This window comes from Butyrivibrio sp. M55, assembly GCF_900116865.1.
Classification (GTDB): domain Bacteria; phylum Bacillota; class Clostridia; order Lachnospirales; family Lachnospiraceae; genus Butyrivibrio.
The window spans coordinates 57,672-115,342 of sequence record NZ_FPCD01000007.1; the positions used below are offsets into that span (position 1 = coordinate 57,672).

Consider the following 57,671-nt stretch of genomic DNA (forward strand, 5'->3'; position numbering starts at 1 on the left):
TAAATACGATGATCATCCATGACTCAGACAAAATGGGACTTTCCCAGCTCTATCAGCTCAGGGGAAGAGTGGGACGATCGAATCGCACGGCTTACGCTTTCCTCATGTACAAGAGAGATAAGGTGTTGAAAGAGGTTGCGGAAAAGAGACTTTCTGCGATCAGAGAATTTACCGACCTCGGAAGCGGCTTTAAGATTGCCATGCGTGATCTTGAGATAAGAGGTGCGGGAAGCCTTTTGGGTAAAAAACAAAGCGGCCACATGCAGTCTGTCGGCTACGACCTTTACTGCAAGATGCTTGAAGAAGCTGTTCGCCACAAGAAGAATCCGGGCGAAAAAGATACAAGGGAAGACATTAACACTGTTATTGACCTTGATGTCAGCGCATATATTCCCGACAGCTATATCCTTAACGAAGAGCAGAAGCTTGAGATATATAAGAGAATTGCGAGCATAGAAACTCAGACAGAGAGCGATGATATGAAAGATGAGCTTGTCGACAGATTTGGAGAAGTTCCAAAGACAGCGCTGAACCTTCTTAGAATTTCGCTTATACGTACCGCTGCTCACAAGCTCTTTGTACCGGAAATAAAGGGCGGTGACGGCAAAATAGAGATTAAGGTTACTCCAAATGCCAAGATAAAAGGTGATAAGATTCCTGAGCTTCTTGCAAGATACGAGGGCAAGATGAGTTTTCATGCTGCCGGAAACCCGGTGTTTATCTACAAGTACAAGAAGGATAAGAACAGCGAGAAGGCAGAGGATATGCTGCTGAAGGATACGGAAGATATATTGGCGGCGATGGAAGAACTACTATAAAGCAGAACCGGGTGTTTGACTAATGAAGAATACAGACTTGATAGCAAAGATCAATAAGATAAGTATTCCACTGATGTTCACTTCTGTTACGAGTTTAGTGATGGGAATGATCGATCAAATATTTGTAGGACATATCTCCATAGAGAGTTTTGCTGGAGTTGGATTGGTTGTTTCGGTGCTTAATTGTATAGTTGGTGTACTTGGCGTTCTGTCTGTTGGACTGGTAATACAATTTTTTGATTCTAACGAATCGGAACGCGACGAATTAATTGCCAATTATTATGTGATCAGTTTAATGATCGGATTCCTTTTTATGCTGATAATAGGAGCGTTCTCTAATCCGATTTTGAAAATTGGTTTTGGTCTGAGAGATAAAACTCTTTATGAAGGTGCCGGGTATCTTAAAATATATAGCGTCAGTTTTTTGCTGAACATGCAGATATTCGTATGCAATACGGTATTTAAAATTCAAAAGACGACAAGTTACATATTTTTTGCATCGCTTGCAGGCAACGTGGTTAATATCATATTGGATTATCTTCTGATATTTGGAAAACAAGGCTTCCCTAAACTTGGCACAACCGGTGCGGCGATAAGTACAGTGATTGCGCTTATGGTGACACTGTTATTTGAAATGACAGTTATATTAAAAAGACGATACATCTGCAAAATGAATTGTGTCAGTCCGGAAAAGATGCGAGATATTATCAAATATAATATTCCGTTGATTGCTCAGGAACTCTTGGAAGGCGTTGTGCTCGTATTTTTGACAAATATGATCGTGGGACGCATGGGGGCGGTTACGCTAGCTATTTTCAATATTTCTCAGCAACTGATCAATATTGTTTTAATGCCTGCCTACGGGTATTCATCGGCTATCAATGTTCTTATCAATGATGATGAATATACTAGAAAAGATGTTGCGAAAACAGTGATCGAAGTAGGAACATTCGCGTATTTTTTATTGGCATTAATTGTTTACGTCAACAGATATTCGATTTTAGGCTTTTTCGGAGAAGATTACAGGGGAATAGACAGTGCCTCGACAATCATTTTGGTTTCAATAATTATTCAGGGAATAAATTATATTTTTGTGCTTTTTAGAGCGATGCTTCAAAGTATGGGAGAAGCAGAATGGATACTGAAAATAACGTGCCTGATTAATATTATTGTCTCATTATGTATGATCTTTTTTGCCAAAAATCTTATTTCCCTGTATGTACTGTTGGGAATGAATTATTTTGCTATAAGTGTGTCATCGGCAAGACGGATTAAAAGAAGTCTTCATAATGAAATATAGCATGGTATTTTATTATGAAAAAACGATATCCACGATGCTGTATGATATAATTGAAACGGTGACAATGTATTTATAAACGATAATCGGATTGAGAGGAGACTATTGACATGCTTCCTTCTTTTTTACATTTAACAGATCGTGTTTTTATAGCGGAGATAGTGATTATCTTTAGCGCATTATATTTGGAGAGAAATATTTGTACAAAAGTAGGGGGTGACGGAATTAGCGTTCCTTCGGGAAGAAAGAATATGGTCAAGTGGATGTATGCACAGGCAATCGGACCTAAAATTATGATAAAAACCGGAATAAGTGTGATTATTCTTACGGTTTTATTTGATGTTTGCGCGTTACATTTCAAGGCTCTTCAGAATATAGTTTCGTTTATGCCTTGGATAGTTTTGTTATATATTTTGGGAAGCTTATTTGTCATAGATAATAAAGTAGCCGCTTTTTCACCTGAATGGCTTTCAAAAGATAAAGAGAAAGAAAAAAATTGGGTAGATACAGCTGCTGAATTTGCAAGGAAAAGGCAGTATAAGGAGCTGTATGAATTTGCGACGTCAACAAAATGAATAATCTAGATTTTGCAAGATTTTAGATGCTAATATTAAGAGGAGTTTCAAATGATGAAGCTCCTTTTTTGTGGTATACTGAGATACAAAGTTTTTACTTAATGTTTAAGGAGACAAAAGTTATGATTAACGAGACATATAAATCAATGCTTGGCGCAAAGTCAGTAATTAGAGAACTTTCGGAGTACGCTACTGCGAGGGGAAAAGAAATCGGATACGAGAATGTTTTTGATTTCAGCCTTGGTAACCCTTCGGTTGCGGTTCCTCAGGAATTTACAGACGAGATGATAAGACTTCTTCAGACGGAAGATACCATGACACTTCACGGATATACTCCAAGTCTCGGTAATCCTTTGTATAAAGAAAAGATTGCGCAGTCTTTGAATAAAAGATTTGGAATGAACTACGGGCCTGAGCACATCTTCCCTACAACAGGGGCAGCAGGTGCAATCTCACATGCGATCAGAGCAATCACAAAGCCCGGGGACAAGGCACTTGCATTTGCACCTTATTTCCCTGAGTACAATCCATACATAACAGGTGCGGGAGTTGAACTTGAAGTTGTTCCCGCAGACACTGAGACTTTCCAGATCAACTTTGATAAATTTGAAGAGATGTTTACAGCTGATGTTGCGGCTGTACTTGTAAACACACCTAATAACCCTTCGGGTGTTGCATATTCAACAGAGACACTTACAAGACTTGCTGAGATTCTTACAGCTAAGTCAAAAGAGTTCGGACATACGGTATATCTTTTGTCCGACGAACCATACAGAGAGATCGTATTCAAAGGCGCTGACGCTCCTTATGTTTCTAAATTCTACGATCACACTTTGAGCTGCTACTCATTCTCAAAATCTCTTTCTCTTCCGGGAGAAAGAATCGGATACGTTGCGGTTAATCCTAAGTGCGACGGCGCAGAATTTATCGTTCCCATGTGCGGACAGATCTCAAGAGGCACAGGACACAACTGTCCTCCTTCAATCATCCAGCAGGCTGTTGCAAAGGTGTGCGACATGACTGCAGATCTTTCCGTTTATGAGACAAACATGAATATCATCTATGATACATTGGTTGAACTTGGATTTACGGTTGTAAAACCCGGCGGAACTTTCTATATAATGCCTAAGGCACTTGAAGAAGACTCTGTTGAATTCTGTAAAAAAGCTAAAGAGTACGATCTTATCTTCGTACCTACAGACGGTTTTGGGGCACCGGGCTTTTTCAGAATGGCTTATTGCATAGAGACAGAAAAAGTTGAGAGAGCAATGGAGAGACTTCGTAAGTTCGTAAACGAAGTGTATAAGAAATAAGTTTTGACTATATGGAGGAGGTGCCATGAAAAAAAGAGGCTACGGGAAGACAATATTATTGTTTATTATTTCGATTATATATACGGTGCTTGTGACTTTTGTTGACAAGCAGGCTATTGGTCCGGAGGGCACCAGTGTTGGCTTTTCCGCGATCAACAAGGTGGTTCTCGACCTTATCTCTTACAATCCCATGTGGGATAAGATAACCGACCTGATGCTGATGATCGCTATTCTTACAGCGGTATATTTTGCGGCAACGGGGTTCCTTCAGCTTGTAAAAGAAAAAAGAACTCTTGCCGAGATTGATAAAGATATCCTGATCATGGGATTTTTGTATGTGATACTTGTTATCATGTATGTACTTTTTGATAAAGTTCCTTTCAATTACAGACCGGTTCTTTTACCTGACGAAGTTGAACTTGAGGCGTCTTTCCCGTCAACACATGTGCTTATGATCTGCACAATCATGGGAACAGCTATCGCTGCATGGAGAGAAAGATTTTATGATGACGAAAATCTTGTGACAGTTCTTAAAGTCTTCGCCTGTGCGGTAATGTTCATAGGTGTTGTCGGAAGAGTGTTGGCAGGTGTGCATTGGTTCAGTGACATATGCGCGGGATTGCTTTTTTCAGCCACTTTGATATCGGCATATGAAGCTACACTAGATAAATTGGGATGATATAAAGGGTAATTATCTGTCGATGCTTTGACAATGCAGTTTATTGGTGGTAAACTTTATTTCGTAATCACTTTATTGTTTTAACGAGTTCCATAAATCATTTGCGATTTTGAGGAGGATAACGAAAAATGGCAGAGATTAAGAAGGCGGAAGCAGTTGTAAAACCTGTTGCAACTATCAAGAACCCTACTTTTATTACAGAAGTTAAAACACCGGAAGTAAAGACTACAACTGCCGAGACAAAGAAAGCACCGGCAAAGAAGGCTACTGCTAAGAAGACTACAACCAAGAAAGCAACAGCCAAGAAGACAACTACCAAGAAAGCTACTAGTACAGCTAAGAAGGCAACAGCTACAAAGACTGCTGCAAAGAAAACTACTACAAAGAAGGCTACTGCTAAGAAAACAACTGCAAAGAAGACTACAACAAGAAAAGCAGCTACAAAGCCTAATGTAATGATCGAGATTCAGTATTCATACAAGCACATCTCGAACGAAGAGCTTGTTCAGAAATCTTTGGATAACTATCAGTACGACCTTAAGGGTGATCCTTCAAAGGTTAAGAAACTCAGCATCTACGTTAAGCCCCAGGAAGATAAGGCTTACTATGTAGTTGATGACAAGATTTCAGGTGACATCGATATCTGATGAGAAGTGTAGATAGTTTATAGGAAAAAGATTGAGAGGCAATGATCGGAAAAATCCGGTTGTTGCTTCTTTTTTGATGCTGATCGTAAATTGTAAATCGAAATGCGACCATTTCGATTACTGTACCTTTCATTGTAATTGATAATGCATATATGGGGAGAGGTTGCGTCTCCCATTACAGGAACCTGATTAGTAACTGATTGGGTTCTTTTTATGTTATCCTTTATTTCTGTGTTGGCGGGTAGAAATGGAGGATAAGTATGTCTAACTTTTTTACTTATGCAGAACGTATCTCTCTCCGGAAGTTCCTAGGAGAAGGTCTCACCTTTAAAGAAATAGCCAAAACCTTAGGTAAGGATCCATCAACTATATCAAGAGAAGTCCGTAAACATATGTCTGAGGTAGCAACAGGAAGACCAGGATATCCGTATAATTCTTGCAAGCATCGTAAGAATTGTAGGGTGAAAAACTTGTGCCCTAGCAATGAGTGTACGCACAGATCAGTTAATCGCTGTAGGCTTTGCGCGAGTTGCAGCAGTCACTGTTCTGAATTTCTCGAGGAAATTTGTACCAGCAGGTTGAAGGCTCCATATGTGTGTAATGGTTGTGGACAGATCAGCAAATGTACGCTTTTAAAGAACATTTACGATGCCGAGCATGCCCAATACAAAGCTCATGATGTGATCACTCAAGCTCGCTCCGGTCTATGTACATCAGAAGATGAAATAGCCCATTTGAATGCCATTGTGAGCCCTCTTGTTAAACATGGTCAAGCACTTCATCAGATTTATATTTCCCATCAGGATGAGATCATGTGTAGCGAAAAAACACTGTACAACTATCTTGAAGCAAACACTTCTCAGTCAGTCATTGATGTCTTCGATGATCTCCAGGATAAACTTGGAATTGAAATTTTCCAACGCATATTTCCTGTAATTCTTACTGATAACGGCAGCGAATTTTCAAATCCTGTAGCCATTGAGTGTGATAGGGAAACAGGCGAAATACGCACACAAGTCTTTTACTGTGATGCCGGAAAGCCTTGCCAGAAAGGTGCTATAGAAGTCAATCATGAGCTGATTCGTAGAGTACTCACTGATATAGAAGGTCATAATCGCAGCTTTAACAATCTTACGCAGGATGATGTGACGCTTATGATGAATCACATCAATTCGTATAAAAGAAAAAAGCTGAACGATCGTAGCCCATACGAGACATTCAGCTTTTATCACGGTGAAGAAGTTCTGAAAAAATTAGGATGTTCAAAGGTTGCCGCCGACGACATCCTGCTCAAACCAGAGCTTCTCGGAATCTAAAACAAACAAGACCGCCAACACAATGCCTATATAAAGCATCTAGCCAGGGGTGGATTCTCCGATTACAAGTAAAATCGAGAGGGAGTCGACCTCTGATAGTCATGTTTATTTTTCCATCATATCCCAAAATCAGTAAATGTCAACGTTGCAGTTCGTTTACAAAACTTGCATTTCAATTACAAAAGCTGACTTTACGTGACAAAAGTTGCATCTCGCTTACAAATATTTAGTTTTCAAATTACAAAGTAGCATTTCGAACTACAAAATTGCACCTCGAGTTGCAATTCAGCGTTGCTTCTTTTTTTGCTGCTCTTTTCGATAAAAAATAAAACAAATAAGATAAATATTTAATGTTTATCATTAAAAAGTTATTGACAGGTATAAAACGTGGTGCTATATTATACTCATGAACAGGAAATAACCGGACGCGGTGATGGAAAGTTCATAAATTCTCGAGAAAATGTGATCAAGAAATATCAAGTTAGTTACAAAACAGAAGTACATAAGATTTATAAAAAGAACTACAGAAGAATGCACGACGGCGATGAGCCGGAATATAACAATAAATAATGGGTGAACGCGAACAGTGAGATTCGCAGATGGGAGAATAAAAATGAGAGAGTATGAAATTAAGCTTGCCAATGTAAAGAAGAGTTGCAATACAGTAAGAAAAGTTGCAAAAGTGCTGAGTATATTTTTCGCGGTAATTTCGGTGGTTATGCTTGTTGGTGGTATATTTATGTTTGCTTTTAGGAGCGACATTAATAAGTACGCATCTATTGAAGAAGTTGACGGAAAAATGGTTGCTCATATATGTGATAAAGACGGTACTGAATATACGACTTTATATAATTTGTTTATAAAGAGTTCGTTAGGTGCTATAGATTTTACGGGAGCATTTGTTAATAAGGGAATGGCTGCGGAAGGAATGGGTGTAGGATTCTTTATACTGGCGGCTTTTACGGGCATTCTCTTCGGAATTTTCGTCATAATAATGAATGTGTTCAAGGTGATTGGAAACAGTGATTCACCTTTCAATGAAACAGTTATGAAGAAACTTAAGACAGCATTTATCGTAATTATCGTATATACATTCTTTTCAGTAGGATTAAGTGCCTCAGTTATTGCCGGAGTGATGTTCTGGAGCATATATTGCATCCTTGATTACGGCTATGTTCTTCAGAAAGAAGCAGATGAAACTTTATAATTACGGAAACACGAGGTGATCGATATGGGCAAGATTATACTTAGATTAGACCGTGTCATGGCTGACAGAAAAATGTCTTTGAATGAACTGTCAGCTCAAGTCGGAGTATCAAATGTAAATCTTTCAAAAATAAAAACAGGAAAAATCAGCGCTATCAGGTTTTCAACACTGGAAGCTATATGTGAAACTCTAAACTGCCAGCCGGGAGACATACTTGAGTATGATCCCGACGCGGCATCAGATGACAGTGAATAAAAAGGAAAAATATGGAAATCACTATAGAGAACTTGACTAAAAGATTTGGAGATCAAATTGCGGTAAATAATTTGTCTCTTAAGATTCCGGCAGGTAAGATATATGGTTTCATAGGTGCGAACGGTGCCGGTAAGACAACGACCATGAAGATGATGGTTGGACTTTTAAAGCCTGATGTAGGCATCGTCAGATACAACGGAAAAGAAATGAAACATCTGGATAGCAGTATAATGCAGGATGTAGGCGTGTTTATCAGTAAGCCCAATTACTATCCCAATCTGACGGCAAGAGAGAATCTTGCATATCTTCAGCGAATACTTGGGAAACCTGTTGAAGAGGCGGACAGAGTTCTTAAGCTTGTCGGACTTGAGGGTGTGGGCGATAAAAAGGTCTCTAAGTTTTCTTTTGGAATGAAGCAAAGACTTGGGCTTGCCATTTCCTTTCTAAATAATCCCAAGGTACTTATTCTTGATGAGCCGACTAACGGGCTCGATCCCAAAGGAATGTTTGAAATAAGAGAGATGCTGGGAGAGTTGGCTCATCAAAGCGGATGTACGGTTTTTATTTCCAGTCATAATATTGCAGAGATTGAGAAGCTTTCAGACAGAATATGTATTATCGACAGAGGGAAAAAGATATTTGAAGGAAGCGTTGATGAACTCTATGAAGCTGAAGGACTCGAATATTGCATAAGGACAAATGATTCTGAAAAAGCAGCGAAGCTTTTTGGCAAGATTGGGCTTACATATGCAAGAAAAAATGATGCTTTCTTTATGGAAATGGCAAAAGAAAAAATACCTGCACTGTTAAAACTTCTTATTGACGCAAATGTTGAAGTATATGAAGTGTCACCAAACAACAGCCTTGAAAGTATATATCTGACACTTACCGGAAAAGGAAGAGGTGGCGTATGCGGTGTCTGATAAGAGAAGAATTAAAAAAGCTACAGGCTGATAGATATGTATCCTATGCGATAATCGGGTTCGCATTGTTATGTGACTTGATAGTGGGTGCGTTATGGAAGCTTGATGTAACTAATGAGGATGTATTTGCATTATATGGAAAAAACGGACTGAATCTATATTTTTTTATCGGTATAAATGCCCTTGTCGGACTTCTTTGCGCGATGTTTGTCGGATACATGATTTTGACAAAAGAATATATCAATGATACCTGGGATTTATTGATGACAAAACTGTTTGACGGGGAGAAACTTGTTGCCGCTAAATTCATTGTATTTATGCTGTATCAGGGTGCTTATATGCTTTTTTCCACAGCATTATACATTCCGATTGCAAAGCTCTTAATTCAAGAAGACATAGACTTCAGGATGTTTGGAAGTGTTCTGATTATAGTTTTTTTTATAAATGCATTTTGTTATATACTTCAATACTGTATTCAACTATATGTCAAAAATTTCTCCATAGCCGTTGTGACCGGCCTTCTGTTCATCTACATCCTCGGAGCGGTCAGAGAAATCATTCATATTGTAAATTATATTGGGCCGGTTGCCGGAACATACGCATTTGAATCAGGAAACGTGTACAATATAAAGTTCCTCGCTACAGCCGCATTATTAAATGTTGTGATGGGTACTGTGCTTGTATATATAAGCGGAAAAAAGTTCTACTCATAGGAGGGAACATGGATTACTTAAGATTTGAACTAAGAAAAATAAAAGGTTCCGGGACACTCGTAATCGGAGCAGCTCTGACGATTCTGTCTGTTTTATTCCAAGGATATTTGGGACTTCTGGCAAAAGAAATTACAAGTGATATTATTCATGTCACGGCAATGGACCTTTTTTCAACCCTTCTTTTTCCTATAATTATATCTGTTATTGTTTCGGGAAGTTTCTCAATAGAAGAGACTAATTGCGGAATTATCAATTTATATCTGAGCGACATTTCAATAAATAAAACGTACCGGGCAAAACTTCTGACGGTACGCATATTGAGTGTTTTCTATTTTGTTTTGGCAGTTACAACAACTATGATATTTGTTGTTTTAAAAGGTGGCAATCCTTTGGAAATACTGGCGAACGAATGGAAGTGGATTGCTCTCTCTGTTCTAAATATCTTTACTTTGATAAATATTGTTGCCATTCTTATCGTGTGTTTCAAAAGCAGACTTTTGGCAATGATGATATCTGTTGTTGCAACAGTATTTGCAAGCCTTCTTAACCCACTTGGCATTTCCTGGCTCAACCCCTGGTATGGTTTTGAACATGCCCTTTTTTACAGAGGACTTAGTCCTATTGCCATAACCTACCTGATAACTCTTTTTGTAATAAGCAAATTACTTATAAAAATGAAAATTAAGGAAATTCCCATTCTTCTCGAAACCATGGTCTGATCCTGATTATCAAAAAAGAATTCCTGTTAGAAACACCAGGCTAAGTCCAACTTCATAATAATCCACAGAAATCCGAATTTATTCTAAATATAGTGGCATGAGAATCACTTAGTGTAGTGCCGGCTTTTCATAACCAGCCGGGGGTAGAGGTATATATGTGGAAATGTGCAGTTCTCGGACGAGGATGATGATTTTCGGAATGAAATAAGAGGGAGATGCCGATTGCTTTGAGCAACGTCGAAATGAGGCATCTCCCTCTTATTTTATTTTTAGAAAATCACACCGCAGCCGAACACAAGCATTTCCACATATATACCCCTTCCCTCGGCGTCATGAAAGCCATCACTTTATATACTTTTTAGAAAAGGATTGTTGACATTAATGGCCCAGAGTGATAATTTATGATACAGAAGATGTTAGCACTCAAGTCAAGTGAGTGCTAACACATAAGAAAACAGTTACCGTCCAATGAATTTAACCGGTGAATACATAGGAAGGTGGACACTTTGGAATTAGACGAAAGAAAAAGAAAAATACTTCATGCGATAGTCAGAAATTACCTTGAGACGGGCGAACCTGTAGGAAGCCGTACAATTTCCAAGTATACGGATCTTAATCTTAGCTCCGCTACTATAAGAAATGAGATGGCAGACCTCGAAGAGATGGGGCTCATTATTCAGCCGCATACATCGGCGGGACGTATTCCTTCAGATCAGGGTTACCGTGTCTATGTAGACGAGATGCTTCGTGACAAAGAGCAGGAAGTAGAGAATATGAAGGAGATGCTTCTTGATAAGGAAGAGAAGCTTGAGACACTCCTTAAGAAGGTTGCTAAGACACTTGCCGTTGATACCAACTACGCAACGATGATCTCGGCACCACAGATCAGAAAGAACAAACTTAAATTCATACAGATATCAAAGGTCGATGAGGAACACCTTCTTGCGACCATAGTTATAGAAGGTAATGTCATCAAGAACAAGATTATAAATGTAGAGGAAATGCTTGATGACGCCACGATGCTTAAGCTCAACATCTTGTTGAACACAAGACTGGACGGCCTTGCGGTTGAGGACATCAACCTCGGACTTATAGCAGCTGTCAAGCAGGAAGCAGGCATACACAGCGAGATTATAGGAAATGTCATTGATGCTGCGGCAGAGTCGATCACGGCTGATGATGACCTTCAGATATATACAAGCGGAACGATGAACATCTTCAAGTATCCGGAGCTTACGGACAGTGCCAAAGCGAGTGAGCTGATAAGTACGTTTGAGGATGCCAAAGATCTTAACAGTATCGTTGAGAACACGCTCTCTGCTGATGAAGAAGAGACAGGCATTCAGGTATATATCGGAAATGAAACTCCGGTTCAGGCGATGAAGGATTGCAGCGTTGTTACCGCAACATACGAACTTGGTGACGGAATGAAAGGTACCGTCGGAATAATCGGTCCCAAGCGAATGGACTACGACAAAGTTATTTCGACACTTAAGAATATGAGATACGCTCTTGACGAACTTTATAGGAAAAAGAGCTAGATGAGGAGGCAAATTTAAATTGAGCAGTACAGATAAGAAAAAAGTTCACGATAAACCTACAAAGGAAGTGAACGAGCAGGAGAAGGAAGTTCTCGAAGAAATCATTGAAGAGCTTGAAGAGGAAGCTAAAGAGAAGAAGGAAGAAGCTGCCAAAGAGGAAGCCGAGGCCGAGGATAAAGAAGCTTCCGAAGAGAATAACGAAGAGACTTCCGAAGAAGAGACTGACGATAAGAAAAAAGGTCTTTTCAACAAAAAAGAGAAAAAGGATCCTCTTAAGGAAAAGATAGATGAACTCAATGACAGACTTATCAGACAGGTCGCAGAGTTTGATAACTTCAGAAAGAGAACCGACAAAGAGAAAGCTCAGATGTTTGAGCAGGGTCAGGGAAGTATCTTAGAGAAACTTCTTCCTGTAATAGATAATTTTGAGCGAGGACTTCAGGCGGTTCCCGAAGATGAGAAAGACGGAGCCTTTGCAGACGGTATGAACAAGATCTACAAACAGCTTATGAAACAGATGGAAGATCTTGGAGTAACCCCGATTGAAGCTGTGGGAAAAGAATTCGATCCCAACTTCCACAACGCGGTTATGCAGGTGGAAAGTGAGGAATATGAATCCGGAATTGTTGCACAGGAACTTCAAAAGGGATATATGTTCCACGACACCGTGCTCAGACACAGCATGGTTGGTGTTACCCAGTGAGTGGTATAGAGAATAAGAATATCGACATCACTGAAATTAAGACGAGAATAATTCAATTTTTATAACGGAGGAAAAGTAGAAATGAGTAAAATTATCGGTATCGACTTAGGTACAACAAATAGCTGCGTAGCAGTTATGGAAGGCGGAAAGCCTACTGTTATCGCTAATGCAGAGGGAGCCAGAACAACACCTTCAATCGTTGCTTTCACAAAGAACGGCGAGAGAATAGTTGGTGAGCCCGCTAAGCGTCAGGCAGTTACAAATGCAGACAATACAATCTCTTCAATCAAGAGAGACATGGGTACAGACAACGGTCGTACCATTGATGGAAAAAAGTACTCTCCTCAGCAGATTTCAGCTATGATCCTTCAGAAGCTCAAAGCTGATGCAGAGCAGTACCTCGGCGAAAAAGTTTCAGAAGCTGTAATCACAGTTCCCGCATATTTCAATGACGCACAGCGTCAGGCTACAAAGGACGCAGGTAAGATCGCAGGTCTTGAGGTTAAGAGAATCATCAACGAGCCTACAGCAGCTGCACTTGCATACGGACTTGATAACGAGAAAGAGCAGAAGATCATGGTTTATGACCTTGGTGGTGGTACATTCGACGTATCAATCATCGAGATCGGTGACGGTGTCATCGAAGTTCTTTCTACTAACGGTGATACACACCTTGGTGGTGATGACTTCGACCAGGCTATCATCAACTGGATGGTTCAGGACTTCAAGAGCAAAGAGGGTGTTGACCTTTCAGGCGATAAGATGGCTATGCAGAGACTTAAAGAAGCTGCAGAGAAAGCTAAGAAAGAGCTTTCTTCATCAACAACAACAAATATCAACCTTCCTTTCATTTCAGCAGGAGCTGATGGCCCTAAGCACTTCGATGTAGATCTTACAAGAGCTAAATTTGAAGAGCTTATCCATGACCTTGTTGAGAGAACAGCAATCCCTGTTCAGAATGCTATGAAAGATGCAGGTCTTACAAATTCAGATATCGGAAAAGTTCTCCTTGTAGGTGGATCAACTCGTGTTCCTTGCGTAGTTGAGAAGGTTAAGCAACTTACAGGCCAGGAGCCTTCAAAGAACCTTAACCCTGATGAGTGCGTAGCTATCGGTGCTTCTATCCAGGGTGGTAAGCTCGCAGGAGATGCAGGCGCAGGCGATATCCTTCTTCTTGACGTAACACCTCTTTCACTTTCAATCGAGACAATGGGTGGTGTTGCTACAAGACTTATCGAGCGTAACACAACCATTCCTACAAAGAAGAGCCAGGTATTCTCAACAGCAGCTGATAACCAGACAGCCGTTGACATCAACGTTCTTCAGGGTGAGAGACAGTTCGCTAAGGACAATAAGTCACTCGGACAGTTCAGACTTGACGGAATCCCTCCGGCAATGAGAGGAGTTCCTCAGATTGAGGTAACATTCGATATCGATGCAAACGGTATCGTTAACGTATCCGCTAAGGATCTTGGAACAGGAAAAGAGCAGCATATCACAATTACAGCAGGATCAAACATGTCTGATGAGGACATCGATAAGGCTGTTAAGGAGGCTCAGGAATATGAAGCACAGGATAAGAAGCGTAAAGAAGGAATTGATGCGCGTAACGATGCTGATTCATTTGTATTCCAGACTGAGAAAGCTCTTCAGGAAGTTGGCGACAAGATAGATGCATCTCAGAAGCAGGTAGTTGAGGATGATATCAAAGCTCTTAAAGAGACTCTTGAGAGCACAAAGGATAAAGAGCTTTCAGACAGCGAGATCGATTCACTTAAGAGCCAGAAAGAGAAGCTTATGACAGATGCACAGGCACTCTTTGCTAAGATGTACGAAGGTGCTCAGGCAGCAGGTGCAGGCCCTGATATGGGTGCAGCAGGCGCAGGTCCTGACATGAGCGGAGCTTCAAATGCAGCTGATAACAACGACAACGTTGTTGATGGCGACTACAGAGAAGTATAATAAGTTTTACGATAAAGTTTCTGATAGCCAGACGAATACTCGCCTGGCTATTCGGAGCATTTCGAAACAGAGAGAAAATTTGATGATATTTGAGGAGTGTTATGGCAGAGCAAAAGCGTGACTACTATGAGGTTCTCGGAGTAAGCAAGAGTGCCTCGGATGATGAGATTAAAAAAGCATATCGTGTACTTGCTAAAAAATATCATCCTGATATGAATCCCGGAGATTCAGCTGCGGCAGAGAAGTTCAAAGAAGCTTCGGAAGCGTATGCTGTACTTAGCGATCCTGAGAAAAAGAGACAGTACGATCAGTTCGGTCATGCTGCATTCGAAGGCGGTTCAGGCGGATTCGGAGGATTTGACTTTAACGGTGCTGACTTCGGAGATATTTTCGGAGATATATTCGGCGATTTCTTCGGAGGCGGAAGGTCACGTGGTGGCGCAAGAAGCGGCCCTTCCAAGGGTGCCAATCTGCGTGCCAGCGTAAGGATTACTTTCCTTGAGGCTGTATTTGGCTGTGAGAAAGAGCTTGAACTTACAATAAAAGATCCCTGCCCGACATGTCACGGAACCGGAGCTAAGCCCGGAACAACAGCACAGACATGTTCAAAATGCGGTGGAAAAGGACAGATCGTATACACACAGCAGTCTTTCTTTGGCACTGTAAGAAATGTTCAGACATGTCCTGAGTGCGGCGGAACAGGTAAGGTTATCAAGGATAAGTGTACCGATTGCCACGGAACGGGATATATCGCAAGCAGAAAGAAGATTCAGGTTACAATTCCTGCAGGTATAGATAACGGACAGAGCGTAAGAATCCGTGATAAGGGTGAGCCCGGAGTAAACGGCGGACCGAGAGGAGACCTTCTTGTTGAGGTAATCATCTCAGATCATCCTATATTCCAGAGAGAGGGATACGACATCTACTCTATGGTTCCCGTATCATTCGCGGTTGCAACTCTCGGAGGAACGGTTCTTATCGATACCGTTGATGGCAAGGTTGCTTATGACGTTAAGGCAGGAACTCAGACAGATACAAGAGTCAGACTTCGCGGAAAGGGAGTTCCTTCACTCAGAGATAAGACAATTCGCGGTGATCACTATGTAACACTTGTTGTTCAGGTTCCCGAGAAAATCTCGAAAGAAGCGAAAGACATTCTTAAGAAATTTGATGAGCTCACAGGTGATTCTCTTACAGCGGCCGAGCGCATGATGGATTCCAAGGACAAAGATCCCGGAAATGACGGTCCCGGTGGTAAGAAAAAGAAATCATTCTGGAAATAAATTTTCCTTATGTTTTAAAGTATGGTATACTTCCGTAGTTAGAAATAACTACGGAAGTTTTTTGTGATATAGGAGTCATAAGTCGGAAATGCGTGCATGCTTGCATGAGTAGCATTTCGACTTTATGACCCGAACAGAAATGAGGAAATAGCAATTTACGAAGTAAATTAGCGTTTTCCGAATTTCTGTAGAATTGCGAGAATGGCGTATGCCATGAAGCAATTCGTATATCACAAAATATTTACAATTATATAGGTGAAAAATATGAAATGGATGCGTTTTAGAGTTCGTACAAACGAAGAGGCAGAAGATATCATAATCAGTTACCTTGAAGACATTGGTCTTGAAGGCGCGCAGATAGAGGATAACGCACCTTTGACTGCATCTGATAAAGAGCAGATGTTTATTGATGCGCCGGAACTTGAGCCTGATGAAAAAGAAACAGGTATAGAAGATGGAATCGCTTATCTCAATTTCTTTTTGGAAATCGATGATAATGACATGCTTACGGTTGAGTATTCCGATGATAACGGCGAGTATGTAAAGGCTAAGAAAACTCCCGATGAGATGCTTGAAAAGATAAAGGAAAAGCTTGCTGAACTCAGAACTTTTACAGATATCGGTGACGGAACAATATCGGTTGATGTTACGGAAGACATTGACTGGATCAACAATTGGAAACAGTACTTTCATAAGTTTTATATAGACGATGTTCTCATTATTCCTTCATGGGAGAAAGAAACGGATGAGGACAAAGAGAAGGCAGAGATGGTTCTTCATATCGATCCCGGAACAGCTTTCGGAACAGGAATGCACGAGACGACCCAGCTTTGTATCAGAATGTTGAGGAAATACGTAACTCCCGAGACCGAACTTCTCGATGTCGGAACGGGAAGCGGAGTGCTTTCAATTCTTTCTCTTATGTTCGGTGCCAGGCATGCTGTCGGAACAGATCTTGATAAATGCGCAGTTCCCGCGGTAAAAGAGAATATGGAGAATAACAACATCAGCCCCGATAAGTTCGAGATGATGATTGGAAATATCATAGATGATAAAGAGATACAGGATAAAGTCGGCTATGATAAGTATGACATCGTTGTTGCGAATATACTGGCAAATGTACTTGTTCCTCTGACTCCCGTTATATTGAATCAGCTTAAGAGCGGCGGAATATATATTACATCGGGAATCATCAATACCAAAGAGGAAGAAGTTAAAAAAGCACATCTTGATGCGGGTCTTGAGATGCTTGAGATCCATCATCAGGGAGACTGGGTTTCTATCACATCGAGGAAAAACTGATGTATCATTTTTTTGTTGAAAGCGCGCAGGTGAGCCCCGATCTTAAACGCGTGGATATAGTCGGATCCGATTACAATCACATCGCCAATGTCCTTAGGATGAAAGTGGGTGAGCAGTTTTCCGTAAGTATCAAAGAGGAAAACGACGGCCGCGAGCTCTTTTACGAGATTGAAGAAATAAATAAGACAAGCGTTGTCGGAAAGCTTTGCTTTGTTGAGGAAGTGGGAAATGAACTTCCGTCAAAGATCTATCTTTTTCAAGGGCTTCCGAAGGTCGATAAAATGGAGCTCATCATTCAGAAGGCTGTTGAACTCGGAGCTTTTGAGATTATACCTATGTCTACAAAAAGATGTATAGTAAAGCTTGATGCAAAAAAAGCTGAGTCGAAAGTTAAGAGATGGCAGGCAATCGCGGAAGCTGCAGCCAAGCAGAGTAAGAGAGCGGTTATTCCCGCAGTAAAAGAACCGATGACAATGAAGCAGGCAATAGAGTATGCAAAAGAACTCGATGTAAAGCTCATACCCTATGAACTTGCAGAACATATAGATGAAACAAAGAAGATAATAGAGGGTATAAAACCCGGCGAGGACATTGCTGTATTTATCGGACCTGAGGGCGGATTTTCTGAAGAGGAAGTGGCGCTTGCAAAAGAAAACGGCGTTCTTCCGATAACTTTGGGAAAAAGAATTCTTAGGACAGAGACAGCAGGTTTTACGATTATTTCATGGCTTATGTATCATTTAGAAGGATGAGAAATGGAAGCATATTTGGATAACTCGGCTACAACAAGGGCGTTTGATGAAGTTGCGGATCTTGTAGCCAAGGTAATGAAAGAAGAATACGGAAATCCCTCAAGTGTCCATCACATGGGACTTGTTTCGGGAGAGAGACTTGCTCAGGCGAGGGAAACTATTGCGGCAACGCTTAAAGTTGACAGCAATGAGATAGTTTTTACATCAGGCGGAACAGAGTCTGATAACTTTGCGATAATAGGAGCTGCGAGAGCCAACAAATGGCGCGGAAAGCACATCATCACAACATCAATCGAGCATCCTGCGGTACTTGTAACAATGGAGTACCTTCAGAAAGAGGGATTTGAGATAACTTATCTTCCTGTAGATCACGAAGGAAAGGTAAGTCTTGATGATCTTAAGGCTGCAATAAGGGAAGACACAATTCTTGTGTCTATGATGTTTGTAAATAATGAGATCGGAACGATTGAACCTGTTGCGGAAGCGGGAGAGCTTATTAAAGCTATAAACAGAGACATTGTTTTTCATGTTGATGCGGTTCAGGCATATGGAAAGGTTCAGATTCGTCCCAGAGCAATGAATATAGATCTGATGTCTGTGAGCGGTCACAAGATACACGGACCAAAGGGCGTAGGATTTTTATACATCAAAAAAGGAACCAAGATCGTGCCTATATGCTACGGCGGCGGTCAGCAAAAGGGCATGAGATCGGGAACTGAGAATGTGCCGGGAATTGCAGGACTTGCCCTTGCGGCAAAGATGTGCCATGATGATTTCAAAAATCGAATCGAAAAGTTATATGAACTTAAGAAGTATCTCATCGATTCGCTCAATGATAGGATCACGGATATAAAGATAAACGGACCTTCCTGTGAAGATGGAGCGCCGCACATTGTGAGCCTTTCAATAAAAGGTCTTGCGGCTGAGACGGTTCTTAACATGCTTAGCAGTAAGAAAATATATGTATCTGCGGGAAGCGCATGTTCATCAAATAATCCGCATGTGTCAGATACACTTGTTGCGGTTGGAGTAGAACGAGAACTTCTTGAATCTACGATAAGAATAAGTATGTCTCTTATGACAACCAAGGAGGAGATTGATTTCTTCCTTGATACACTTTGTTCGCAGGTTGAGAATATGCGAATGTTTTATAGACACTGATGGCCTAAGAAAGAGGAAAAGATATGCAGTATCATGCTTTTGTAATCAAATACGCCGAGATCGGCGTTAAGGGAAAAAACAGATATATCTTTGAGGAAGCTCTCGTTAAGCAGATTAAGAGAGTTCTTTCAAAGTGTGACGGTGAGTTTGAGGTTTCAAGAGTTGCGGGAAGAATGTACATTGAGGCCAAGGACTTTGATTTCGATGAGACAGTCGGACAGCTTAAGACTGTATTTGGAGTTACGGGAATCTGTCCTGCGGTTTCGATTGAAAGAGACGGCGAGAACAATCTTCCTGATGTTGACGGAGTTGCGAAGGCTGTAATAGATTTTGTCGACGGAGTTTATCCTGTAAAAAACAAGACATTTAAAGTTAAAGTAAGAAGGGTTGATAAGAGTTATCCCATGGATTCTATGGAACTTGCCGCAGAACTCGGTGCAAGAATCCTTGATGCGTACAGCGAGATGAAGGTTGACGTGCATGATCCCGATATTCTTATCAATGTAGAGCTCAGAGAGAAGCTCAACATCTTTTCTGAAGTTATCCCGGGACCCGGAGGAATGCCGATTGGAACCGCAGGAAAGGCAATGCTTCTTTTGTCGGGAGGAATTGACTCACCTGTAGCAGGATATATGATCGCAAAAAGAGGTGTTGATATTGAGGCTGTTTATTTCAACGCTCCTCCTTATACAAGTGAGAAGGCTAAGCAGAAAGTTATCAATCTTGCAGGTGTTATCGCAAAGTACACAGGCAGAGTAAAGCTTCATGTCATTAACTTTACAGATATACAGATGTACATTTACAAGCAGTGTCCTCATGATGAACTTACTATTATCATGAGAAGATATATGATGAGAATCGCCGATACACTTGCTCAGAACTCAGGATGCATGGGACTTGTGACAGGTGAGAGTATCGGACAGGTTGCTTCACAGACTATGCAGAGTCTTATGTGCACGGGAGAAGTTGTTACCGATATTCCCGTTTACAGACCTCTTATTGCTTTTGATAAGCAGGATATTGTGGATATTTCATACAAGATTGATGCTTATGAGACATCTATTCTTCCATACGAGGATTGCTGCACGATCTTTGTTGCCAAGCATCCCGTTACAAAGCCAAGGGCAGATATTATCAGAAAACATGAAGAGAATCTCAGTGAAAAGATTGATGAACTCGTGAAGACTGCTCTTGAGACAGATGAAGTTATTGTGATTGAGAAGTAAAGAAAAGTGCTCTGCACATGGGAGATGTACTAAATTCGAAAGAACCTCATTAAGTACATCCCCATGGCTCGCACTAAGCTCGAAAAGACCTCGCTAAGTGCTCTGCTCAAAAAAAGGTCATCCCATAAGGGATGACCTGAATAATCTTTTTTGGGGATCTGATGTTTTTTATCAGATCAAATAAGGTTTTAAGATATCGAGAACTTCGTCTGCACCGTCCTCAGCGTGGATATTAAGGTCAATCGGCTTAGAAAGGTCGAGTGAAAAAATACCCATAATAGACTTAGCATCGATAACATATCTTCCCGAAACGAGATCGAAGTCATAATCAAACTTTGTGATGTCGTTTACGAAGGATTTTACCTTGTCGATTGAATTAAGTGAAATCTTAACGGTCTTCATTGCGCAAATACCTCCTTCTTTTCTTTATAGTAAACGTAGAAAGTGTAAAAGTCAATGCAAAAAAACATCAGAAACCTAAAGATTGCATTGCATAATCTTGGGTGCAAAGTAAATAATTATGAAATGGATGTTATGGCCCAGAAAATCAAGGAAGCGGGCGGCATAATCGTGCCTTTTGGAGAGAAGGCTGACATCTATATTATCAATACATGTACGGTCACAAATATCGCCGACAGAAAGTCCAGACAGATGCTTCATAAGGCAAAAAAAGAGAACCCCGATTCTGTTGTTGTGGCGGTCGGATGTTATGTTGAGACAGGTATTGAAGGTGTCAAAAAAGATGAATGCATAGACCTTGCGGTCGGTAATAACAAGAAGTCAGAGATAGTCGAGATTCTCGATGAATTCCTGGAGATCAGGAACGAGACTGATGACAAGACTCTTGGCGGAACATCCATAATAGATATAAATAAAACTTCCGAATATGAAGACATGACTCTAAACGAACTTCCCGGAAGAACAAGAGCGTATATCAAGATTCAGGACGGATGCAATCAGTTCTGTACTTACTGTGTTATTCCATATGCAAGAGGAAGAATACGCAGCAGAGATATGGAAGAGATTCTTTCCGAGATAAAGGGACTTGTTCAGAAGGGCTGCAAAGAAGTGGTTCTTACCGGAATCCACATAAGTTCTTACGGAGTTGATAAAGGACAATCGGCTGTAATAGATCTTGTGGAAAAGATAAATGATATCGAAGGACTTGAGAGAGTAAGATTAAGCTCTTTGGAACCGAGGATCATAACAAAAGAAAATGCCAAAAGACTTGGTGCACTTGATAAGCTCTGTCCTCATTTCCACCTTTCGCTTCAGAGCGGATCGGATTCTGTTCTTAAGAGAATGAACAGACATTATACGGCAGCAGATTTTAAGAACGGAGTGGAGTATCTTCGAGAAGTGTTCGGGGATCCTGCGATAACAACCGATATTATTGTCGGCTTTCCGGGTGAGACAGAGGAAGAATTTGAAGAGTGCAGAAAATTTGTGGAAGACATCAACTTCTACGAAATACATGTCTTTAAGTACTCACCGAGAAAAGGCACGGTTGCTGCCGGAATGAAGGAACAGCTCACTGACAGACAGAAGAGTGAGAGAAGTGATGTACTTCTGGATCTTACAAAAGCACAGTCAAAGAGCTACCGTGAAGGATTCCTTGGCAAAGAACTTTCGGTTCTCTGGGAAGATACTGAAGAGATTAATAAGATTACATATGTTATCGGTCATACTGACAGGTATGTCAGAGTTGCGGTTCCCGAGAGCGAAGCAAACGCTTATGGTGCGATAAGTGGTGAAATTTCCAAGGTGATTCCGAGAAGATTTCTGAATACCGATACATTGCTTATTTGAATACAGTAGTGTAATATTAAGATATATAGTGAAATATCAGAATTTAAGCGGCCGGTTTATGGCAGCTTCAAAATATAAAATTTTTTATGATGAATGGAGATAAAAATATGGCAGAACAGAATTTGGGTAACACTCAGTTTTTTAAAGTCGAAGCTGATCCTGATACGGGTGTTAAAAAAGTTCTTTCGGTTGTTTATGATGCCCTGCTTGAGAAAGGATACAATCCGGTTAATCAGATCGTAGGTTACATTATGTCAGGCGATCCGACTTATATCACAAGCCACAAGGGAGCAAGAAGCCTTATCATGAAGGTTGAGCGCGATGAGCTTGTGGAAGAGATGCTTACAGAGTATATCAAGAGCAACGAGTGGGCAAGAAAATAATAAGAGAGTAGTATCAATGCGAATAATGGGTCTTGATTACGGATCTCGAACTGTAGGGGTGGCTTTGAGTGATGAGCTGCTTCTTACTGCGCAGGGAAAAGAAATAATCCGTAGGAAAGAAGAAAACAAACTTAGAAGAACACTGGCACGCATAGAAGAACTCATAACCACTTACGGCGTAGAGAAGATAGTTTTGGGCCTTCCCGTCAATATGGATATGACGCCTTCTGAGCGTTCGCAGTTGTGCCTTGAATTCAAGGATAGAATAGAAAGACGTACCGATGTCCCCGTGATAATGTGGGATGAAAGACTTACAACAGTAGCAGCCGATGAGATTATGGACGAACTCGGAATAAAAGGTCGTGAAAGAAAAGAGTATGTCGATATGATCGCTGCGCAAGTTATCCTTCAGGATTATCTGGATAACAGAAAAGAATAATGGTGATTAATTTTGGAAAAGATTATATTTAGTCCCGACGGTGGTGAAGCTGTAGAGTTTTATTGCCTCGAGCAGACAGTGATAGGTGCAAAGACTTATTTGCTTGTCACAGATGAAGAAGATGGTGACGGAGAGGCGCTGATTTTGCGCGACGACTCCGATATAAAAGATGAAGAAGCGGTTTATGTTATTGTAGACGACGACTTGGAACTGGATGCAGTTGCAGGTGTATTTCGTAAGCTGCTTTCTGAGGATGGCATAGATCTCGATATTTAACGGGCAAAAGGTTAATATCCGGTTCTACGCGTCCGCCATAGAAGTGGAGGAATAATTATTGAGCAAGAAAAAAACTGAAAACGAGTCCAAGCTGCAGATCATACCTTTGGGTGGTCTTGAGCAGATTGGAATGAATATCACTGCCTTCAGATATGAAGACAGTATTATTGTAGTGGATTGCGGTCTGTCTTTCCCTGATGACGATATGTTGGGAATCGACCTTGTAATCCCCGATGTTACTTTTTTACAGGAGAACATCGATAAGGTGAAGGGCTTTGTGATCACTCACGGCCACGAAGATCACATCGGAGCGCTTCCTTACATTTTGCATGAGCTTAATGTCCCTGTGTATGCGACAAGGCTTACAATGGGAATTATCGAGCACAAGCTCGAGGAGCATAATTTACTTAAGAGCACCAGAAGAAAAGTTGTAAAATTCGGACAGTCTATCAATCTCGGCCAGTTTAGAGTCGAGTTCATCAGAACAAATCATTCTATAGTGGATGCAGCGGCGCTTGCAATCTATTCGCCTGCTGGAACCGTGGTTCATACCGGAGATTTCAAGGTTGATTACACACCCGTCTTTGGAGATCCGATCGATCTTCAGAGATTTGCTGAGATTGGTAAAAAAGGCGTTTTGGCAATCATGTGCGATTCCACAAATGCTGAGAGACCGGGATTTACTGCTTCTGAGAAGACTGTCGGAAGAGCTTTCGACAATCTTTTTGAAGAACATGAGAATTCAAGAATAATTATCGCAACATTCGCATCCAACGTTGACAGAGTTCAGCAGATCATAAATACAGCACACAAGTGTGGAAGAAAAGTTGTTATTGAAGGCCGAAGCATGGTCAGCATCATTGATATTGCCCAGAGACTTGAGTGTCTTCAGATTCCGGATGACACACTTGTCGATATCGATAATATTAAGAACTATCCTGACAACAAGACAGTTATCATTACAACCGGAAGCCAGGGAGAGAGTATGGCTGCCCTCAGCAGAATGGCAAGCGGACAGCACAGAAAAATCTCTATCGGTGCCGGAGATACAGTTATTTTCTCATCTCATCCGATTCCGGGAAATGAGAAGGCTGTAACTAATATAATCAATGAACTTCAGATGAAGGGCGCTGATGTAATTTTCCAGGATGTACATGTTTCCGGACACGCGTGTCAGGAAGATATAAAGCTTATCTATACGCTTGTTAAGCCTAAGTATTCTATCCCTGTTCACGGTGAATACAGGCATCTTATCGCACAGAGAAAGATTGCAAAAGAACTTGGAATACCAAAAGAAAATATCTTTATATTGCATTCAGGTGATATACTTGAACTTGATGAAAATAGTGCTAAAGTAAAAGGAAAGGTTTCTGCGGGAGCAATTCTTGTTGACGGACTTGGAGTCGGAGACGTTGGAAATGTTGTCCTCAGAGACAGACAGCATCTTGCCGAGGATGGTATAGTAATAGTAGTATTCGGACTTGATAAGGCTAGCGGCCAGCTTGTTTCCGGACCGAGTATTGTTTCAAGAGGATTTGTATATGTAAGGGAGTCGGACAAGCTGATCGACGATGCAACGGATCTTGTTTTGGACGAAGTTACCGAAGCTCTTGAAAAGGGAGTGACTGACTGGGGCAAACTTAAGAATATTGTAAAAGAAGTCCTCAGCGATTACATATGGAAGAAGACAAAGAGAAGACCCATGATAATGCCGATAATCATGGACACAAATTTCTGATACGAACGGGTTATTTGTCGTATCACTTAAGGGGAATAGCTATATGAATTCAAGAAAACTGGGATATGGAATTTTTGATTCCACAACAAAGATTGTTTTTGTAGTCGTAGTAGCGCTTATTATAATTGGAGGCGCAAAGACAGCTTATTACTACGGTTATCATCTTTTTAATCAGACAGCAGTGTATGACGGAGACGGTGACGGAGAAACAGTCAGCGTTACCATTGAAGACGGAGACGATGCCGGCGCTATAGCAGATAAGCTTGCTGACGCAGGTCTTATAAAAGATAAGAGACTCTTTAAGATGCAGGAGAAGTTCTCTGATTGTAAAGGAAAAGAAAAAGCCGGCACATATGAGCTTAATACCAAAATGACTCCCGAAGATATGCTTAAGACAATGTCAGGTCTTGTACTTAGCGAGGATGGCAAGACATGGGTAGAAGCTACAACCGATTCGTCTTCAGGCGGAAACAAGGCCTTGGAGGAAGAGGAAGATCTTGCTCCTGAGGAAGAGGAAGAGCCTGTAGAAACAGAAGGCGAAGATACCGAAGAAAGCGAAGGAGAAGAGAAAGAGAGTGATTGATCAGGATAGGATGACAGCGTTTATCAATTCGCTGGACAGAGGTAACACTCCATTTCTTGATGAACTAGAAAGAGAAGCGAAGGCCGGCGATGTCCCCATTATAAGGAAGGACACGCAGGCACTTCTTAAGTTTCTGATGGCGCAGGCAAGACCCGAGAATATTCTGGAGGTCGGCTGCGCTGTTGGCTTTTCGGCACTTTTGATGGCGGAGTATTCAGGTAAAGACACCAAGATAACCACCATAGAGAAATACGAGAAAAGAATTCCCGTAGCAAAAGAGAATTTCAAAAAATACGATTCTAACAATAAAATCACACTTTTGGAGGGTGATGCGACTGAGATCTTAAAAACGCTTTCCCAAGGGTATGATTTTATTTTTATGGATGCGGCTAAAGCGCAGTATATAAATTTTTTACCCGAGTGTCTGAGGATACTTAATAAGGGAGGCCTGCTCGTTTCTGATAATGTGCTTCAGGACGGCGATGTTATAGAATCAAGATTTGCCGTTACGAGAAGAGACCGCACCATTCATGCAAGAATGAGAGAGTATCTGTATGAACTGAAACACAATGATGCATTAAACACGGTTATTTTGACAGTTGGCGACGGTATGGCACTGTCTGTAAAGTTGTAAAGGTATGGAGATTAGAATGAAAAAACCGGAATTACTTATTCCCGCAAGCAGTTTGGAAGTACTTAAAACTGCGGTAATATTTGGAGCGGACGCCGTTTATATCGGCGGCGATGCGTTTGGGCTCAGAGCTAAGGCTAAGAATTTCAGCCCCGAGGAGATGAAAGAAGGAATAGAGTTTGCCCATGAGCATGGTGTCAAAGTTCATGTCACCGTGAATATTTTGGCACATAACTACGATCTTGACGGCGTTGACAAATACCTTCATGAGTTAAAAGAACTTAAGCCCGATGCGCTTATAATCGCGGATCCGGGTATATTTATGAAGGCAAGAAAAATCTGCCCCGAGATAGACATTCACGTTTCAACTCAGGCTAACAACACAAACTACGAGACATACAATTTTTGGTATGATCTTGGCGCGAAGAGAGTTGTTGCGGCAAGGGAACTTTCACTCAATGAGATAAAAGAGATCAAGGAGAAGATTCCGGAGGATCTTGAGATGGAGTGCTTCATTCACGGAGCTATGTGCATTTCATATTCGGGAAGATGTCTTTTGTCCAACTATTTCACAGGAAGAGATGCCAATCACGGAGCTTGCACGCATCCTTGCAGATGGAAGTATGCCGTTGTCGAGGAAAAAAGACCGGGCGAGTACCTTCCGGTATACGAGAATGACAGAGGTACTTACATCTTTAACTCCAAAGATCTGTGCATGATAGAGCATATACCGGAGCTTGTAAATGCGGGCGTTGACAGTTGCAAGATTGAGGGAAGAATGAAAACCGCTCTCTATGTTGCGACCGTTGCAAGAACATACAGAAAAGCAATAGATGATTTCTTTGAATCCGAAGAGAAGTACAGGGAGAATATGCCTTGGTACAAGGAGCAGATTTCTAAGTGCACATACAGACAATTTACGACGGGCTTCTATTTCGGAAAGCCCAGCGATGAGACGCAGATATATGACGTCAATACATATGTAAATGAGTACATCTACCTTGGAATCGTGAATGAGATCGATAACAGGGGTTATGCTAAGATTGAGCAGAGAAATAAGTTCTCTGTCGGAGATGAGATTGAGATCATGAAGCCTGACGGAACCGATGTAAAAGTTACGGTGAAGGCGATGTACAACGAGGATGGAGAGAGCGTGGAATCCTGCCCTCATCCCAAGCAGGTTTTGTATGTGGAACTTTCTGAGGTTGCGGAGAAATATGACATACTCAGAGTCCCTTCAAAAGAAAATGAGAAAAAATAATAATATTTTGGTAGTAGTTTTTGAAAAGTTGATGTAAACTTTTAAACAGTTAAATTTTGCAGTATAGAAAGGGGCACTGATGAGCAATAGGGTGAACGTAGAAGAGATATTCGGACAGAACGTTTTTACTCTTGCAAAGATGAGAGAAAGACTTCCAAAGAATGTGTACAAAGAGGTTGTTAGCGTTACGGAGCATGGCGGAGAATTATCCAAAGAATCTGCCGATGTTGTCGCAAATGCTATGAAAGAGTGGGCTGTTGAGAACGGAGCGACACATTTTACGCACTGGTTCCAGCCACTTACAGGTATTACAGCCGAGAAACATGATTCATTTGTTGGAAGCGCTGATAAAGACGGAAGGATGCTTACTTCTTTTTCAGGAAAAGAGCTGATAAAGGGTGAGCCTGATGCTTCATCTTTCCCATCAGGTGGACTTAGAGCCACATTTGAGGCAAGAGGATATACAACATGGGATATCACTTCACCTGCATTTCTTAAGGAATCCGGAGCAGGCGTTACACTTTGCATTCCCACAGCCTTTTGTTCATATACAGGAGATGCGCTTGATAAGAAGACTCCACTCCTTAGATCGATGGAGGCAATTAACAAGCAGGCACTCAGAATAGTAAGACTTTTCGGTAATACTACAGCCACAAAAGTTAATGTATCCGTAGGACCGGAGCAGGAATATTTCCTTGTTGACTGGGATAAAGCAATGAAGAGAGAGGATCTTCTTTTCACAGGAAGAACTCTTTTCGGTGCTATGCCTCCCAAGGGACAGGAGATGGAAGATCATTACTTCGGAGTTATCAGAGAAAGAGTCGGTGAGTTCATGAACGATCTCAACGTTGAGCTCTGGAAACTCGGAGTTCCCGATAAGACACAGCACAACGAGGTTGCTCCCGGACAGCATGAACTTGCTCCCGTTTATGAGACAGCCAATATCGCTGTAGATCACAATCAGATCATTATGGAGACTATGAAACGTGTTGCTGAGCATCATCACATGAGATGCCTTCTTCACGAGAAGCCTTTTGCCGGTGTTAACGGTTCAGGTAAGCATGACAACTGGTCTCTTTGCACAGATGACGGTGTAAACCTTCTTGATCCCGGTGATACACCCAATAAAAACGTACAGTTCCTTTTCGTACTTGCATGTATCTTAAAGGCTGTTGATACACACGCTGATCTATTAAGACAGAGCGCTTCAGACGTTGGAAACGACCACAGACTCGGTGCTGACGAGGCTCCTCCGGCTATCATTTCTGTATTCCTCGGAGAACAGCTTGAGGATGTTGTAAGACAGCTTATTGAGACAGGTGTTGCAAAGTCCAGCAAAAAGGGCGGCAAGCTCAAGACAGGCGTTTCAACACTTCCTCAGTTTGAGAAGGATGCTACAGACAGAAACCGTACATCACCTTTTGCATTTACAGGAAATAAGTTTGAGTTCAGAATGGTTGGATCTTCCGATTCTATGGCAAGTTCCAATACTACACTTAATACAATCGTAGCAGAGACATTCTGCGAAGCTGCTGATATCCTTGAGAAGGCTGAAGACTTCGATATGGCAGTACATGACCTTATCAAGGAATATCTCACAGATCACCAGAGAATCATCTTCAACGGTGACGGATATTCAGATGAGTGGGTAAAAGAAGCTGAGAGACGCGGACTTCCCAATATCAAGTCCACAATTGAGGCTGCCGATACACTCACAACCAAGAAAGCAATCGACCTCTTCAACAGATTCGGTGTTTATACAAAGACAGAGCTTGAATCAAGAAGAGAAATCATATTTGAATCATATGCTAAGACAATCAACATTGAAGCACTTACAATGATCGATATGGCTTCGAAGCAGATCATTCCTGCTGTTATGAAGTATGCAGGAAGAGTTGCGACAGATGTTAATCAGATCAAGGCAGCAGGTGTTGATGCATCTGTTGAAGTTGCCGAGCTCAAGGAAATCCAGGAGCAGCTTGGCAAGATGAAGGATGCTCTCGATAAGCTTAAGGCAAGTGAAGAGAAGGCACGCAAGATCAAGGATCAGCGCGAACTTGCTTTCTTCTACAAGGATAAGGTTCTTCCTATCATGGAAGCACTCAGAACTCCTGCCGATAAGCTCGAGATGCTCGTAGATAAGAAAGACTGGCCTATTCCTACATACGCAGATCTTCTCTTTGAGGGCTGATTTGGTGGAATGACAAAATAGTTACAAAAATGATAGAGTGTCAGAAGCTTTATTAAATAAAGCTTTTGGCATTCTTTTTTATAGCTTAAAACGGTTGTATTTTTTATGCTCGGATTTACAACCGAAATAAAATGAAAAAATTTTCAAAAAGTACTTGCATTTTTATGATACCTCACGTATAATCATTTCTTGTCGGTGGGCTATCGCCAAGCGGTAAGGCAACGGACTCTGACTCCGTCATTACGTAGGTTCGAATCCTACTAGCCCAGCTATATTGAAAAAGCGAGATTGGTGACAATCTCGCTTTAATTTTTATATCCACATGATATTTAATTAGATTTGTTGCGTAAACCTCACGATAACGTATAGGAGAAAAGTATGTATACATTCAATTCAAGGATAAGATACAGCGAAATAGACAGAAGCGGAGAGCTTACGCTTGAGTCACTTATAGATTATTTTCAGGATTGTTCCACGTTTCAGACGCAGGACGGACCGGCATCAATGGAATATCTTAGAGATAAGGGGATTGTTTGGGTCCTTTCGTCATGGCAGATCGATGTGAACAGATATCCCAAGCTGTGCGAGGATGTTGTTATAGGTACGGTCCCTTATGATATGAGAGGTGCTATCGGCTATAGAAATTTCTTCATGGATACAAAGGATGGAGAGAGACTTGCGATTGCCAATTCAATCTGGACCCTTGTAGATATAGAAAAAGGCTTTCCAAGTAGAATAACAGATGAAATTTTAATGGCATATCCGCTTGAGCCTAAACTTGATATGAAGTATGAAGGCAGAAAGATTGAGATTTCCGAAGAAGATGAGCGATTCTGGGGAGAAGAGATACAGGTAAAGCAGCACAACCTTGATACCAACAATCATGTAAATAACGGCCAGTATGTAAGAATTGCCATGGACTGTCTTCCTAAACGTGACCTTAAGATTGTTGCCATGCGCGCCGAGTACAAAAAACAGTCAAGGCTTGGAGATGTTCTTTGCCCTGTTGTTATTATGAGCAAAAAAGATGATAATGATAAGTATACGGTAAGTCTTAACGGAGAAGACGGAAAACCAGTATGCGTAGTTGAACTTATTACTGCTTGATACGGTAATATAAATATATAATATGATAATGCAGAGCTGATTACTGCAGATACTAAGAGGACGGAGGAACCTAAATGATCAAACTTGGAGAAAAACAGGAACTTGAAGTAATAAAGAAAGTTGATTTCGGTGTATACCTTGCGGAGGAGAGCGGAAGTGACGAAAAAGTTCTTTTGCCCGGAAAGCAGGTACCGGAAGGTTGCGACATCGGAAGCAGATTGGAAGTATTTATATACAAGGATTCCGACGACAGACTTATCGCAACGACTAAGACACCTAAGATAATGCTGGGCGACGTTCGTATGCTCAAGGTAAAAGAGACGAGTAAGATCGGAGCGTTTATGGACTGGGGACTTGAAAAAGACGTCCTTCTTCCATTCAAGGAGCAGACAAGGAAAGTCAGAGCGGGCGAAGAAGTTCTTTGTGCAATGTATATTGATAAGAGTAGCAGACTTTGTGTTACTATGAATGTATACAATTATCTTTTGGATAAGAGTCCTTATTCCAAAGATGATAAGGTTATAGGAACGGTTTATGAATTAAGTGACAATTTTGGGGCATTTGTTGCGGTTGACGATATTTATTCGGGACTTATTCCCAAGAAGGAATTATATGGCAATATCGAGATCGGAAGCAGTGTAAATGCCAGAGTTGTATCTGTCAGGGAAGACGGAAGGCTTAACTTAAGTGTTAGAGAAAAAGCGTATCTTCAGATGGATGCCGATGCAGAAAAGCTTCTTGATATGCTTGAAAAGGGTGGCGGAAAAATTCCTTTTAACGACAAAGCAGCCCCTGAGCTTATTCGTGATAAGACCGGTATGAGTAAGAATGAGTTCAAAAGAGCTGTCGGTAGACTTCTCAAAGAAGGCAAGATTGAGATTAAACCGGATTCAATTGTGAGGAAATAAAATATGGGTATGGATTACAAAAAAGCGAACATTGCGTTCTTTTTCATGGTATTGTCAACGTTCGTGATTATGATTTACATTTCTTTTTGGCAGGCGTTTACGGGAAAAAACCTATCGCTCCCGATAAATAATGCACTTTGCGAGTTGATGATACTTATTCCGTCTGTTGCGGTTATATTCTATAGCGGTGAGGGGCTGCTGTCGGTCATACCGCTCAAGAAGGTGAAAATCAGCACGGCATTATTGTCGGTACTCTATGTTATTACGTTGTTCCCGCTTGTTGGTTTGGTAAACGCAATATCCATGATGTTTGTGGATAACGCAGTTGCTTCTATAAGCGATCAGATGGTTGAATACCCGATGGTACTTATGGTTGCTTCAATAGGCTTATTTGGACCGTTTGTTGAGGAAATCATATTCAGGGGAGTTATATTCCAGAGTTACAGAAGAACGGGCAGGGTGCTTGCATCAATGATCCTTTCGGCAGTGCTTTTTGGAATGATGCATCTTAACTTTAACCAGTTTGCATACGGAGCCGTAATGGGATTTATGTTCTGTCTCATGGTTGAAGCGACAGGTAGTGTCATCCCGTCGTTTATAGCGCATGCGGTGTTTAATTCCTATGAAGTAATGACAATATATTTTGCGTTAGATAGTAGTGAGGAAGTAGCGAATGCCGAAACTTTGGCGGACAAGCTTCCCGAAGGCGTGATGCAGGCGCTCATGCTTATATTCCTGTTAGTATTTTCGGTCATATTTACTGCGCTTGCTATTTTAATAGTTAAAAAGATGGCGAAGATTGAGGGAAGACAGGATTATATCGACAATTTGAGATTTTGGAAGAAGAAAGAGGAGCCTGACATCATGAATATGTCAGGGGGTCAGGTTGAGGAAAAGAAGCAGTCTCTTTTCACTGTTCCTCTTGTAATTGTAATGATCTTATCAATAAGCTTTATGATTTACAGCGCTGTTGCTTTGCAGGGCGTTTGATGTATGAATCCGGGGGAGCCGGTTCGATCGGTGGTTTCCCGGCATAATTCTCAAAAAGAAAAAAGATAAGAAATAAAAATGCCCGTAGCGTAATGCCACGGGCAAGTTTTCTGATGGCGTATTTCAAAGACTTATATCGATGTTTGAACCGATATTGGGGTTAACGGAAGTTTCCGATACAGATTCGATACCTGCGATCATATTCTGTCCGGCAGCTTCCATAGTGTCCAGATTTTTGGATAGCATTGCTACACCTACATCTGTAAGTATGCGATTTTGAGATAAAGCCATCGATAAGGAAGGTATGTCCATATAGCACCTCCTGTTTTTGTGTATAAAACACTTTTTCTTATTTTGTATATCGATAATATTACATCAAAAACTTAGCATTATTTCAAATAATATGATACCAAAAAGGGGATTCTTTTTTGGTAATATTGACGAGCAAAACAAAAAAATGTACAAAAAATGGCATGTAAAAGGTAGATTTTATTGTACATATATATTAAAATGGCTATGTATATTATTCAGCGGCCGAAAGGTTGCGGAAAGAGTGGCAAATGATTTCAAATCAAATTCTCCAAAACACAATTGACGGACTTAAGAACATAGCACACGTTGAGTTATATGTTCTGGACATTGATGGCAAGGAAGTTGCGGCTACATCACAGGAAATTGGTAATGTTGCGGCTGTTGCCAGAGACTTTGTGAAATCTCCGGCAGATTCCCAGGAGATACAGGGATATCAGTATTTTAAGATATATGACGAGCAGCAGCTTGAATATATTCTGATCTGTACGGGAACCGGTGAGAATATCTATATGCTGGGCAAGATGATCGCGTACCAGATCCAGAGTCTGCTTATCGCGTACAAAGAGCGTTTTGACAAGGATAACTTTATCAAGAATCTTTTGCTTGATAACCTTCTTCTTGTTGACATATACAGTAGGGCAAAGAAGCTTCACATTCAGTCGGATGCGAAGAGAATAGCTATGATCGTTGAGACATCAAGCGGAAGAGACAGCAATGCTCTTGAGCTTGCCAGAACTCACTTCGGAAATGCAAATGATTTCGTGACCGAAGTGGATGAGGACAACATCATCATAGTTAAGGATGTAAATGACTATGCAAAGCCGTCGGATATTTCTAAGATAGCGGAAGAGATGATCGCAACTCTTACAAAGGACGGACTTACAGGTGTCAGGATCGCATACGGAACAGTTGTAGGCGAGATCAAAGAGGTAAGTAGATCATACAAGGAAGCGAAGATGGCACTGGATGTCGGCAAGATTTTCTTTGACGAAAGAAAGGTTATCTGCTACAGCGAACTTGGAATCGGAAGACTTATCTATCAGCTTCCCATTCCGCTCTGTAAGATGTTTATTAAAGAAATCTTTGGCGGAAGAAATCCTGATGATTTCGATCAGGAGACGCTTACAACCATTGATAAGTTCTTTGAGAACAGCCTTAATGTATCAGAGACTTCAAGACAGCTGTTCATTCACAGAAACACACTCGTGTACAGACTGGATAAGCTGCAGAAGAGCACGGGGCTTGATCTTAGGGTGTTTGACGATGCAATTACATTTAAGATCGCGCTTATGGTTGTCAGATACATGAAATACATGGACAGAATTTCATAATCCTATTTTGAACAATATGAATTGCTTTTTTATATAAACACAAATTTCGGGGAGATGCTATGGAAAAAGGATTTAGAAAGACGAAATCGGGTAGGCAGATACCCGAAGGCGAGGTTATTACCCTCGACCATGTGACGAAGTCGTATTCATCGGGTGCACCGGCACTTAACGACGTCACTCTTCACATTAAAAAAGGTGAGTTTGTATTCATCGTAGGAGATAGCGGATCCGGTAAATCTACGCTCATTAAGCTTCTTTTGAGAGAGCTTGTTCCTACAAATGGTGAAATTACGGTTTTGGGTTATAACCTGAATAAGATTAAGCACAGTAAGATTCCAAAGTTTAGGCGTAATCTCGGAATAGTGTTCCAGGATTTCAGACTTCTTAAGGACAGAAATGTATACGAAAATGTAGCATTCGCCCAGAGGATTGTTCAGACATCCACCAGGGAAATAAAGAGAAATGTTCCTTCTATACTTGCGACAGTCAATCTTGCGGGTAAGTATAAGAGCAAGATAAATCAGTTGTCCGGAGGAGAGCAGCAGAGAGTTGCTCTTGCAAGAGCGCTTATCAACAAGCCAACGATTCTTTTGGCCGATGAGCCGACCGGAAATCTTGACCCCAATAATTCATGGGAAATAATGAAGCTTATGGAAAAGATCAATGAAAGCGGCACAACTGTCATTGTTGTTACACACAACAGAGAAATAGTAAATGCCATGAAGAAGCGAGTTATAACCATGAAAAAGGGTGTTATCATAGAAGACGAGGAAGAAGGTACATACATCGATGAGGATTAATAGTTTCTTTTATACCATTGGACAGGGATTTAAGAACTTAGGTAGAAATAAATGGTATACCCTTGCTTCTATTGCAACAATAGGCGCATGTCTATTCCTGTTCGGTCTGGTTTTTTCAATTATCAACAACATTCAATATTTTGTTCATACGGCAGAGGAAGGCGTATCTGTTACTGTTTTCTTTAACGAAGGAGTAAACGAAGATCAGATTCTTGCAGTAAAATCGGATCTTGAGAAACGTCCCGAAGTAAGAGAAATCAATTATATAGATCCCGAAGCTGCATGGGAAGATTTCAAGAAGGATTATATCGGTGAGTATACAGACGGATTTACCGAGAACCCTCTTGCAGATTCCGCCAGCCTTGAGATTTATCTTAATGATGTTTCAATGCAGGCAGCATTGGTTACATACATAGAGAGCCTTGATGTTGTCAGAACAGTCAACAGATCTGAGATCACCGCTGATACACTTAGCGGACTCAACAAACTTATGGCGTATGTTTCTATGGGAATTATAGTAATTCTCTTGCTTGTTTCAATCTTTCTTATCAGCAATACGGTAACTATGGGTATTGCTGTCAGAAAAGACGAGATAAACATTATGAAATATATCGGAGCGACGGATTTCTTTGTAAGAGCACCTTTCGTGGTAGAAGGTATCATTATCGGAATTATCGGTTCGCTCATACCATTACTGATTCTCTATTATGTTTACGGTAGCGCAATTGATTATGTTCACACCCAGTTTGCAATGCTTTCAAATATTTTGCCGTTCCTGCCTGTTGAGCAGATATATAATGAACTTGTTCCCATATCTATGGCAATAGGAATCGGAATAGGCTTTTTGGGTAGCTTTACAACAGTCAGAAAACATTTGCATGTGTGATCAGGTGATTAGAAGGAAGATCAGATAAGTTGAACAGATTACAAAAAGGCACGCTTAAAGGGATATTTCGAGTGCTGGCTTGTTTCATGATCATGGTATTTACTTTTGAATCCAATGGTATTATAGTGTCGGCAGAGGTCACGGAAGAAAGTATTAAAGCCAAAAAAGATCAGATCAAAAAGCAGAAAGAACAGCGAGATAGCCTGAATACAGCTAAGACCGATCTTGAAAAGTTAAAACAAGGGCTTGAAAAAGATAAGTCGGATCTAAAAAAATATATCTCAGAACTTGATGCTTCCTTGACAGAGATACAGAAGAAGATAGATGCTCTTAACGATACTATCGGGAAAAAAGAAGCTGAGATCAAGAAGACGGGTGAAGACTTAGAAGAAGCGGAACGAACTCAGGAAGCTCAATATGATGCCATGAAGAAGCGAATAAAGTTCATGTATGAGCGTGGAGATAAGCTTTACTTTGAACTTTTTGTGGGCACGGGAAGTTTTTCCGATATGCTCAATAAGGCTGAGTATATTGAGATGATCGCTTCTTATGACAGAAAAAAGCTCAATGAATATGTGGCGACTACTGAGCTTATAGCGCTCAATAAACAGGCTCTTGAGGAAGAAAAAGAAACTCTCGATCTGGCAAAGTCAAATAAAGAGGAAGAAGAAGGCAAAATGCAAACTCTTATTGACGCCAAGGGAGTTGAGCTCAATAATGTATCGACGGATATTAAGAGCAAAGAGGCTGCTATCGCTGAGTATGAGGCGGAGATAAAGGCTGAGAACGCAACGATTGCTGCTCTTGAAAAAGAGGTAGCTGCGGATGAGGCCGCATTAAACAGCAGACATAAATACGACGGCGGAATGTTTACATTTCCTTGTCCGAATTATTCCAGAGTATCTGATGAATTTGGAATGAGAATCCATCCTACACTTGGAATACAAAAGATGCATAATGGTGTGGATTTTGCAGCGCCTGCAGGATCGGCCATTTTGGCGGCTTATGCCGGAACAGTGGTTGCCGCCGACTACAACGGGACAATGGGTAATTATATAATGATCAATCATGGAGACGGTCTTTATACAATCTACATGCATTGTTCTGCACTATATGTTTCCAAGGGACAGGATGTCACAGCCGGAACCAGGATTGCTGCAGTTGGTTCGACCGGAAGATCGACAGGTAACCATCTTCATTTCGGAGTAAGACTTAACGGAGCGTATGTTAGTCCATGGAATTATCTAAAATAAAAGCGGACAGGAGATAAAGAACATTGGAAAACGAAAATATCGAGAACAATGAGCTGGCCAAAGAGCCGGTAAGTAATGAAACGGAAGCGGATAAGAAGCTTAAAAGAAGGTTTATAAGCGGAATCCTCATCGGAGCACTTTGCGCACTGTTTGTTTTTTCAGCAGGCGCTATCATGTTTATTTTGACAACGGGAGTTCGTTCCGGTGGTCAGAACGAAAACGGAGTTCTTAACAGTGAAACAATCAAAAAAGTTAAGATGCTTGAGAATCTCGTTGATACCAATTACTACAAGGACGATGTGGATAAGGCCACTGAAGCTGAGGGAATATACAAAGGGCTTATAGAATCTTTGGGAGATCCCTATTCTGTTTATTACACGGCGGACGAACTTGAAGAGCTCAAGGCTGTGACTAAGGGCGTTTATTACGGAATCGGCGCATATGTTGGAATGGATCAGGAAAAAAATGTGCCTGTAATAACGGGTGTTATGGAAGGAAGCCCTGCTGCTGACGCAGGCCTCATGGAAGGCGATATCATCGCTGAAGTCAACAAAGAAAGTATACAGGGACTTACCCTTGATGAAGTTGTTGCCAAGATTAAGGGCGAAAAAGGAACTTCCGTACATCTCACACTGGTAAGAGACGGATCTGTTGAGAATGTTGAAGTCGATGTTATCAGAAATGAGATACAGGTTCCGACAGTTACGACCGAACTTCTTAAAGACGGAATCGGATATCTTAAGATCTCAGAGTTTGATGAGATCACAACAGATCAGTTCACTGAGGGACTTGCAGAACTTCGTGCAAGCGGTATCAAGGGACTTATGATCGACCTTAGAAGTAATCCCGGAGGAAACCTTGTAACTGTTTGTGATATAGCAAGACAGCTCCTTCCTAAGGGCAATATTGTTTATACTGTGGACAGAGAAGGCCATCAGCAGAATTATACCTGCGACGGAACACGTCAGATAGACATTCCGGTTGTTGTTCTCATTAACCAGTACTCAGCAAGTGCTTCAGAGATACTTGCAGGTGCAATTAAGGATTACGGAATCGGTAAGCTTGTAGGTGTTAAGTCTTTCGGAAAAGGAATCGTTCAGAGTGTATTCGATCTTAATGACGGAACTGCCGTTAAACTTACTGTAAGTGATTACTATACTCCCAACGGATACAATATCCATGGAATAGGAATCGAACCTGATGTTGAGGTTGAACTTGATATTGAGAAGGCTCAGAGAGACAAGATTGACAATCAGAAAGAGAAGGCAATCGAAGTCATGAAGGAGCTTATTGACAAATAAAAAAATAAATAGTATTATCTGAACCTGTGCTAAATCTTTGGCACAGGTTTTTATTTTCTTACTCATTTCGAGTATTATTTCCATTTTTTTGAAAGCAGGGAAGTTATGAAAGTCAAAGCGTGTATTTACACTGATGCGGGTAGAAGCCGTAAGGTAAACCAGGATTCTGTGCTGGTGAAAGTTGCAAATTCAGAGAAACTTGGAAGAATCTCTTTTGTCGCGGTATGTGACGGAATGGGAGGTCTGCCGAAGGGAGAGGTTGCAAGTTGTAAAGTGGTCAGGTCGCTTGAAAACTGGTTCCATGAGGAGTTGTCTCTTATGCAGGACCTTGAGGCGGAAAGGCTGTGGGATGTGATAGAAGTATCATGGCGAAGACTTATTGCAAGGATTGGCGGAGAATTAAGAAGATATGCGAAGCACAGGAAGATCAACCTTGGAACGACGCTGACAGCTCTTTTGCAGATAGGCGACAGATATATGATCATGAATATCGGAGATTCCAGAATATATGCTGTTTCAAAGGGTGATGTAATAAAGCTTACAAAAGACCACAGCGTTTTGCAGAAAAAACTGGATGAAGGAAAGATTACGGAGAAAGAAGCGTTAAATGACAGGGAAAAGAGCGTGCTCCTAAGATGTCTTGGTTCAATGAAAACTCCCGAGCCCGATATAACAAGGGGAACTTTTAAAAATGATTCGACCGTGATCGCGTGCTCGGACGGATTCTGGAGAACAATGGAAAAGACTGAGCTTTACGGTATGCTTTGCCCGCAGATGTGCGTTACATCGGAGGATATGCTGGATGCATGTAAAAAGCTTGTAAAGACAGCATATGACAGAAATGAAACGGACAATATATCTGTTGCGGCGCTTTGTATGGAGTTTGGCGCATGAAAGATATAAAAAGATACAGGATAATAAAGAAAATCGGAGAGGGCGGAACAAGCGCTGTCTATGCGGCAAGTGATACGCGTACCGGCAAGAAGGTGACGGTCAAAGTTCTTAAGAAGGAGAGTATCAAGGCAAAGGCGTCTTTGGAAGATGAGGCGTTAATGTTAAAGAGGCTCAATTATCCGGGAATACAGAAACTTGTAGATTATGAAGACGGATTTATGGTCACGCAGTATATCTCGGGAAACAGTCTTTCGGAGAAACTTCGGATGAACGGAGTTTTTTCCGAGAAAGAGACTGTTGGAATTGCAATCGAGCTTATCAGGATACTTAAGTATCTTCACGGACTGCGGGAACCTGTGATATACAGGGATCTTAAGCCGGCGAACATTATAATTGGCAAGGATGGAAAGGTGCATCTGATAGATTTCGGAGCGGCGAGAATCTACAGAAAAGGAGAGAAATCTGATACGTCTTATCTCGGAACTGTAGGATTTGCGGCGCCGGAACAGTACGGGACTCTGGGCCAAACAGATCCAAAGACGGATATATATTGCTTTGGGATGACTCTTTTGCAGATGACAACAGGGATAGATATCAAGAACGAAGCGGCACTTGAAAACTTTAAGCTAAACGGAGCGCCGGGGCTTTCAGGCGATTTCGTTAAGATAATAAATAAATGCATAAAGCCGGGGCGCGATGACAGGTTTAGATCCTGTGGTGAGATAGAGAAAGCTCTTTTGGACAGTATTGTGAAAAGAAAACGTGACATTGCTGTCAGATATATAAAGAGAGGCATTGCAGTAGCGGCCGTTGCTGCGACAATGTCGGGAGTAATCTTGTACGCGGAACCTGTCATGAATTACGTTGAGAGTGATGCAAAAGAGCGCGTGCCCGCATTTAAGGGACGATTATATACTGCAAAAGAGAGAATAGCTGAATTTATTGATAAAGAATTTTTTCAGGAGGGGAAATGATTATTTTTTTATACACATTCGGAGTGATATTTATAGGAATCATGATGATACTGGGACTAGCGAGTCTGCTTACGAAAGGCGGCGCAAAGCCTGAGATATCTGAGGGAGATGCGACTGCCGCAATGTGCACGACGCAGCTCCTGGATCATATCGATACAAAGAGGAATACTTTTTGCGATGATTTCGTGATTGAACAGGATATGGTCTATACATATGATTCGTTTAATCTTTGATTGTAATATGATAAAATATCCTATGTTGGTTTCATGTTTATAACTATGAAATTCAAAAAGAAAACACGAGGATATTTATGGATATTTCAGTAGTTATCCCTGTATACGGATGCAGGGAGGCGGTACCCGAACTATATAAGAGGCTTGTTGCAACGCTTGAAAATGCAGGAAAATCCTTTGAGATAATCATGGTGGACGACCATTGCCCGCAGAAATCGTGGGAAGAGATCGAAAAGCTCTGCGCTAAGGATAAGCGCGTTGTGGGAATAAAACTTTCAAGGAACTTTGGACAGATGCGTGCGATAACCGCAGGTCTTGAGAAGTCGACAGGAGATCTTGTTTCTGTAATGGACTGCGATCTTCAGGACAGACCTGAGTTTTTGCCACTGTTTTTGGACAAGATAGAGGAAGGTTACGATATCGTATATTCCAAGCGAAAAGAAAGAAAGGATACCTTTATTGTAAAAGCTTTATCAAGATCTTTTTACGCTGTATATAATAAGCTCTCAGACATGAAGTACGACTTCGAGGTGGGTAATTACAGCGTTGCAAAAAGAAAAGTCGTAGATTCTTTTCTTAAGATGAAAGAGCAGACCAGAGATTACATCATGTTCCTCATGTGGCTTGGCTATAATGACACAACCATCGAGCTTGAGTCGGATGAAAGATTTGCGGGAAAGTCGTCATATACTTTCAGCAAAAAAGTTAATCTTGCGATCAGCCTTATTACCGCTCAGTCCAACAAGCCGCTGTTTATGGCGGTTAAGCTTGGATTTGCACTTTCATGTGCGGCATTTATATTTTTGATCTATCTTGTTATTAGAAATTACGCTGTGAGAGATCTGGATATAGGCTGGCCTTCAGTCATTGCATCGATATATATGATGGGCGGACTTATGCTGAGCGCCTTGGGAATAGTCGGGATATACATAGGAAATATCTTTTCCGAGAGTAAAGGAAGACCTATTTATATTATTGACGAAATGCTTAACCGACACGAAGAGGAGTAGTATATGAAAAAACTGGCGATCATCGGCGCTTCATATCTTCAGAATCCGCTGATTTTAAAGGCAAAAGAAATGGGACTTGAAACTCATGTGTTCGCATGGGGCGTCGGAGATGTAGGAGAAGCTACGGCCGATTTCTTTTATCCGATAAGTATTGTTGAAAAAGAGGCTATCTGTGAGAAGTGCAAAGAGATAGGAATTGACGGAATATGCAGTATAGCATCCGATCTTGCGATGCTGACTGTAAACTATGTTGCAGATAAGATGGGGCTTTCGGGCAATTCGCTTTCATGCACGTACAAGTCGACCAATAAGTTTGCAATGAGAAATGCCCTTACGGAAAAGAATGTTCCGTGCCCTAAATACGTTTTGGCTGATGACTCGGTCAATGTTGATGAGCTTGGATTTGAATATCCTATAATCGTAAAGCCCACGGACAGATCCGGAAGCAGGGCTGTTACGAAGCTTAAGTCAAAGTCGGGAATCATGGCTGCGATAGCATCTGCAAGAGATGTGAGCTTTGAGAAGACCGCGATCATCGAGGAATTCGTTGAGGGAAAAGAGTACAGTGTTGAGTGTATCTCATACAACGGGAAACATACACTTCTTGCCGTGACCGAGAAGTTCACAACGGGAAGCCCGAATTTCATCGAGACCGGACACTTTGAGCCTGCACCTGTAGATGAAAAGACTTATGAGAACATCAGAAACGTTATATACGGCGCACTTGATGCGCTTGAGATAGAGAATGGCGCGTCACATTCCGAGATTCTTATCCGCGAAGACGGCGTTATCAAGATCGTTGAGATTGGCGGAAGGATGGGCGGCGACTGTATCGGAAGCTCACTTGTGCAGCTGACTACCGGCATTGATTTTGTCAAAGCGGTTATTGATGTGGCTCTTGGAAACGAGCCCGACCTCACTCCCGGCAAGAAGCATAACGCTGCGGGAATCAAGTTTGTTTTCTGTCAGGAAGATGCTGATTACTGCAATGAGGTTTGTGCTAAGTATAAGGATCTTGTTGTAGAAAGCAGTGTTGAAGAGATTACCGACAGAAAAGTTGTGGACAGCTCTTCCAGATTTGGATACTTTATCGTTGCGGGCGATGACGCGAAGCTGGTTCGGGACATTGTGGCGAAGTAAATATTGCGAACATGTGTTCAAATTTTTATAGACGCGTGTATTGTGAAATGATATACTGTAACGGCAGTATATCATTTCTTTTTTTGAGGGAATTGTGATATGGATTTCAAATTACACTCTGAATTTAAGCCTACAGGCGATCAGCCGCAGGCAATAAAGGAATTGGTTGAGGGATTCAAAGCGGGAAACCAGTTTGAAACTCTTCTAGGCGTTACGGGATCGGGTAAGACGTTCACTATGGCGAATGTCATAGCGGCGCTAAATAAACCTACGCTGATTATCAGCCATAACAAGACTCTCGCGGGTCAGCTCTATGGCGAGATGAAGGAGTTTTTTCCGGAAAACGCAGTTGAATACTTCGTATCTTACTACGATTATTACCAGCCTGAAGCGTATGTTCCTCAGACAGATACATATATTGCAAAAGATTCGTCGATAAATGATGAGATTGATAAGCTTAGACTTTCGGCAACGGCGTCACTTTCTGAGAGGAAGGATGTTATCGTTGTTGCCAGCGTATCTTGTATATACGGACTTGGAAGCCCCGATGAATTTAAGGGAATGTCAATTTCACTTCGCCCGGGAATGCAGAAGGACAGAGACAAGACGATAGAAGAGCTCGTTGCGATACAGTATACGAGAAACGATCTTGAGCTCGGAAGATGTAATTTCAGGGTAAGAGGCGATACGATAGAGGTTTTTCCCGCCAATGCGGATGACTACCTGATAAGGATAGAGTTCTTTGGCGATGAGATAGACAGGATTACTGAGATTGAACCTGTCACAGCTAAGGTAAGAAATGAGCTTTCGCACGTTATGATCTATCCTGCTTCACATTATGTTGTTCCTCAGGAGAAGATCAACATGGCGTGTGTTGAGATTGAGAAGGAACTTGAGGAACAGATCAAGTTCTTTAAGGGAGAGGACAGACTTATTGAGGCTCAGAGAATCTCTGAGCGAACCAATTTTGATATAGAAATGCTTAAGGAGACGGGCTTTTGCTCGGGAATCGAGAACTATTCAAGACATCTTAACTTTATGGCGCCGGGCGAACCGCCGCTTACTCTTTTGGATTTCTTTGACAGAGATTTCCTGATAATCGTTGATGAGTCACATATGACGATTCCACAGGTCGGTGCCATGTATCACGGAGACAGGAGCAGGAAACTTACGCTTGTTGATTATGGATTCAGGCTTCCGTCTGCGCTTGATAACAGACCGCTTAATTTTGAGGAGTTCGAATCGCACATTGACCAGATGCTCTTTTGCTCCGCTACTCCGGGAAAATATGAGGAAGAGCATGAACTTCTAAGGACCGAGCAGGTAATAAGACCTACGGGACTTCTTGATCCTGAGATTTCCGTACGCCCTGTTGAGGGACAGATTGACGATCTCATAGGTGAGATTCGTACAGAGATAGATAAGAAGAATAAGGTTCTTGTGACTACACTCACCAAGAGAATGGCTGAGGATCTGACTGAGTACCTTGCAGAGTCGGGAATAAGGGTAAAATACCTTCATTCCGATATCGATACGCTTGAAAGAGCTGAGATAATCAGAGATATGCGCCTTGATGTCTTTGATGTTCTTGTCGGAATCAACCTTTTGAGAGAAGGACTTGATATTCCGGAAATATCACTTGTTGCGATAATTGACGCGGACAAAGAGGGATTCCTTCGTTCGGAGACGTCGCTTATTCAGACAATCGGCCGTGCTGCGCGTAATGCGGAAGGACACGTTATCATGTACGCCGATAATATGACGGAGTCAATGCAGAAAGCCATCGATGAAACGGCGAGAAGACGTAAGATTCAGGAAGAATACAATAAGGAACACGGAGTAACTCCGCAGACAATAAAGAAGGCGGTAAGAGAGCTTATCGCGGTTACCAAGGCTATCGCCAAGGAAGAAGTTAAATTTGAAAAAGATCCTGAGGCAATGGATAAGGATGAACTTGAGAAACTTATCGGACAGGTTCAGAAGAAGATGAAACGTGCGGCTACGGAGCTAGACTTTGAGACTGCAGCGACACTCAGAGATCAGATGATTGAACTTAAGAAAATCTATAACGACCTGACAGAAGGTAAATAACCGGAGACGGATGACAGGAGATAAACGGATGCCGGATAACAGCAGAATGACAAAAAAGAATACGACAGCAAAGAGAATTCTTCCCACGGATATTCATGATTACATCAGAGTCCGCGGTGCAGATGAACATAACCTTAAACATGTGAGTGTTAAGATTCCGAGGGAGACTCTGACCGTTTTTACGGGACTTTCGGGATCGGGTAAGTCTTCGCTTGCTTTTGATACCATTTTTGCGGAAGGTCAGAGAAGGTACATGGAGTCGCTCTCATCTTACGCAAGAATGTTTCTGGGACAGATGGATAAGCCTAATGTCGAGAGGATCGAAGGACTTTCTCCTACAATCTCTATAGATCAGAAGTCCACTAACAAGAATCCCAGATCGACTGTGGGAACGGTTACCGAGATATACGATCACTTCAGATTGTTGTATGCAAGAATAGGTATACCGCATTGTCCTAACTGCGGAAGAGAGATAAGAAGACAGACGGTTGACGAGATGTGCGACCAGATCATGGCGCTCGGCGACGGAACCAAGCTCCAGCTTCTTGCACCTGTTGTAAGAGGCAAAAAAGGTGAGCATGCCAAGACTCTGGACAGGGCAAAAAGAGCGGGTTACGTCAGAGTAAGAATTGACGGAAGTCAGTATGAGCTTTCTGAAGAGATAAAGCTTGATAAGAACATCAAGCATAATATAGAAGTAATAGTTGACAGAATTGTCATAAGAGATGACAACGAGAATCTAAGGAAGAGACTTGCTGATTCAATAGAGAGTGCCCTGCAGCTTGCGGAGGGACTTCTTACTGTTGATGTGGTGGATGGAAAAGAGCTTAATTTCAGTCAGAATTTTGCTTGCCCCGATTGCGGGATCAGCATTCCCGAGATTGAACCCAGAAGTTTTTCATTCAATAATCCTTTCGGAGCCTGCCCTGACTGTGCGGGACTTGGATATAAGATGGAGTTTGACGAAGATCTCATGATCCCCGACAAGACTCTTTCAATAAATGACGGATGTATTGTTGTTATGGGATGGCAGTCTGCAAATAAGGAAGGAAGCTTTAGTAATGCGACTTTGAAAGCGCTCGCCAAAGCGTATAAGTTCAGCCTTGATACTCCTTTCTGCGATCTTCCCGAGAAGGTAAGACATATGCTCATACACGGAGCTGACAAGACTGTCAATGTTCATTACAAGGGTTCAAGAGGTGAGGGTGATTATCCGATTCTTTTTGACGGACTTATCAAGAATGTTGAACAGAGATACAGAGAGACTTTTTCTGAGACGGCGAAGGCTGAATATCAGGAGTTTATGAGAATCACTCCCTGTCAGCTTTGCGGCGGACAGAGACTTAAGAAGGAATCACTGGCGGTTACCATAGACGATAAGAATATCTATGAGATCACATCGATGTCTGTAGATGAACTTCAGAACTACCTTGAAAATCTAAAGCTTAGTGAGCATCAGGAACTTGTCGGTGCTCAGGTTCTGAAAGAAATCAGGGCGAGAGTGGGATTTCTTGTGGATGTAGGACTGGGTTATCTTTCGCTTTCGAGAGCCACGGGAACACTTTCGGGCGGCGAGGCGCAGAGAATAAGACTCGCTACACAGATCGGTTCGGGTCTTTGCGGAGTATGCTATATCCTTGATGAGCCGAGTATCGGACTTCATCAGAGGGATAACGATAAGCTTCTTAATACGCTCAAGAATCTCAGAGACCTTGGAAATACTCTTATTGTAGTAGAACATGATGAAGATACTATGAGAGAGGCTGACTATATTGTTGATGTGGGACCGGGGGCGGGCTCAAGAGGCGGTAAGATCGTTGCTACGGGAACTGCCGAAGATATCATGAAAGTCGAGGAGTCGATAACCGGCCAGTATCTGGCAGGCAAACTTAAGATCGACGTTCCGGAAGTCAGAAGAGAGCCGAAGGGATGGCTTAAGGTGCTCGGTGCGAGTGAGAATAACTTAAGAAATATAGATATTGATGTTCCGCTTGGCGTACTTACCATAGTTACGGGAGTTTCGGGCTCCGGAAAGAGCTCTTTTGTCAATGAGATACTCTACAAGCATCTTGCGAGAGATCTTAACAGGGCTAGATGTATACCCGGAAAACACAAGGGGATTGAAGGGCTTGAGCAGGTTGATAAGGTTATCGCTATCGATCAGTCGCCTATCGGAAGAACTCCGAGATCAAACCCCGCGACATATACGGGCGTGTTTGATATGATAAGGGATCTTTTTGCAGGTACTCCCGATGCGAAAGCAAGAGGATACAAGAAGGGAAGGTTCTCGTTTAACGTTAAAGGCGGAAGATGTGAAGCCTGCGGCGGTGACGGAATTATCAAGATTGAAATGCATTTCCTTCCGGATGTATATGTTCCGTGCGAGGTCTGCGGAGGAAAGCGTTATAACCACGAGACTCTTGAAGTCAGATATAAAGGAAAGAATATTTATGATGTTCTTGATATGACGGTTGAAGAGGCACTTACTTTCTTTGAAAATGTTAAGACGATTAAGAGAAAGATACAGACTCTTTACGATGTTGGACTTGGATATGTTAAGCTTGGACAGCCCAGTACAGAGCTTTCGGGTGGTGAGGCACAGAGAATTAAGCTTGCGACGGAGCTTAGTAAGGTGGGAACGGGCAAGACGGTCTATATTCTTGATGAGCCTACGACAGGACTTCATTTTGCCGATGTTCAGAAGCTTGTGAAGATAATGCATGAGCTGGTAGAGCAGGGAAATACGGTTGTTGTTATTGAGCATAATCTTGATGTCATCAAAACAGGAGATTACATCATAGATATGGGACCTGAAGGCGGCTCTGGCGGCGGAATGGTTGTTGCATGCGGAACGCCGGAAGAAGTTGCCAAGTGCAAGAAGTCATATACCGGAGCATACATAAAAAAGATGTTGAAAAAATAATGATTAATTTTAGCATGGCATTTCCTGAAATGCGCGTAATTTAAGGATTTGCGAAACTCTTTTTCGAGTATGCGGCTAAAATACTTAAGATTTTAACAGGATACTTAAGTTTTGATAGGAAATGTCCGATATTAATAGAGGTAGCCCCTTTTAAATCTTTATAAGATGGTTTATAATGGCAATGTATTATTAACATTTTATTATCCGCACTTATGCGCTAAAATAAATGAATGACACACAGTTTTGAAAGGGGTACCTTAAATTATGCAGTATGCAGACATCGGAATTGATTTAGGAACGGCATCTGTTCTCGTTTACATAAGAGGCAAGGGAGTAGTTCTTAAGGAACCTTCTGTAGTAGCTTATGACAGAGACACAGAGGAGATCAAGGCAATCGGTGAGGATGCGAGGCTTATGCTTGGCCGTACACCCGGTAATATTGTTGCCGTAAGACCTCTGAGACAGGGAGTTATCTCAAACTACAAGATCACTGAGCAGATGATGAGATACTTCATTAAGAAAGCTATCGGAAGGAAAATTCATAGAAAACCTTTTATCGCTGTATGTGTTCCCAGTGGAGCTACGGAAGTAGAGAAGAAAGCCGTAGAAGATGCTACAAGACTTTGCGGTGCGAGAGATGTTAAGACTATCGAGGAACCTATTGCAGCAGCGATCGGAGCAGGAATTGATATTACAAAGCCTTGCGGAAACATGATCGTTGATATAGGTGGCGGTACATCTGATATTGCAGTTATCTCACTCGGCGGAACGGTTGTAAGCACATCCGTCAAGGTCGCAGGAGATGATTTTGATGAGGCAATTGTTCGTTACATGAGAAAGAAGCACAATCTTCTTATCGGTGACAGAACTGCCGAAGATATAAAGATTAAGATCGGTTCAGCTTATCCGAGACCGGAAGATGATTTCCTGGATGTAAGAGGACGTAACCTTGTTACAGGTCTTCCCAAGACTGTAAGAGTATCTTCTGAAGAGACAGAAGAGGCACTCAGAGAGCCTACATCCCAGATCATCGAGGCTATTCACAGCGTTCTTGAGAATACACCTCCGGAACTTGCAGCGGATATTGCTGACAGAGGAATAGTTCTTACAGGTGGCGGAGCACTTCTTCGCGGACTTGAGGATCTTATCTATTCCAAGACCGGAATCAATACTATGACAGCAGAGGATCCTATGACAGCGGTTGCCATCGGAACCGGCCGTTATGTAGAGTTTATTGTAGGTTATCATCAGGATTGATGATCTGCGATAATATATATCAAGGATTGAACTATAAAGAATAACCAGGATGGTATGAGGGAAAGAGAATGGTAAAAGGTCTTTATACTGCTTACACAGGAATGATCAACGAGCAGCACAGAATGGATGTGCTGACCAACAATCTTGCCAATGCCAACACAAACGGTTTTAAGAAGGAAGGCACAACATCACAGTCTTTCAGTGATCAGCTTGCGCTTAAAATTAAAGATTATACTGATGCCCCGTTCACTGCGCGTGGACTGGGCATTATTAATCCGGGTGTAAAGATTGGCGAAGGCTATGTTGATTGGTCCGAAGGTCCCATGAAAGAGACCGGAAACAAATATGACATGGCTATCGGCGGATATGGTTTCTTTGGAATCGAATATACGAACAAGGCTAAGAATATTGAGAGAGATCTTCCGAATCAGACCAATATAATGTATACCAGAGACGGTAACTTTACGGTTACAGCCGAGGGAGAGCTTGTTACTCAGGACGGAGACTTTGTTCTTTCACAGGACGGAGGACATATTGAACTTGATCCGTCACTTCCCGTAGAAGTCAGCATGAACGGTAATATTGTACAGGACGGTGAGGTTGTTGCCCAGATCGGAATATTTGATTTTGAGAAGACAACATATCCTGACGGACGTATCTCATATGACAATCTTGAGCACTACGGAGAAAATATGTATATTCCCGTAAACGGAGCCAATCCTATAGAGGGAACCGGACGTGTTTACTCGGGATTTTTGGAGCAGTCAAATGTTTCTGTTGTTGATGAGATGGTAAATATGATTGCGGTTCAGAGAAACTACGATACAAACCAGAGAATGATCACAACAATCGATGATACACTTGATATTGCCGCAAATCAGCTTGGCAGACTTTCATAAAGTTTTTGATCGATTAAAAAATTTATACTTTTTTTATAAAGTATCACGGCCTTTGTGCCGATACATACCAAAGAGAGGGAGGTATGTCTATGGTTAGAAGTTTATGGTCAGCGGCAACAGGAATGAATGCCCAGCAGACAAACGTAGATACTATATCGAACAACCTTGCAAACGTTAATACAGTCGGATATAAAGCTCAGGGAGCACAGTTTAAGTCTCTTTTATATCAGGAGCTTCAGACAGTTACAACTACAGCAAACGGCGAACCTAAGCCAACCAATTCACAGGTGGGACTTGGTACCCGTACATCTTCAATAAATCAGTTCTTTAAACAGGGATCTTTGCAGAACAACGACAATCCTGCAGCTCTTGCTATAAGCGGTGACGGTTTCTTTGCTTATACAGCAGCTGACGGAGAGACTGTTCAGTATACCAGAAACGGTAATTTCACATGGGCTCTTCAGGAGACGGGCGGAACAACGCTTGAGCTTACAACAGCTGAGGGTAATCCGGTTCTTGGAATTGACGGCAATCCTATCGTGGTTGACGGAAATGCCATAGCGAGCAGAATTGAGATTGGCGGAGACGGCAAGATCTATTATCCTGATGATGAGGGCGTTCCTCAGGCACTCGGACCTCAGATTGGCCTTTGGCAGTTCCGTAACAGGGAAGGCCTTGAGAGAGTGGGTGGAGCAGCATGGCAGGAGACCGCAGCAAGCGGAGAACCTATTCTTGAAGCTGATGCAGCCGGAGAGGTTAAGCTTAGCACAATTGAACAGGGATACCTTGAAGGCTCCAACGTTAACGTAGCAACAGAGATGGTCAATCTTATCGTTGCACAGAGAGCTTACGAGATGAACTCAACTGCAATTCAGACAACAGACGAGATGATGCAGACTGCAAATGGTCTTAAGAGATAATTGATGGAGAATAGCCATGGCAGGATTTGATATCAGTGGTATAAATGCAACCGGCATAACTGAATATGCAATGCGTGAGAGCAAGAATGCCTCTACTGAAGCTCTTAAAAATAAGCTCGAGCAGACAAACGAGAAGTCTTCCGATGACGAGCTTTGGGCTGCATGTAAAGGCTTTGAGTCGTATTTCCTTGAGCAGATATTTAAGGAGATGCAGAAGTCTGTAGATGCTCTTAAGCCTGAAAAGTCAGATAATTCAACATCTACTCTGGTTGATTTTTTCAAAGATCAGACACTTCAGGATGTATGTGCGACATCAGTTGATAAGCAGAGTAACGGATTTGCTCAGATGCTCTATGAGAATCTCAAGAGAAATTATGATATTCCGGAGGCTCCTGCAGAGAATAAGACAGAGGGATCCAATTCTTAAGAAATCTTAAGAATCGGATCCTTTTTCTTATGCTATACTATTCACTATGGAAAAAGAAAACGTTAAGGGATATATTGAGCATTTTATTTACAGAAATGCGGAAAATGGATATTCGGTGGCTAATATTGTCACGGAAGATGATGAGATCACCTGCATAGGAAATTTCAAGGATGCGGATGTCGGAGATACTTTGGAGATGGAGGGAGTGTATGTTGAACACCCTGTCTACGGCCATCAGCTCAAAGTTGATTCTTACAAGATAGTTGTACCCGACGACGCGGTCTCAATGCAGAGATATCTAGGGTCCGGAGCGATAAAGGGAATAGGAGAAGCTCTTGCCGCAAGGATCGTCAAAAAATTCGGATCGGATACCTTCAGAATAATAGAAGATGAGCCTGAAAGACTTGCTGAGATCAAGGGGATCAGCGAGAAGAAGGCAATTGATATATCTATCCAGATGGCGGATAAAAGAGAAATGCGCGATGCGATGATCTTTTTGCAGCAGTATGGAATAACAAATGCTATGGCAGTCAAGATATACAACAGGTACGGAACGCAGATTTACGGGATTATTAAAGAAAATCCGTACAAGCTTGCGGATGACATAGCCGGAATCGGATTTAAAATAGCAGATGATATTGCGGAAAAAGTTGGTATTTGTGTAGATTCAGAGTACAGGATCAGGAGTGGTATTATGTACACTCTTTTGCAGGGGACGATGGATGGAAATACTTATCTTCCCATGAAAGAGCTTGCATATAAGACATCGCTTCTTTTACAGAATAGTCCGGAGGATGTGATTGATACGGATGACATAATGACGCAGATCCAAAACCTTATCATGGACCAAAAGCTTGTGTGTAAGGGTGAAGACAATGTGTACGCGTCTTCATATTTCTATGAGGAGCAGGGATGTGCAGCGATGCTGCATGATCTTAATATATCGGAAAAAATCGGCCCTCAGGAAGAGGAGCTTTATAAAAAACGCATCTTGGAAATTGAACACAAAAAGGGAATCGAGCTCGACGACCTTCAGAGAGATGCGGTCATAAAGAGTATTGCAAACGGAGTGGTAATAATAACCGGAGGTCCGGGAACAGGTAAGACCACTACAATAAATACCATAATAAACTACTATGCTTCGGAAGGGCTCGATATCATGCTTGCAGCACCCACAGGACGTGCAGCTAAGCGTATGACTGAGGCTACGGGTTACGAAGCAAAGACGATTCACAGACTTCTCGAAGTTACAGGCCAGGTCGAGGATGATGAGAGACGCCAGGGCGTAAAGTTTGAGAGGAACAGAGATAATCCGCTTGAAACGGATGCACTTATAATCGATGAGATGTCCATGGTTGACACGCATCTTTTTAACGCACTTCTAAGGGCGCTTGTGCCCGGAGTTCACCTGATACTTGTTGGCGACAGTTCGCAGCTTCCGAGCGTAGGACCGGGACAGGTTCTCGGGGATTTGATATCAAGTGGCAAGTTTCCTACGATCTTTCTTAAGAAGATATTCAGACAGGCGGAGGAAAGTGACATTGTAATGAATGCTCACAGAATCCACAGAGGAGAGAAGCCTGTTCTTGATAATAAGAGTAAGGATTTCTTTTTCTTGGAGAGAAATGACGCTGATGTCATATATAAGCATATGATCCAGCTCATAAGGGATAAACTTCCCGGATATGTCAAAGCTTCGCCATATGACATTCAGGTTCTTACGCCGATGAAAAAAGGTCCGCTCGGTGCGATACAGCTTAACCTCGTTCTTCAGAAATATCTGAATCCGCCTGATTCTTCCAAGAAAGAGCATGCATACGGCGACCTCATCATAAGAGAGGGCGACAAAGTAATGCAGATAAGGAATAATTATCAGGCAAAGTGGGAAGTTGTCGGCAAATATAATATTCCTGTTGATTCCGGAATGGGCGTGTACAACGGAGATATGGGAATTGTCAAAGAAATAAATGAATATTCTCAGGATATCGTAGTGGAATTTGACGAACACAGAAGAGTAAGGTATCCTTTTTCCGAGCTTGATGAAATAGAACTGTCTTATGCGATAACGATACACAAGTCCCAGGGCAGTGAGTATCCGGCGGTTATTCTGCCTATTCTTGGCGGCCCCAGGATGCTTCTTAACAGGAACCTTCTCTATACGGCTGTTACAAGAGCCAGGAGCACGGTCTGCGTCCTCGGAAGCAGTAAGACGCTCTGCGAGATGACGGAAAATGAAGAGCAGCTTAAGAGATATACGGGACTTGCGGATAGGATAAAAGAAATATTTGATGCAGACAGTAACTAAAGAAATAAAAGACATATTTTGTGTGGTAAAAGAAATTGTCTACCCGGGAAGATGTCCTGTATGCGACGGAATATTAAATACTTTTGAGATTAGAAACGGCAGGATAAAAAGAGGGCGTATTATTCATGAAGGCTGCATAAAAAAAATCAAGTTTGTAAAAGCTCCGACATGCATAAAATGTGGGAAAGGACTTACGGGTGCGGATGCTGACAGAGAGTATTGCGATGACTGTGCAAAAATGAAGCATGCGTATGACAGAGGTTTTTCTCTTTTTCAATATAGGAGTGTTTCCGGATCTGTTTACAGATTCAAGTATATGGGGAGGCAGGAATATGCGGATTTTTATGCAAGGGCAACCAAAAAGGCTCTTGGTAAGAAGCTTTCCGGTCTTGGCATCGATCTGATAGTGCCTGTTCCTATGTATACGCGTAAGGAGGCAGAGAGAGGATACAACCAGGCTGAGGTCTATGCAAGGAAAGTGTCTGAAATGCTTGATATACCAATGAGGGCAGACCTTATTCAAAGAAGCAGAAACACTTTGCCCATGAAGAATCTGGATGTCCGCGGGCGGCGCAATAATTTGAAAAAGGCTTTTAATATACAACGAAATGATGTAAAATTTAAGTGCATACTTATTATCGATGACATCTACACAACGGGAAGTACCATTGATGAGATTGCCCGTTTGTTAAGATTGGCCGGAGCTGAAAAAGTTTATTTTTTAACACTCGCAATCGGGCAAACTACATAGTCTAGCGGAGGTCATGTATATGAACTTACGAAATTGTTCCAGATGTGGCAAAATGTTCAATCATATCGGTGGTCCTACGATATGCGATCAGTGTAAGAAGGCTATTGAAGAGGATTTCCAGAAGGTTAAGCAGTACATCCAGGATAATCCCACCGCAAGTCTCAGGCAGATCGCAGACGATAATGAGGTTTCCTCCAAGCAGATTCAACAGTGGATACGTGAAGAGAGGCTTATGTTTTCAGAACACTCACCAATTCAGCTTCAATGCGAGAATTGCGGAGCGTCAATTTTAACAGGAAGATTCTGTGCTAAATGTAAGACATCAATGGCAAACAATCTGGCAACAAGCTTCGCAAAGCCTAAACCGGTGATGCAGGAGCAGATTAAGAAAGACAACAAAGCCGGAATGCGTTTCCTGGATACTTAAGGAGCAAAGATGTTAAATGAAGAGAAAGTCATTTTGATGACCAAGATGGCTGCATTTATTGATCGTGAAGGAAAAAATAATGACGCGATAAACTCTTATTTTAAGAGTGATTACGTGGCTTTTAATGTTATAAAGTCGCTTATTAGTGCAACGATTGTTTTCGCGGTATTTATCGCTGCATATGTCTTATACGATTTTGAAAAAGTGTTATCTGATGTATATAATACGGAAAATCTTATTGCAACCGGCAGGAGGTGGCTAATATACTACCTCCTGCTTGTTGGCGTGTATTCGCTTGCTTCATATATAATATATTCTTATCGCTATTCCAGAATGCGAAGGAGTATGAGAGCATATTATGAAAATTTAAAGAAACTGGCAAGAATGTACGAAAAGGAACAGTGACATGACTTCATTATTAGAATTAAAGATTTATATCAAAAAATTTTATATCAAAAACGAGGTTTACATTAGCTACGCGTGGAAATTCCTTTTGGCACTTATCACAATCTGCATAATAAACAGCAAATTGGGATACATGGACAGCCTTAAGAATTTTGTGATAGTTCTGATGGCATCGCTGCTGTGTTCTATTCTCACGCCTAATTGCATAGTATTTATCGCGGCGTTATTTATCACGGGACATCTTTTTGAACTGTCTTCGGAATGCGCACTTTTCGCACTTATAGTGTTTGTGCTTATGTTCTTGTTGTATTTCAGGTTCTCGCCTAAAGATACACTTGCGGTTCTTTTGACCCCGCTGTTTTTCTTTATGCATATACCGTATGTGATGCCTTTGGCTATGGGACTTTTGGGTGGCCCTACATCAATGGTGTCCGTGTCATTCGGACTTATCATTTCATATATGCTTGCTTTCTTCTCCAAGAACTCACAGTCTTTCGGAAGTGAGGGTGTAGAGGAAGCTGCCAATGCATTCCAGTCTGTAATAACAGGACTGTTGGGTGATAAAGCAATGATCGTTTCGATAGTTGCATTTTCAATAACTATCGCTATTGTATACGCTATTCGCAGATCTTCTGTTGATAAGTCATGGAAGATTGCAATAATTGCCGGAGCCGTTTCACTTATCATGTGTACTATGATCGGAGATCTTATCTACGATACACAGATGTCTCTCGGCGGAGTTGTTGTCGGAACAATTATTTCCGCACTTCTCATGTTTGTGGTTGAGTTTTTTGCATTCAATCTGGACTACAGCAGGACTGAGAAAGTTCAGTTTGAAGATGATGAATATTATTATTATGTAAAGGCGGTACCAAAGGTTACAGTTTCTACGCCGGAAAGGAAGGTTAAGAAGATCAACCGTGCAATGGATCAGCATAGGTGATTTTTTAGAGGATTGATATGGAAACAGTTCAGCAGTTTTTTGATCTTGAAGCGTTTCGTATACCTTCCGTGAGACCTACTGATATTCTGGAGATACTTATTATCGCGTTTCTGGTTTATCATGTTTTGTTGTGGGCAAAAAACTCCAGACTTTGGTCTATGCTTAAAGGCGTAATAGTCATTATTGCATTCATCCTGTTTGCGGAATTTTTCCAGATGAATACAATATTGTGGATTGTTGGAAATTTCTTTAACGTTATCATCATAGTAGTAGTTATTATATTGCAGCCTGAGCTTCGAAGAGCGTTGGAAGAGCTTGGAAGAAAGAACTTCTTCTCGAATGCATTCTTCTTTGGAGATATGAAGTTCCAGGAGCGTTTTTCTGATAAGACACTTAATGAGATCGTAAGGGCCTGTGTCGAAATGTCAAAAGTTCGTACGGGAGCACTTATTGTTATTCAGCAGGATTTTTCACTTGCAGAATTTGAGAGAACAGGTATAGCTGTTGACGGAATTGTTACGAGTCAGCTTCTTATAAATATTTTTGAACATAACACACCTCTTCATGACGGTGCTGTAATAATACGCGGAGACAGAGTTGTATCCGCGACATGTTACCTTCCTTTGTCAGATAACATGGGAATTGGTAAAGAACTTGGAACAAGACACCGTGCGGGTATCGGTGTATCTGAAGTGACTGATTCACTTACTATCATTGTTTCCGAGGAAACAGGAAAGATAAGCGTTGCATATGAAGGCGAACTCGATAAATCTGTCGACAGTGACAGACTAAGAGACAGGCTTAAGGTCTTGCAGAACAAGCATGCGGAAGAAACGCATATTAAGCACTTTGCCAGAAAGGCCAGGGTGAAGAGATGAAGAAGATCATGTCAAATTTTGGGCTTAAGCTTGCTTCGCTGGTATTTGCTGGTGTTATATGGTTGTCTGTGACAAATAATCAGGACCCTCAGATTTCAAGGCAGATCAGAGATGTTCAGGTCAGGATTGTCGATAACAGTAATTATTTAAAGAATAATAATCTTGTCGGATGGGCAGTGGATTCATCAGACCTTAGCCAGAGTGTAAAGGTCAAAGGAAAGAAATCTATAGTTGATACATTGACCAACAATGATATAAAACTGGTAGCGGATTTGAAAAATCTGCCTGTTCAAGGTACCGACAGCACAGTAAGAGCAATACCTATTGAAGCAGTGGTAGAGAATAACAACGGTACAGATATCGTGGATATAGAGTTAAGTAACGATAAGCTGGAGTACAACGTTGAAAAGAAGATAAGCAAGACGCTTGAACTCAAGCCTGTTCAGATCGGACATCCCGATGATAAATATATTGTCGGTGATAAGGCAATTGAGCTTGATCAGGTTAAGATAGAAGGCCCCGAATCGGTGGTCAACAATGTTACGAAAGCAACAGCGGAGATAGATGTAGCGGGGCTTACACGTACAATGAACGTAACCGCCA

General features: G+C 41.7%; 57 protein-coding genes and 1 tRNA gene (2 of these 58 cut by a window edge). 56 read left to right on the forward strand and 2 right to left on the reverse strand.

The window, feature by feature from the left end; all coding sequences use genetic code 11:
• The 20 genes from mfd to thiI form a co-directional block, all read left to right on the forward strand.
• A protein-coding gene (gene mfd, locus BM398_RS09580; protein WP_092337469.1) for a transcription-repair coupling factor crosses the window boundary here: on the forward strand, positions 1-818 show its end. Its footprint begins 2,737 nt before the window's first position; 818 of the gene's 3,555 nt are visible here — the last part of the coding sequence; the start codon falls outside the window, past its left edge; it ends in the stop codon at positions 816-818.
• Positions 819-840: 22 nt separating this feature from the next.
• Positions 841-2,118 (forward strand): MATE family efflux transporter, encoded by a 1,278-nt coding sequence (locus BM398_RS09585; protein ID WP_092337470.1) that lies wholly within the window; start codon positions 841-843, stop codon positions 2,116-2,118.
• Positions 2,119-2,366: 248 nt separating this feature from the next.
• Entirely contained in the window at positions 2,367-2,690 is a 324-nt protein-coding gene (locus BM398_RS09590) for a hypothetical protein (protein WP_139233808.1), read from the forward strand.
• A 122-nt stretch (positions 2,691-2,812) separates the two neighbouring features.
• Entirely contained in the window at positions 2,813-4,003 is a 1,191-nt protein-coding gene (locus tag BM398_RS09595) for a pyridoxal phosphate-dependent aminotransferase (protein WP_092337472.1), read from the forward strand.
• A gap of 25 nt (positions 4,004-4,028) precedes the next feature.
• Positions 4,029-4,682 (forward strand): phosphatase PAP2 family protein, encoded by a 654-nt coding sequence (locus BM398_RS09600; protein ID WP_051199178.1) that lies wholly within the window; start codon positions 4,029-4,031, stop codon positions 4,680-4,682.
• A 128-nt stretch (positions 4,683-4,810) separates the two neighbouring features.
• Positions 4,811-5,329, forward strand: coding sequence for a DUF6465 family protein (locus BM398_RS17145; RefSeq protein ID WP_175531905.1), 519 nt, complete (start codon positions 4,811-4,813; stop codon positions 5,327-5,329).
• 260 nt (positions 5,330-5,589) lie between these two features.
• Complete coding sequence (locus BM398_RS17650; RefSeq protein ID WP_092337473.1) at positions 5,590-6,645, forward strand: helix-turn-helix domain-containing protein; 1,056 nt, start codon at positions 5,590-5,592, stop codon at positions 6,643-6,645.
• A 613-nt stretch (positions 6,646-7,258) separates the two neighbouring features.
• Positions 7,259-7,852, forward strand: coding sequence for a hypothetical protein (locus tag BM398_RS09620; RefSeq protein ID WP_092337475.1), 594 nt, complete (start codon positions 7,259-7,261; stop codon positions 7,850-7,852).
• Between the two features lie 24 nt (positions 7,853-7,876).
• Positions 7,877-8,107, forward strand: coding sequence for a helix-turn-helix domain-containing protein (locus BM398_RS09625; RefSeq protein WP_092337476.1), 231 nt, complete (start codon positions 7,877-7,879; stop codon positions 8,105-8,107).
• Between the two features lie 11 nt (positions 8,108-8,118).
• On the forward strand, positions 8,119-9,030 hold the full coding sequence (locus BM398_RS09630; RefSeq protein ID WP_092337477.1) for an ABC transporter ATP-binding protein: 912 nt from the start codon (positions 8,119-8,121) through the stop codon (positions 9,028-9,030).
• On the forward strand, positions 9,018-9,743 hold the full coding sequence (locus BM398_RS09635) for an ABC transporter permease (protein WP_092337478.1): 726 nt from the start codon (positions 9,018-9,020) through the stop codon (positions 9,741-9,743). The genes BM398_RS09630 and BM398_RS09635 overlap by 13 nt, the downstream gene beginning before the upstream one ends.
• Positions 9,744-9,751: 8 nt before the next feature.
• Positions 9,752-10,462: an ABC transporter permease gene (locus BM398_RS09640; RefSeq protein WP_092337479.1), complete on the forward strand. Its 711-nt coding sequence runs from the start codon at positions 9,752-9,754 to the stop codon at positions 10,460-10,462.
• Positions 10,463-10,968: 506 nt separating this feature from the next.
• Positions 10,969-12,003 carry a heat-inducible transcriptional repressor HrcA gene (hrcA, locus tag BM398_RS09645; RefSeq protein WP_026656564.1) on the forward strand — a complete coding sequence of 345 codons (1,035 nt, stop codon included), beginning with the start codon at positions 10,969-10,971 and terminating at the stop codon, positions 12,001-12,003.
• 19 nt (positions 12,004-12,022) lie between these two features.
• Positions 12,023-12,706: a nucleotide exchange factor GrpE gene (gene grpE, locus BM398_RS09650; protein WP_242827221.1), complete on the forward strand. Its 684-nt coding sequence runs from the start codon at positions 12,023-12,025 to the stop codon at positions 12,704-12,706.
• A gap of 81 nt (positions 12,707-12,787) precedes the next feature.
• Entirely contained in the window at positions 12,788-14,668 is a 1,881-nt protein-coding gene (dnaK, locus tag BM398_RS09655) for a molecular chaperone DnaK (protein WP_092337480.1), read from the forward strand.
• A 101-nt stretch (positions 14,669-14,769) separates the two neighbouring features.
• Positions 14,770-15,951, forward strand: a complete 1,182-nt coding sequence (dnaJ, locus tag BM398_RS09660; protein WP_092337481.1) for a molecular chaperone DnaJ — start codon at positions 14,770-14,772, stop codon at positions 15,949-15,951.
• Between the two features lie 264 nt (positions 15,952-16,215).
• Positions 16,216-17,253 carry a 50S ribosomal protein L11 methyltransferase gene (prmA, locus tag BM398_RS09665; protein WP_092337482.1) on the forward strand — a complete coding sequence of 346 codons (1,038 nt, stop codon included), beginning with the start codon at positions 16,216-16,218 and terminating at the stop codon, positions 17,251-17,253.
• The gene (locus BM398_RS09670) at positions 17,253-18,005 is read left to right on the forward strand and encodes an RsmE family RNA methyltransferase (RefSeq protein ID WP_092337483.1); all 753 of its coding nucleotides are present in this window, start codon (positions 17,253-17,255) and stop codon (positions 18,003-18,005) included. Before prmA ends, BM398_RS09670 begins: the two co-directional genes overlap by 1 nt.
• 3 nt (positions 18,006-18,008) lie before the next feature.
• Positions 18,009-19,166 (forward strand): cysteine desulfurase family protein, encoded by a 1,158-nt coding sequence (locus BM398_RS09675; RefSeq protein ID WP_092337484.1) that lies wholly within the window; start codon positions 18,009-18,011, stop codon positions 19,164-19,166.
• A 23-nt stretch (positions 19,167-19,189) separates the two neighbouring features.
• The gene (gene thiI / locus BM398_RS09680; RefSeq protein WP_092337485.1) at positions 19,190-20,392 is read left to right on the forward strand and encodes a tRNA uracil 4-sulfurtransferase ThiI; all 1,203 of its coding nucleotides are present in this window, start codon (positions 19,190-19,192) and stop codon (positions 20,390-20,392) included.
• Positions 20,393-20,563: 171 nt separating this feature from the next.
• Here thiI and BM398_RS09685 read toward each other — a convergent pair whose 3' ends face one another.
• Complete coding sequence (locus BM398_RS09685) at positions 20,564-20,794, reverse strand: HPr family phosphocarrier protein (protein ID WP_026656571.1); 231 nt, start codon at positions 20,792-20,794, stop codon at positions 20,564-20,566.
• A gap of 54 nt (positions 20,795-20,848) precedes the next feature.
• On the opposite strand from BM398_RS09685, the gene mtaB reads away from it, so the two are divergent.
• The 13 genes from mtaB to BM398_RS09750 all read left to right on the forward strand — a co-directional run bounded on the left by mtaB (position 20,849) and on the right by BM398_RS09750 (position 32,708).
• Positions 20,849-22,201, forward strand: a complete 1,353-nt coding sequence (gene mtaB / locus BM398_RS09690) for a tRNA (N(6)-L-threonylcarbamoyladenosine(37)-C(2))-methylthiotransferase MtaB (RefSeq protein ID WP_092337486.1) — start codon at positions 20,849-20,851, stop codon at positions 22,199-22,201.
• Between the two features lie 107 nt (positions 22,202-22,308).
• Entirely contained in the window at positions 22,309-22,584 is a 276-nt protein-coding gene (locus BM398_RS09695) for an IreB family regulatory phosphoprotein (RefSeq protein ID WP_026668302.1), read from the forward strand.
• 16 nt (positions 22,585-22,600) lie between these two features.
• Positions 22,601-23,023, forward strand: coding sequence for a Holliday junction resolvase RuvX (gene ruvX / locus BM398_RS09700; protein ID WP_026656575.1), 423 nt, complete (start codon positions 22,601-22,603; stop codon positions 23,021-23,023).
• 12 nt (positions 23,024-23,035) lie between these two features.
• The gene (locus BM398_RS09705; protein ID WP_026514412.1) at positions 23,036-23,299 is read left to right on the forward strand and encodes a DUF1292 domain-containing protein; all 264 of its coding nucleotides are present in this window, start codon (positions 23,036-23,038) and stop codon (positions 23,297-23,299) included.
• Positions 23,300-23,357: 58 nt separating this feature from the next.
• The gene (locus BM398_RS09710) at positions 23,358-25,037 is read left to right on the forward strand and encodes a ribonuclease J (protein ID WP_026656576.1); all 1,680 of its coding nucleotides are present in this window, start codon (positions 23,358-23,360) and stop codon (positions 25,035-25,037) included.
• 43 nt (positions 25,038-25,080) lie between these two features.
• Positions 25,081-25,620: an endolytic transglycosylase MltG gene (locus tag BM398_RS09715; protein WP_092337487.1), complete on the forward strand. Its 540-nt coding sequence runs from the start codon at positions 25,081-25,083 to the stop codon at positions 25,618-25,620.
• Positions 25,613-26,254: an O-methyltransferase gene (locus BM398_RS09720; protein ID WP_026656577.1), complete on the forward strand. Its 642-nt coding sequence runs from the start codon at positions 25,613-25,615 to the stop codon at positions 26,252-26,254. The genes BM398_RS09715 and BM398_RS09720 overlap by 8 nt, the downstream gene beginning before the upstream one ends.
• A 16-nt stretch (positions 26,255-26,270) precedes the next feature.
• Positions 26,271-27,512 carry a peptidase U32 family protein gene (locus BM398_RS09725; protein WP_092337488.1) on the forward strand — a complete coding sequence of 414 codons (1,242 nt, stop codon included), beginning with the start codon at positions 26,271-26,273 and terminating at the stop codon, positions 27,510-27,512.
• Positions 27,513-27,591: 79 nt separating this feature from the next.
• Positions 27,592-29,703: a glutamine synthetase III family protein gene (locus BM398_RS09730; protein ID WP_092337489.1), complete on the forward strand. Its 2,112-nt coding sequence runs from the start codon at positions 27,592-27,594 to the stop codon at positions 29,701-29,703.
• A 196-nt stretch (positions 29,704-29,899) separates the two neighbouring features.
• Positions 29,900-29,972, forward strand: a tRNA-Gln gene (locus BM398_RS09735).
• A 109-nt stretch (positions 29,973-30,081) separates the two neighbouring features.
• A complete protein-coding gene (locus BM398_RS09740; RefSeq protein ID WP_092337490.1) occupies positions 30,082-30,810 on the forward strand; it encodes an acyl-[acyl-carrier-protein] thioesterase in 729 nt (242 codons plus the stop codon).
• 74 nt (positions 30,811-30,884) lie between these two features.
• Complete coding sequence (locus BM398_RS09745) at positions 30,885-31,718, forward strand: CvfB family protein (RefSeq protein ID WP_092337491.1); 834 nt, start codon at positions 30,885-30,887, stop codon at positions 31,716-31,718.
• A gap of 3 nt (positions 31,719-31,721) precedes the next feature.
• The gene (locus BM398_RS09750; protein WP_092337492.1) at positions 31,722-32,708 is read left to right on the forward strand and encodes a CPBP family intramembrane glutamic endopeptidase; all 987 of its coding nucleotides are present in this window, start codon (positions 31,722-31,724) and stop codon (positions 32,706-32,708) included.
• A 123-nt stretch (positions 32,709-32,831) separates the two neighbouring features.
• Here the strand turns inward: BM398_RS09750 and BM398_RS09755 are convergent, their stop codons facing one another.
• Positions 32,832-33,020 (reverse strand): YjfB family protein, encoded by a 189-nt coding sequence (locus BM398_RS09755; protein ID WP_026656585.1) that lies wholly within the window; start codon positions 33,018-33,020, stop codon positions 32,832-32,834.
• Between the two features lie 248 nt (positions 33,021-33,268).
• Between BM398_RS09755 and BM398_RS09760 the strand changes: the two genes are divergently transcribed.
• The 23 genes from BM398_RS09760 to BM398_RS09870 form a co-directional block, all read left to right on the forward strand.
• Positions 33,269-34,351, forward strand: a complete 1,083-nt coding sequence (locus tag BM398_RS09760) for a PucR family transcriptional regulator (protein WP_026656586.1) — start codon at positions 33,269-33,271, stop codon at positions 34,349-34,351.
• 59 nt (positions 34,352-34,410) lie between these two features.
• Positions 34,411-35,151, forward strand: coding sequence for a cell division ATP-binding protein FtsE (gene ftsE, locus BM398_RS09765; RefSeq protein ID WP_051199175.1), 741 nt, complete (start codon positions 34,411-34,413; stop codon positions 35,149-35,151).
• Positions 35,141-36,037, forward strand: coding sequence for a permease-like cell division protein FtsX (ftsX, locus tag BM398_RS09770; RefSeq protein WP_092337493.1), 897 nt, complete (start codon positions 35,141-35,143; stop codon positions 36,035-36,037). Before ftsE ends, ftsX begins: the two co-directional genes overlap by 11 nt.
• 29 nt (positions 36,038-36,066) lie before the next feature.
• Entirely contained in the window at positions 36,067-37,290 is a 1,224-nt protein-coding gene (locus BM398_RS09775; protein ID WP_242949799.1) for a murein hydrolase activator EnvC family protein, read from the forward strand.
• 23 nt (positions 37,291-37,313) lie between these two features.
• Positions 37,314-38,591 carry a S41 family peptidase gene (locus tag BM398_RS09780; RefSeq protein WP_092337495.1) on the forward strand — a complete coding sequence of 426 codons (1,278 nt, stop codon included), beginning with the start codon at positions 37,314-37,316 and terminating at the stop codon, positions 38,589-38,591.
• A 105-nt stretch (positions 38,592-38,696) separates the two neighbouring features.
• A complete protein-coding gene (locus BM398_RS09785; RefSeq protein ID WP_092337496.1) occupies positions 38,697-39,485 on the forward strand; it encodes a PP2C family protein-serine/threonine phosphatase in 789 nt (262 codons plus the stop codon).
• Complete coding sequence (locus BM398_RS09790; protein ID WP_092337497.1) at positions 39,482-40,459, forward strand: serine/threonine protein kinase; 978 nt, start codon at positions 39,482-39,484, stop codon at positions 40,457-40,459. The genes BM398_RS09785 and BM398_RS09790 overlap by 4 nt, the downstream gene beginning before the upstream one ends.
• A complete protein-coding gene (locus BM398_RS09795; protein ID WP_092337498.1) occupies positions 40,456-40,692 on the forward strand; it encodes a hypothetical protein in 237 nt (78 codons plus the stop codon). The genes BM398_RS09790 and BM398_RS09795 overlap by 4 nt, the downstream gene beginning before the upstream one ends.
• Before the next feature lie 77 nt (positions 40,693-40,769).
• The gene (locus BM398_RS09800) at positions 40,770-41,702 is read left to right on the forward strand and encodes a glycosyltransferase family 2 protein (protein WP_092337499.1); all 933 of its coding nucleotides are present in this window, start codon (positions 40,770-40,772) and stop codon (positions 41,700-41,702) included.
• A 3-nt stretch (positions 41,703-41,705) separates the two neighbouring features.
• Entirely contained in the window at positions 41,706-42,842 is a 1,137-nt protein-coding gene (locus BM398_RS09805; protein WP_092337500.1) for an ATP-grasp domain-containing protein, read from the forward strand.
• A gap of 99 nt (positions 42,843-42,941) precedes the next feature.
• Positions 42,942-44,933, forward strand: a complete 1,992-nt coding sequence (gene uvrB, locus BM398_RS09810; RefSeq protein ID WP_092337501.1) for an excinuclease ABC subunit UvrB — start codon at positions 42,942-42,944, stop codon at positions 44,931-44,933.
• 46 nt (positions 44,934-44,979) lie between these two features.
• Complete coding sequence (gene uvrA / locus BM398_RS09815; RefSeq protein ID WP_092337532.1) at positions 44,980-47,856, forward strand: excinuclease ABC subunit UvrA; 2,877 nt, start codon at positions 44,980-44,982, stop codon at positions 47,854-47,856.
• A gap of 264 nt (positions 47,857-48,120) precedes the next feature.
• Entirely contained in the window at positions 48,121-49,113 is a 993-nt protein-coding gene (locus tag BM398_RS09820) for a rod shape-determining protein (protein WP_026656599.1), read from the forward strand.
• A gap of 68 nt (positions 49,114-49,181) precedes the next feature.
• Positions 49,182-50,012 carry a flagellar hook-basal body protein gene (locus BM398_RS09825; protein WP_026656600.1) on the forward strand — a complete coding sequence of 277 codons (831 nt, stop codon included), beginning with the start codon at positions 49,182-49,184 and terminating at the stop codon, positions 50,010-50,012.
• Positions 50,013-50,101: 89 nt separating this feature from the next.
• Complete coding sequence (locus tag BM398_RS09830; protein WP_092337502.1) at positions 50,102-50,932, forward strand: flagellar hook-basal body protein; 831 nt, start codon at positions 50,102-50,104, stop codon at positions 50,930-50,932.
• A 16-nt stretch (positions 50,933-50,948) separates the two neighbouring features.
• Positions 50,949-51,359, forward strand: coding sequence for a hypothetical protein (locus BM398_RS09835; RefSeq protein WP_092337503.1), 411 nt, complete (start codon positions 50,949-50,951; stop codon positions 51,357-51,359).
• A gap of 46 nt (positions 51,360-51,405) precedes the next feature.
• A complete protein-coding gene (gene recD2, locus BM398_RS09840; protein WP_092337504.1) occupies positions 51,406-53,664 on the forward strand; it encodes an SF1B family DNA helicase RecD2 in 2,259 nt (752 codons plus the stop codon).
• Entirely contained in the window at positions 53,648-54,415 is a 768-nt protein-coding gene (locus tag BM398_RS09845; RefSeq protein ID WP_092337505.1) for a ComF family protein, read from the forward strand. Before recD2 ends, BM398_RS09845 begins: the two co-directional genes overlap by 17 nt.
• 19 nt (positions 54,416-54,434) lie before the next feature.
• The gene (locus tag BM398_RS09850; RefSeq protein ID WP_092337506.1) at positions 54,435-54,842 is read left to right on the forward strand and encodes a flagellar protein; all 408 of its coding nucleotides are present in this window, start codon (positions 54,435-54,437) and stop codon (positions 54,840-54,842) included.
• 9 nt (positions 54,843-54,851) lie between these two features.
• Complete coding sequence (locus BM398_RS09855) at positions 54,852-55,247, forward strand: hypothetical protein (RefSeq protein WP_026656605.1); 396 nt, start codon at positions 54,852-54,854, stop codon at positions 55,245-55,247.
• Position 55,248: 1 nt separating this feature from the next.
• Complete coding sequence (locus BM398_RS09860; RefSeq protein ID WP_092337507.1) at positions 55,249-56,190, forward strand: hypothetical protein; 942 nt, start codon at positions 55,249-55,251, stop codon at positions 56,188-56,190.
• Between the two features lie 17 nt (positions 56,191-56,207).
• Positions 56,208-57,068: a diadenylate cyclase CdaA gene (cdaA, locus tag BM398_RS09865; RefSeq protein WP_026656607.1), complete on the forward strand. Its 861-nt coding sequence runs from the start codon at positions 56,208-56,210 to the stop codon at positions 57,066-57,068.
• Positions 57,065-57,671, forward strand: partial view of a CdaR family protein gene (locus BM398_RS09870; RefSeq protein WP_092337508.1) — the 5' end (the start) only. The gene runs 719 nt beyond the window's last position; the window shows 607 of its 1,326 coding nt (coding positions 1-607); its start codon is at positions 57,065-57,067; the stop codon falls past the right edge of the window. The genes cdaA and BM398_RS09870 overlap by 4 nt, the downstream gene beginning before the upstream one ends.

Excerpts from the sequence above, each read along its gene's own strand:
- BM398_RS09585 (WP_092337470.1), top strand. The coding sequence starts at position 841 with ATGAAGAATACAGACTTGATAGCAAAGATCAATAAGATAAGTATTCCA.
- BM398_RS09590 (WP_139233808.1), top strand. The coding sequence starts at position 2,367 with ATGGTCAAGTGGATGTATGCACAGGCAATCGGACCTAAAATTATGATA.
- BM398_RS09595 (WP_092337472.1), top strand. The coding sequence starts at position 2,813 with ATGATTAACGAGACATATAAATCAATGCTTGGCGCAAAGTCAGTAATT.
- BM398_RS09600 (WP_051199178.1), top strand. The coding sequence starts at position 4,029 with ATGAAAAAAAGAGGCTACGGGAAGACAATATTATTGTTTATTATTTCG.
- BM398_RS17145 (WP_175531905.1), top strand. The coding sequence starts at position 4,811 with ATGGCAGAGATTAAGAAGGCGGAAGCAGTTGTAAAACCTGTTGCAACT.
- BM398_RS17650 (WP_092337473.1), top strand. The coding sequence starts at position 5,590 with ATGTCTAACTTTTTTACTTATGCAGAACGTATCTCTCTCCGGAAGTTC.
- BM398_RS09620 (WP_092337475.1), top strand. The coding sequence starts at position 7,259 with ATGAGAGAGTATGAAATTAAGCTTGCCAATGTAAAGAAGAGTTGCAAT.
- BM398_RS09625 (WP_092337476.1), top strand. The coding sequence starts at position 7,877 with ATGGGCAAGATTATACTTAGATTAGACCGTGTCATGGCTGACAGAAAA.
- BM398_RS09630 (WP_092337477.1), top strand. The coding sequence starts at position 8,119 with ATGGAAATCACTATAGAGAACTTGACTAAAAGATTTGGAGATCAAATT.
- BM398_RS09635 (WP_092337478.1), top strand. The coding sequence starts at position 9,018 with ATGCGGTGTCTGATAAGAGAAGAATTAAAAAAGCTACAGGCTGATAGA.
- BM398_RS09640 (WP_092337479.1), top strand. The coding sequence starts at position 9,752 with ATGGATTACTTAAGATTTGAACTAAGAAAAATAAAAGGTTCCGGGACA.
- dnaK (WP_092337480.1), top strand. The coding sequence starts at position 12,788 with ATGAGTAAAATTATCGGTATCGACTTAGGTACAACAAATAGCTGCGTA.
- dnaJ (WP_092337481.1), top strand. The coding sequence starts at position 14,770 with ATGGCAGAGCAAAAGCGTGACTACTATGAGGTTCTCGGAGTAAGCAAG.
- prmA (WP_092337482.1), top strand. The coding sequence starts at position 16,216 with ATGAAATGGATGCGTTTTAGAGTTCGTACAAACGAAGAGGCAGAAGAT.
- BM398_RS09670 (WP_092337483.1), top strand. The coding sequence starts at position 17,253 with ATGTATCATTTTTTTGTTGAAAGCGCGCAGGTGAGCCCCGATCTTAAA.
- BM398_RS09675 (WP_092337484.1), top strand. The coding sequence starts at position 18,009 with ATGGAAGCATATTTGGATAACTCGGCTACAACAAGGGCGTTTGATGAA.
- thiI (WP_092337485.1), top strand. The coding sequence starts at position 19,190 with ATGCAGTATCATGCTTTTGTAATCAAATACGCCGAGATCGGCGTTAAG.
- BM398_RS09685 (WP_026656571.1), bottom strand. The coding sequence starts at position 20,794 with ATGAAGACCGTTAAGATTTCACTTAATTCAATCGACAAGGTAAAATCC.
- mtaB (WP_092337486.1), top strand. The coding sequence starts at position 20,849 with ATGCAAAAAAACATCAGAAACCTAAAGATTGCATTGCATAATCTTGGG.
- BM398_RS09695 (WP_026668302.1), top strand. The coding sequence starts at position 22,309 with ATGGCAGAACAGAATTTGGGTAACACTCAGTTTTTTAAAGTCGAAGCT.
- ruvX (WP_026656575.1), top strand. The coding sequence starts at position 22,601 with ATGCGAATAATGGGTCTTGATTACGGATCTCGAACTGTAGGGGTGGCT.
- BM398_RS09715 (WP_092337487.1), top strand. The coding sequence starts at position 25,081 with ATGAATTCAAGAAAACTGGGATATGGAATTTTTGATTCCACAACAAAG.
- BM398_RS09725 (WP_092337488.1), top strand. The coding sequence starts at position 26,271 with ATGAAAAAACCGGAATTACTTATTCCCGCAAGCAGTTTGGAAGTACTT.
- BM398_RS09730 (WP_092337489.1), top strand. The coding sequence starts at position 27,592 with ATGAGCAATAGGGTGAACGTAGAAGAGATATTCGGACAGAACGTTTTT.
- BM398_RS09740 (WP_092337490.1), top strand. The coding sequence starts at position 30,082 with ATGTATACATTCAATTCAAGGATAAGATACAGCGAAATAGACAGAAGC.
- BM398_RS09745 (WP_092337491.1), top strand. The coding sequence starts at position 30,885 with ATGATCAAACTTGGAGAAAAACAGGAACTTGAAGTAATAAAGAAAGTT.
- BM398_RS09750 (WP_092337492.1), top strand. The coding sequence starts at position 31,722 with ATGGGTATGGATTACAAAAAAGCGAACATTGCGTTCTTTTTCATGGTA.
- BM398_RS09755 (WP_026656585.1), bottom strand. The coding sequence starts at position 33,020 with ATGGACATACCTTCCTTATCGATGGCTTTATCTCAAAATCGCATACTT.
- BM398_RS09760 (WP_026656586.1), top strand. The coding sequence starts at position 33,269 with ATGATTTCAAATCAAATTCTCCAAAACACAATTGACGGACTTAAGAAC.
- ftsE (WP_051199175.1), top strand. The coding sequence starts at position 34,411 with ATGGAAAAAGGATTTAGAAAGACGAAATCGGGTAGGCAGATACCCGAA.
- ftsX (WP_092337493.1), top strand. The coding sequence starts at position 35,141 with ATGAGGATTAATAGTTTCTTTTATACCATTGGACAGGGATTTAAGAAC.
- BM398_RS09785 (WP_092337496.1), top strand. The coding sequence starts at position 38,697 with ATGAAAGTCAAAGCGTGTATTTACACTGATGCGGGTAGAAGCCGTAAG.
- BM398_RS09790 (WP_092337497.1), top strand. The coding sequence starts at position 39,482 with ATGAAAGATATAAAAAGATACAGGATAATAAAGAAAATCGGAGAGGGC.
- BM398_RS09795 (WP_092337498.1), top strand. The coding sequence starts at position 40,456 with ATGATTATTTTTTTATACACATTCGGAGTGATATTTATAGGAATCATG.
- BM398_RS09800 (WP_092337499.1), top strand. The coding sequence starts at position 40,770 with ATGGATATTTCAGTAGTTATCCCTGTATACGGATGCAGGGAGGCGGTA.
- BM398_RS09805 (WP_092337500.1), top strand. The coding sequence starts at position 41,706 with ATGAAAAAACTGGCGATCATCGGCGCTTCATATCTTCAGAATCCGCTG.
- uvrB (WP_092337501.1), top strand. The coding sequence starts at position 42,942 with ATGGATTTCAAATTACACTCTGAATTTAAGCCTACAGGCGATCAGCCG.
- uvrA (WP_092337532.1), top strand. The coding sequence starts at position 44,980 with ATGACAAAAAAGAATACGACAGCAAAGAGAATTCTTCCCACGGATATT.
- BM398_RS09820 (WP_026656599.1), top strand. The coding sequence starts at position 48,121 with ATGCAGTATGCAGACATCGGAATTGATTTAGGAACGGCATCTGTTCTC.
- BM398_RS09825 (WP_026656600.1), top strand. The coding sequence starts at position 49,182 with ATGGTAAAAGGTCTTTATACTGCTTACACAGGAATGATCAACGAGCAG.
- BM398_RS09830 (WP_092337502.1), top strand. The coding sequence starts at position 50,102 with ATGGTTAGAAGTTTATGGTCAGCGGCAACAGGAATGAATGCCCAGCAG.
- BM398_RS09835 (WP_092337503.1), top strand. The coding sequence starts at position 50,949 with ATGGCAGGATTTGATATCAGTGGTATAAATGCAACCGGCATAACTGAA.
- recD2 (WP_092337504.1), top strand. The coding sequence starts at position 51,406 with ATGGAAAAAGAAAACGTTAAGGGATATATTGAGCATTTTATTTACAGA.
- BM398_RS09845 (WP_092337505.1), top strand. The coding sequence starts at position 53,648 with ATGCAGACAGTAACTAAAGAAATAAAAGACATATTTTGTGTGGTAAAA.
- BM398_RS09850 (WP_092337506.1), top strand. The coding sequence starts at position 54,435 with ATGAACTTACGAAATTGTTCCAGATGTGGCAAAATGTTCAATCATATC.
- BM398_RS09855 (WP_026656605.1), top strand. The coding sequence starts at position 54,852 with ATGTTAAATGAAGAGAAAGTCATTTTGATGACCAAGATGGCTGCATTT.
- BM398_RS09860 (WP_092337507.1), top strand. The coding sequence starts at position 55,249 with ATGACTTCATTATTAGAATTAAAGATTTATATCAAAAAATTTTATATC.
- cdaA (WP_026656607.1), top strand. The coding sequence starts at position 56,208 with ATGGAAACAGTTCAGCAGTTTTTTGATCTTGAAGCGTTTCGTATACCT.